General features: G+C 71.6%; 46 protein-coding genes and 1 pseudogene (2 of these 47 only partly in view). 28 read left to right on the top strand and 19 right to left on the bottom strand.

What is annotated here, in order from left to right:
- Positions 1–169, bottom strand: the 5' end (the start) of a protein-coding gene (locus tag H293_RS0122945) for a PP2C family protein-serine/threonine phosphatase (RefSeq protein WP_020120184.1). Its footprint begins 1,025 nt before the window's first position; only the first 169 of its 1,194 coding nucleotides appear in the window; it begins with the start codon at positions 167–169; its stop codon lies beyond the left edge, outside the window.
- Positions 170–724: 555 nt separating this feature from the next.
- On the opposite strand from H293_RS0122945, the gene H293_RS0122940 reads away from it, so the two are divergent.
- Both H293_RS0122940 and H293_RS0122935 read left to right on the top strand, forming a co-directional pair.
- On the top strand, positions 725–1,042 hold the full coding sequence (locus H293_RS0122940; protein WP_020120183.1) for a hypothetical protein: 318 nt from the start codon (positions 725–727) through the stop codon (positions 1,040–1,042).
- Between the two features lie 175 nt (positions 1,043–1,217).
- Positions 1,218–2,126 carry a glycoside hydrolase family 16 protein gene (locus H293_RS0122935; RefSeq protein WP_020120182.1) on the top strand — a complete coding sequence of 303 codons (909 nt, stop codon included), beginning with the start codon at positions 1,218–1,220 and terminating at the stop codon, positions 2,124–2,126.
- Here the strand turns inward: H293_RS0122935 and H293_RS0122930 are convergent.
- From H293_RS0122930 to H293_RS0122920, 3 genes are all read right to left on the bottom strand, one after another.
- Positions 2,089–3,006: an LLM class flavin-dependent oxidoreductase gene (locus H293_RS0122930; RefSeq protein WP_020120181.1), complete on the bottom strand. Its 918-nt coding sequence runs from the start codon at positions 3,004–3,006 to the stop codon at positions 2,089–2,091. The two genes, H293_RS0122935 and H293_RS0122930, sit on opposite strands and share 38 nt — an antisense overlap.
- Positions 3,007–3,452: 446 nt before the next feature.
- Positions 3,453–4,472 carry an aldo/keto reductase gene (locus H293_RS0122925; RefSeq protein WP_020120180.1) on the bottom strand — a complete coding sequence of 340 codons (1,020 nt, stop codon included), beginning with the start codon at positions 4,470–4,472 and terminating at the stop codon, positions 3,453–3,455.
- A 179-nt stretch (positions 4,473–4,651) separates the two neighbouring features.
- Positions 4,652–7,132 carry a tetratricopeptide repeat protein gene (locus H293_RS0122920; RefSeq protein ID WP_033415593.1) on the bottom strand — a complete coding sequence of 827 codons (2,481 nt, stop codon included), beginning with the start codon at positions 7,130–7,132 and terminating at the stop codon, positions 4,652–4,654.
- Between the two features lie 180 nt (positions 7,133–7,312).
- On the opposite strand from H293_RS0122920, the gene H293_RS0122915 reads away from it, so the two are divergent.
- From H293_RS0122915 to H293_RS0122900, 4 genes are all read left to right on the top strand, one after another.
- Positions 7,313–7,768 (top strand): carboxymuconolactone decarboxylase family protein, encoded by a 456-nt coding sequence (locus tag H293_RS0122915; RefSeq protein ID WP_020120178.1) that lies wholly within the window; start codon positions 7,313–7,315, stop codon positions 7,766–7,768.
- 85 nt (positions 7,769–7,853) lie between these two features.
- Positions 7,854–8,312, top strand: coding sequence for an iron chaperone (locus H293_RS0122910; RefSeq protein WP_020120177.1), 459 nt, complete (start codon positions 7,854–7,856; stop codon positions 8,310–8,312).
- 29 nt (positions 8,313–8,341) lie between these two features.
- Positions 8,342–9,241 carry a PfkB family carbohydrate kinase gene (locus H293_RS0122905; protein ID WP_020120176.1) on the top strand — a complete coding sequence of 300 codons (900 nt, stop codon included), beginning with the start codon at positions 8,342–8,344 and terminating at the stop codon, positions 9,239–9,241.
- 108 nt (positions 9,242–9,349) lie between these two features.
- On the top strand, positions 9,350–11,728 hold the full coding sequence (locus H293_RS0122900) for a glycosyl hydrolase family 95 catalytic domain-containing protein (protein ID WP_020120175.1): 2,379 nt from the start codon (positions 9,350–9,352) through the stop codon (positions 11,726–11,728).
- Positions 11,729–11,734: 6 nt separating this feature from the next.
- Here the strand turns inward: H293_RS0122900 and H293_RS59245 are convergent, their stop codons facing one another.
- Complete coding sequence (locus H293_RS59245) at positions 11,735–11,908, bottom strand: hypothetical protein (protein WP_020120174.1); 174 nt, start codon at positions 11,906–11,908, stop codon at positions 11,735–11,737.
- Positions 11,909–12,138: 230 nt separating this feature from the next.
- Between H293_RS59245 and H293_RS0122890 the strand changes: the two genes are divergently transcribed.
- The 3 genes from H293_RS0122890 (at position 12,139) to H293_RS0122880 (ending at position 20,453) form a co-directional block, all read left to right on the top strand.
- Complete coding sequence (locus H293_RS0122890; RefSeq protein ID WP_020120173.1) at positions 12,139–17,340, top strand: family 43 glycosylhydrolase; 5,202 nt, start codon at positions 12,139–12,141, stop codon at positions 17,338–17,340.
- A gap of 210 nt (positions 17,341–17,550) precedes the next feature.
- Entirely contained in the window at positions 17,551–19,194 is a 1,644-nt protein-coding gene (locus H293_RS0122885) for a glycosyl hydrolase family 28-related protein (RefSeq protein WP_020120172.1), read from the top strand.
- Positions 19,191–20,453 carry an alginate lyase family protein gene (locus H293_RS0122880; RefSeq protein WP_020120171.1) on the top strand — a complete coding sequence of 421 codons (1,263 nt, stop codon included), beginning with the start codon at positions 19,191–19,193 and terminating at the stop codon, positions 20,451–20,453. The genes H293_RS0122885 and H293_RS0122880 overlap by 4 nt, the downstream gene beginning before the upstream one ends.
- A gap of 77 nt (positions 20,454–20,530) precedes the next feature.
- Here the strand turns inward: H293_RS0122880 and H293_RS0122875 are convergent, their stop codons facing one another.
- Positions 20,531–21,343, bottom strand: coding sequence for an SAM-dependent methyltransferase (locus H293_RS0122875; RefSeq protein WP_020120170.1), 813 nt, complete (start codon positions 21,341–21,343; stop codon positions 20,531–20,533).
- 45 nt (positions 21,344–21,388) lie between these two features.
- Here H293_RS0122875 and H293_RS0122870 point away from each other — a divergent pair, with 45 nt between their 5' ends.
- Positions 21,389–22,813: a PP2C family protein-serine/threonine phosphatase gene (locus H293_RS0122870; protein ID WP_259294509.1), complete on the top strand. Its 1,425-nt coding sequence runs from the start codon at positions 21,389–21,391 to the stop codon at positions 22,811–22,813.
- 1 nt (position 22,814) lies between these two features.
- Here the strand turns inward: H293_RS0122870 and H293_RS0122865 are convergent, their stop codons facing one another.
- Entirely contained in the window at positions 22,815–23,213 is a 399-nt protein-coding gene (locus H293_RS0122865; protein WP_020120168.1) for an ATP-binding protein, read from the bottom strand.
- Positions 23,214–23,515: 302 nt separating this feature from the next.
- Here H293_RS0122865 and H293_RS0122860 point away from each other — a divergent pair, with 302 nt between their 5' ends.
- From H293_RS0122860 to H293_RS0122850, 3 genes are all read left to right on the top strand, one after another.
- The gene (locus H293_RS0122860; protein WP_020120167.1) at positions 23,516–24,391 is read left to right on the top strand and encodes a helix-turn-helix domain-containing protein; all 876 of its coding nucleotides are present in this window, start codon (positions 23,516–23,518) and stop codon (positions 24,389–24,391) included.
- A complete protein-coding gene (locus H293_RS0122855; protein WP_007379642.1) occupies positions 24,388–24,639 on the top strand; it encodes a DUF397 domain-containing protein in 252 nt (83 codons plus the stop codon). The genes H293_RS0122860 and H293_RS0122855 overlap by 4 nt, the downstream gene beginning before the upstream one ends.
- Positions 24,640–24,713: 74 nt before the next feature.
- Positions 24,714–25,520 (top strand): SAM-dependent methyltransferase, encoded by an 807-nt coding sequence (locus H293_RS0122850; RefSeq protein ID WP_020120166.1) that lies wholly within the window; start codon positions 24,714–24,716, stop codon positions 25,518–25,520.
- Between the two features lie 70 nt (positions 25,521–25,590).
- Here the strand turns inward: H293_RS0122850 and H293_RS0122845 are convergent, their stop codons facing one another.
- Positions 25,591–25,983 (bottom strand): imine reductase family protein, encoded by a 393-nt coding sequence (locus H293_RS0122845; protein WP_397895348.1) that lies wholly within the window; start codon positions 25,981–25,983, stop codon positions 25,591–25,593.
- On the opposite strand from H293_RS0122845, the gene H293_RS0122840 reads away from it, so the two are divergent.
- Positions 25,982–26,722 (top strand): SDR family NAD(P)-dependent oxidoreductase, encoded by a 741-nt coding sequence (locus H293_RS0122840; protein WP_020120164.1) that lies wholly within the window; start codon positions 25,982–25,984, stop codon positions 26,720–26,722. The genes H293_RS0122845 and H293_RS0122840 overlap by 2 nt on opposite strands.
- Before the next feature lie 266 nt (positions 26,723–26,988).
- Positions 26,989–27,783, top strand: a complete 795-nt coding sequence (locus H293_RS0122835) for a S1 family peptidase (protein WP_020120163.1) — start codon at positions 26,989–26,991, stop codon at positions 27,781–27,783.
- Positions 27,784–27,843: 60 nt separating this feature from the next.
- On the opposite strand, the pseudogene H293_RS55050 reads toward H293_RS0122835, so the two are convergent.
- The 3 genes and pseudogenes from H293_RS55050 to H293_RS0122820 form a co-directional block, all read right to left on the bottom strand.
- Positions 27,844–28,417: pseudogene (locus H293_RS55050) on the bottom strand (transcriptional regulator).
- Between the two features lie 9 nt (positions 28,418–28,426).
- Positions 28,427–29,893 carry a helix-turn-helix domain-containing protein gene (locus H293_RS0122825; protein ID WP_020120161.1) on the bottom strand — a complete coding sequence of 489 codons (1,467 nt, stop codon included), beginning with the start codon at positions 29,891–29,893 and terminating at the stop codon, positions 28,427–28,429.
- Positions 29,890–30,195: a helix-turn-helix domain-containing protein gene (locus H293_RS0122820; RefSeq protein ID WP_020120160.1), complete on the bottom strand. Its 306-nt coding sequence runs from the start codon at positions 30,193–30,195 to the stop codon at positions 29,890–29,892. The genes H293_RS0122825 and H293_RS0122820 overlap by 4 nt, the downstream gene beginning before the upstream one ends.
- Before the next feature lie 226 nt (positions 30,196–30,421).
- Between H293_RS0122820 and H293_RS0122815 the strand changes: the two genes are divergently transcribed.
- A complete protein-coding gene (locus H293_RS0122815; protein ID WP_020120159.1) occupies positions 30,422–31,543 on the top strand; it encodes a glycoside hydrolase family 53 protein in 1,122 nt (373 codons plus the stop codon).
- A 157-nt stretch (positions 31,544–31,700) separates the two neighbouring features.
- The gene (locus tag H293_RS0122810; protein WP_020120158.1) at positions 31,701–33,116 is read left to right on the top strand and encodes a cytochrome P450 family protein; all 1,416 of its coding nucleotides are present in this window, start codon (positions 31,701–31,703) and stop codon (positions 33,114–33,116) included.
- A 276-nt stretch (positions 33,117–33,392) separates the two neighbouring features.
- Here the strand turns inward: H293_RS0122810 and H293_RS0122800 are convergent, their stop codons facing one another.
- From H293_RS0122800 to H293_RS0122790, 3 genes are all read right to left on the bottom strand, one after another.
- A complete protein-coding gene (locus tag H293_RS0122800; RefSeq protein WP_020120156.1) occupies positions 33,393–34,061 on the bottom strand; it encodes a YceI family protein in 669 nt (222 codons plus the stop codon).
- Between the two features lie 108 nt (positions 34,062–34,169).
- Complete coding sequence (locus H293_RS0122795) at positions 34,170–35,762, bottom strand: solute symporter family protein (RefSeq protein WP_020120155.1); 1,593 nt, start codon at positions 35,760–35,762, stop codon at positions 34,170–34,172.
- Positions 35,756–36,190, bottom strand: coding sequence for a DUF485 domain-containing protein (locus tag H293_RS0122790; protein ID WP_259294508.1), 435 nt, complete (start codon positions 36,188–36,190; stop codon positions 35,756–35,758). Before H293_RS0122790 ends, H293_RS0122795 begins: the two co-directional genes overlap by 7 nt.
- 513 nt (positions 36,191–36,703) lie before the next feature.
- Here H293_RS0122790 and H293_RS0122785 point away from each other — a divergent pair.
- The 6 genes from H293_RS0122785 (at position 36,704) to H293_RS0122760 (ending at position 46,927) form a co-directional block, all read left to right on the top strand.
- Positions 36,704–38,245 (top strand): acyl-CoA carboxylase subunit beta, encoded by a 1,542-nt coding sequence (locus tag H293_RS0122785; RefSeq protein ID WP_020120153.1) that lies wholly within the window; start codon positions 36,704–36,706, stop codon positions 38,243–38,245.
- A gap of 25 nt (positions 38,246–38,270) precedes the next feature.
- Positions 38,271–39,983, top strand: coding sequence for a fatty acyl-AMP ligase (locus H293_RS0122780; protein WP_020120152.1), 1,713 nt, complete (start codon positions 38,271–38,273; stop codon positions 39,981–39,983).
- Positions 39,980–43,903: a type I polyketide synthase gene (locus tag H293_RS49845; protein ID WP_033415591.1), complete on the top strand. Its 3,924-nt coding sequence runs from the start codon at positions 39,980–39,982 to the stop codon at positions 43,901–43,903. The genes H293_RS0122780 and H293_RS49845 overlap by 4 nt, the downstream gene beginning before the upstream one ends.
- Before the next feature lie 22 nt (positions 43,904–43,925).
- Complete coding sequence (locus tag H293_RS0122770) at positions 43,926–44,849, top strand: alpha/beta hydrolase (RefSeq protein ID WP_020120151.1); 924 nt, start codon at positions 43,926–43,928, stop codon at positions 44,847–44,849.
- 122 nt (positions 44,850–44,971) lie between these two features.
- Positions 44,972–46,204: a PucR family transcriptional regulator gene (locus tag H293_RS0122765; RefSeq protein WP_020120150.1), complete on the top strand. Its 1,233-nt coding sequence runs from the start codon at positions 44,972–44,974 to the stop codon at positions 46,202–46,204.
- An 81-nt stretch (positions 46,205–46,285) separates the two neighbouring features.
- The gene (locus tag H293_RS0122760) at positions 46,286–46,927 is read left to right on the top strand and encodes a cutinase family protein (RefSeq protein WP_020120149.1); all 642 of its coding nucleotides are present in this window, start codon (positions 46,286–46,288) and stop codon (positions 46,925–46,927) included.
- Between the two features lie 64 nt (positions 46,928–46,991).
- Here the strand turns inward: H293_RS0122760 and H293_RS0122755 are convergent, their stop codons facing one another.
- Complete coding sequence (locus tag H293_RS0122755) at positions 46,992–48,704, bottom strand: hypothetical protein (protein WP_051138143.1); 1,713 nt, start codon at positions 48,702–48,704, stop codon at positions 46,992–46,994.
- A 110-nt stretch (positions 48,705–48,814) separates the two neighbouring features.
- Positions 48,815–49,774 (bottom strand): helix-turn-helix transcriptional regulator, encoded by a 960-nt coding sequence (locus tag H293_RS0122750; protein WP_020120147.1) that lies wholly within the window; start codon positions 49,772–49,774, stop codon positions 48,815–48,817.
- Between the two features lie 206 nt (positions 49,775–49,980).
- Here H293_RS0122750 and H293_RS0122745 point away from each other — a divergent pair, with 206 nt between their 5' ends.
- Entirely contained in the window at positions 49,981–50,322 is a 342-nt protein-coding gene (locus H293_RS0122745; protein WP_020120146.1) for an ANTAR domain-containing protein, read from the top strand.
- A 238-nt stretch (positions 50,323–50,560) separates the two neighbouring features.
- Complete coding sequence (locus H293_RS0122740; RefSeq protein WP_020120145.1) at positions 50,561–51,730, top strand: alanine--tRNA ligase-related protein; 1,170 nt, start codon at positions 50,561–50,563, stop codon at positions 51,728–51,730.
- 3 nt (positions 51,731–51,733) lie between these two features.
- Here the strand turns inward: H293_RS0122740 and H293_RS0122735 are convergent, their stop codons facing one another.
- Positions 51,734–54,082: an ABC transporter permease gene (locus tag H293_RS0122735; protein WP_020120144.1), complete on the bottom strand. Its 2,349-nt coding sequence runs from the start codon at positions 54,080–54,082 to the stop codon at positions 51,734–51,736.
- Positions 54,079–54,771, bottom strand: coding sequence for an ABC transporter ATP-binding protein (locus H293_RS0122730; RefSeq protein WP_020120143.1), 693 nt, complete (start codon positions 54,769–54,771; stop codon positions 54,079–54,081). Before H293_RS0122730 ends, H293_RS0122735 begins: the two co-directional genes overlap by 4 nt.
- Positions 54,772–55,001: 230 nt before the next feature.
- Here H293_RS0122730 and H293_RS0122725 point away from each other — a divergent pair, with 230 nt between their 5' ends.
- Together H293_RS0122725 and H293_RS0122720 are read left to right on the top strand one after the other, a co-directional pair.
- On the top strand, positions 55,002–56,300 hold the full coding sequence (locus tag H293_RS0122725; RefSeq protein WP_020120142.1) for a sensor histidine kinase: 1,299 nt from the start codon (positions 55,002–55,004) through the stop codon (positions 56,298–56,300).
- Positions 56,285–57,001, top strand: coding sequence for a response regulator (locus H293_RS0122720; RefSeq protein ID WP_020120141.1), 717 nt, complete (start codon positions 56,285–56,287; stop codon positions 56,999–57,001). The genes H293_RS0122725 and H293_RS0122720 overlap by 16 nt, the downstream gene beginning before the upstream one ends.
- Here the strand turns inward: H293_RS0122720 and H293_RS0122715 are convergent.
- The gene (locus H293_RS0122715) at positions 56,998–57,450 is read right to left on the bottom strand and encodes a flavodoxin family protein (protein ID WP_020120140.1); all 453 of its coding nucleotides are present in this window, start codon (positions 57,448–57,450) and stop codon (positions 56,998–57,000) included. The genes H293_RS0122720 and H293_RS0122715 overlap by 4 nt on opposite strands.
- Positions 57,451–57,548: 98 nt before the next feature.
- Between H293_RS0122715 and H293_RS0122710 the strand changes: the two genes are divergently transcribed.
- On the top strand, positions 57,549–57,671 hold the start of the coding sequence (locus H293_RS0122710; protein ID WP_033415589.1) for a class I SAM-dependent methyltransferase. 510 nt of this gene lie beyond the right edge of the window; 123 of the gene's 633 nt are visible here — the first part of the coding sequence; it begins with the start codon at positions 57,549–57,551; its stop codon lies off the right edge, out of view.

Here is a 57,671-nt window from a genome sequence, read left to right as displayed (position 1 = left end):
CGGCGGCCTCGGCCATCGACCGCGCCCATCGCAGCCGCATCTTCACGGCGCCGTCGACGACCAGTTCCTCCACGAGCACCGCGTCGCCGGGATCGTCCTCCACGAGGAGAACCGACGGCTCCCGGTGCTCCCACGCCGTCTCGGCACCGGCTGCCGCCGTGGACACCAATGCGGCAGCCTCAGTCCCCGAGATCACTCTCGTCCCGGCCTCCCCACTGCATACTTGTCGCCTGCCGCCGGCCGTTGTCCAGGACAACGCCGGGAACACGGTCAGAGCGACGATCCGATGTTCACCCGTCGCCCACGGCGGTGGACAGCGCGTCCACCCGTGGGCCGGTCCTCAGGCGGGGCCGTGCGGCCGCCTCGGCAGTCCTGCTCCTCGTAAGCGATCTTCACTCCCCGCTCAGTTCCTCGCGAGGGCCAGAGGGATTCGCAGGGTGGCCGCCGGTGTCACGCGGGGCGTGGCCGAGCTCGACGCCGCCCCGTGCGGGGGCCTCCCCCTCCAGCTCCGCCGTACCCGTGCCAGCCGTCACCGACGCCGTCATCGTCCGCCCATCCCGAGATTCAGTGTTCTGGCCGCGCTTACCCCCGACCGGCGTGACCATGCAGGGACGGTTCCAGAAAACCACCGTGGGCGACACGCCTCCTCCACATCCGGAGCCGTGCGCCTTCGGTTCCGATCGGAATCACGGGGAACCGGGTAGGACGTCAGAAAGGAGTCCCCGTGACCACCTACGTCATCACCGTCCCCGGCACCTTCCTGCGGGAAGTGCCCGACAGCGTCCGCTCGGACATCGGACGAAGGCTTCGGCCTCAGGACCCCAGGAACACCGATCTCGGGGAGAGCGAGGAGCTGAGTGTGCTGTCCGTGGAGGAGGACGGCATGTTCGCCGCCCGGGTGGAGGTCGAGGCCCCGGACCGGTTGCAGGCGGAGGCCGAAGCGGTACGGCTGGTCTCCGGGGCCCTGCGGGACAGCGGCCTGGAAGAGGAGGACGCCCCGTTGGGCCCGGCGGTCGTGACCGGCATCGACAGCGAGTTCTGAGGCGGCCGGCGGAGCGGGCCCTCCGGTTCGCGGCGCGTCCTGGGGATGGCGCCGCGCGGTGCGGCGGGCGAGGATGTTCCTTCGCGAAGTGCGGTCCGCTCCGCCGCGGTTCATGGCCTTCCGGTGCTCCGCGAGGCAAGGGCGGACGGCGTCGGCCGCCTGAAGGAGCCTCGGGATGGGTTCACACGCAGCGCCGCACCACCACAAACGGATCCTGGTGACGGCCGCGAGCCTCCTGCTCGTGGGCGGCGGCCTCCTCGGCCTCCCCCGGGCCGATGGGGCCCCCGCTCCGGCCGACGCCTGCCGGACCACCGCCACGCGCCTTCCCCGTGGTGACTGCGGGCCCTTCTGGCAGGTCCTCGCTGAGGACTTCAACGGCGACCGGGTGCCGCTGGGTTCGTTCAGCGACTGCGAGCACGACGTCGACACGTCCGCGGCCCACTGCGGGGGCCTGAAGGGGAAGTACCGGGACAACTGGTGGGCGTACCCGACGGGTTGGCCCGACACGGCCGCCAGTCGGGGGCGGGACGTGGTGGGCGTCTACCACCCGGAGGACACCGTGAGCGTCGGTCCCGCCGCGAACGGCGACGGGCGGATGTCGATCCGGATGTGGCGGCCCGCGGACGGCGGCCCCGTGCATGCCGCGGCGCTGGTGCCGCGTGCGGTGATGCAGATGAAGTACGGCAAGTACAGCGCGCGCATCAAGGTCACGAAGCCGGCTCCCGGGTACAAGTCCGCGTGGCTGCACTACGGCGGGGGCTGCGAGATGGACCACCCCGAGGGCGAGTGGACCGGCACCCTCAGCTCCTTCCACCACCCCTGCGGCGGCGGTGAGCAGGGCTACTTCCCGGGGAGCGACGACTGGACGCGGTGGCACACCGTGTCCACCGAGTGGACGCCGGGCCACGTCCGGTTCTTCGTCGACGGTCGGCAGACGGGTCACGACACCCGTGGTGTGCCGGGCCTTCCCCTGTCCTGGGTGCTCCAGAACGAGAGCGCCCTGGAGGGTCCGGGGGCGGCGCCGGGCAGCAGCGCGCAGCTCGACATCACGTGGGTGGCGGCGTACGCGTACGGCTGGAAGTGACCGGTCGGGCCGAGGGACCGACGAGTTCGTCGGCGACCCACCGGGCGACGTGGGCGGGGTAGGGCGACGGCAGACCGAGCACGATGTGGGTGAAGCCGGCGTCGGTCGCCTCGCTGATCGCGTCGCGGGTGGGGCCCGGACGGTCGTAGGAGACCGGCAGGTGGATCGAGCGGGTGATCTCGGCCGGATCGCGGCCGATCTCCTCGCAGTAGCGGTCCAGCAGGGCGCTGCGACGGGTGACGTCGTCGATGTCGCCTCCGGGGATGTTCCACAGGTCGGCGTGACGGGCCGCTGTGCGCAGGGTCGCTGACGAGCGGCCGCCGATGAGGATCGGGGGGTGGGGGCGCTGGACCGGTTTGGGGTTGCCGAAGGCGCCGGTGAGGTGGTGGTGGGTGCCGTGGTGGTCGAAGGGCTTCTCCTCGGTCCACAGCCTCTTGATCACCGTGCATGCCTCGGCGAGGCTCGCCACCGCGTGCGCGGCGTCGTGGAAGGGCAGGCCGTGGGCCTCGTACTCGCGCCTCGCCAGGGGGTGGTCCGGGCGGGAGCCGACACCGATACCGAAGTCGAGCCGACCGCCGGAGACGACGTCGACCGTCGTGGCGATCTTGGCCAGCATCGCGGGCGGCCGGAAGCGGTTGCTGGTCACCATGACGCCGAGCCGTAGCCGTCGGGTCTGGGCGGCCAGGGCCGCGAGGAGCGTCCACCCTTCGTAGGCGGGTCCGTCGGGGTCACCGCCGATCGGCATGAGGTGGTCGAAGAGCCAGGCGTGCTCGATGCCGGGAACGGCGTCCGCCTCGCGCCAGACCCGCAGGATGTCGTGGTAGTCGACCTGCATGGGGGCGGTCATGATCCCGAAGCTGGGCGGGGGGTGATGCGGCATGGGCGGTGGGTTCCTTTCGTACGGGTCTCCCCCGCCGGTCAGCGGCGGGGCGGGGCGAGAAGTGAGGGCGGCGTGTTGTGGTTCTCGGGCGGGGCCGGGTCCGTGTCCGGGCGGCGACCCGCCGATCGCATCGAGCACGTCGACGGTCAGGACGGCGTCCGCGGCGGCGAGTTGGGCGCGAAGTCCCACCGCGCGGGGGCCTACGCTGCGCACTGGTCACGCCCGGGGCGACGATCTCGCCGATCGCATCGAGCACATCGGCGGTCAGGACGATCTCCGCGGCGGCGAGTTGGGCGTGGACGTGGTCGACCGTGCGGGGGCACGGGGGGCGACGATCGCGTCGAGCACACCGGCCCGGCAGGACGCTGTCCGCAGCCGTGAGCCGGTCGCGCGGGTGACCGACCCGAATTGGCCGCGGGCCCTCCGTCGTATGGGGCTCCCGCACATCAGCGACGACGCAGTGACCGGTCCAGGAGCGCGGGCGGGGTGTCGTGGTTCTCCTGCGGAGCCAAGTCGGTGCCGGGAGCGACGATCTCGTCGATCGCGTCGAGTACGTCGGGGGTCAGGACGGTGTCCGCGGCGGCGAGTTGGGCGTGGAGGTGGTCGATCGTGCGGGGGCCTATGAGGGCGCTGGTCACGCCGGGGTGTGCGGTCACGAAACCGAGCGCGAGCCGGATGAGGGTGAGGCCCGCGTCCTCGGCGACCTTGGCCAGTCGTTCGACGGCGTCGAGCCTGGTCCGGTTGGCGGGGAGTGTCATGTCGAAGCGCTGGGGCAGGAACGCCGAACGGTGGGTGGTGATGTCCCGGCCCTCGCGGATCGCGCCCGAGAGCCAGCCCGAGGCCAGCGGGCTCCACACCAGTACGCCGAGGCCGTACTCCTGCGTCACGGGCAGGACGTGGGCCTCGATGCCGCGCTGGAGGACGGAGTAGCTGGGCTGTTCGGTGACGTAGCGGCTCAGCCGGTGCTCGCGGGCGACCCACTGGGCCTGCACGATGCGGTGGGCGGGGAAGGTGGAGGAGCCGAAGTAGCGGATCTTTCCGGCGCGTTGCAGGTCGGTCAGGGCCGACAGCGTCTCCTCGTCGCCGGTGTTCGGGTCCCAGCGGTGGATCTGGTACAGGTCGACGTGGTCCACGCCGAGGCGGCGCAGGCTGGCCTCCAGTTCGGTGACGAGCCAGCGGCGCGAACTGCCCCGGTGGTTGCGTTCCTCACCGATGGGCAGGCCGGCCTTGGTGGCCAGCACGATGTCGTCGCGGCGACCGGTGATGGCCTTGCCGACCATCTCCTCCGACTCGCCGTCGCCGTACATGTCGGCGGTGTCGATGACGTTGACGCCGGCCTCCAGAGCGGCGTGGACGATCGCGGTGGCCTCCTCCTGAGTGGTGCGGCCGATCCTGCCGAAGTTCATCGCGCCGAGCGCGAGGGAGCTGACCTGCACACCGGTGCGGCCCAAGGTGCGGTACTGCATGAGCGTGTTCCTCCAGGGCGGATGAGGCCGTACGGCATGGCGCGGCCCGGCTGCGGAGGCTCCGTACGGCCGCCGTACGGCAAAACGGAACCGTGCTCCGCAAACGATACGGAACACTGTTCCGCTTTGGCAAGGCGGAAGAGGGCACAGCGGATCGGTGCCGGTGCGGATTCGGTTTCTCAGATGCCCGGTCCGGGCTCCGGCAGAGCCGCCCGGCCCGCCGCCCGGTGTTCGGCCGCCGCCGTCGGGTCCGTCTCGTCGAGGACCGCCGCGATGCCCTCGTGGGCCAGTGCCTCCGCGTGGCGGTGGCCGAGCTTCGGAGCCAGTTCCAGGGCCTGGCGGTGGAGGCGCAGGGCCTGGTCGGGCCGGCCCGCCAGGCGGCAGGTCTCGCCGTAGGCGCTGAGGAAGTGGATCTTCCAGTGCTCCTCGAACAGCTCGTCCAGCAGCGCGAACGCCTGCTCGTGGCTCGCCAGCGCCTCCTCATGGCGGCCCATCCGGCGCAGGGCGACGCCGAGGCAGTTCAGGCACCACGCCTCGTTGTGCTTGTGGCCGTCCTCGCGGGCCAGGGCGAGCGCCCGGTGCAGGTGCTCGGCGGCCTCGTCGGGGTCCTCGTGGGCGATGGCCACGCCCAGCGTGATCAGGGCCGTCCGGGTGGGCGGCCAGGCTCCGTCGGCGTGCGGGACCTCCAGCGCCGTACGGGCCAACCGCGCCGCTTCCTCACGGTGCCCCAGTTGCAGCAGCGCCCACCCCTCGTACGCCGTCGCGTGGGCCGTGCCCATGGGGCAGTCGGCGTCCGCGTACAGCTTCCCGGCCAGCCGGAACAGGTCCAGCGGTTCCTCTACGTAGCCCTCGTCCCATCTCAAGTAGCCGCGCCGCATGGCCAGTTCGGCCTCGACGCGGAGATCCCCCGAGCGCAGGACCAGGGGTGCCGCCGCCTCGAAGGCGGCGGCCGCCTCCGCCATGCGGCCCGCGTTGTAGCGGGCGAAGCCCACATCGCTGTGCGCCTCGGCCAGTTGCAGGGGGTCGGCGAGGCGCTGCGCGGCGGCCAGGGAGCGTTCGAAGAGGCCGTTGAGCATCGTGGTGCCGCAGCGCCGGGCGAAGTACGTCCGCATGAAGCGCGGCAGCTCGCACATGTGCCGGTCGGCCCCGGCGTCCTCCGCCGCCTCGAACGCGGCCAGCAGGTTCAGGTACTCGGTGCCGAACCAGACGAGAGCCGCGATCTTGTCGCGGAAGGGCGGCAGTTCGGCCGGCGGGCGGTCCACGGAGGCCTCGCGGCTCGACGACAGGAACGGCATCGCCGCGTCGGCGGCGGCAGCCGCGTGCACGTAGTAGTCGAGCACCCGGGTCAGGGCCCGGTCCCGGTCCGCCGGGGAGTCCTGCTCCGTGGTGGCGCGGCGGGCGTGCTGGTGGACCAGGTCGTGGAGGCGGTAGCGGCCCGGCGCCGGCTGCTGGACCAGATGGGCGTCCAGCAGGTCCTCCAGCATGGCGCGGGCGCTGCGCAGCGGTACGTCCGCCAGCGCCGCCGCCACGTGCTCGTCGAACGAGGAGCCCGGCAGCAGGCCAAGCAGCCGGAACAGCCGGGCCTTGACGCGGTCCAACTGCCGTACGGACATGGCGAACGCGGTGTCGAACTCGCTCGCCCCCTCCGCCATCCGCTCGACCAGGATGCCCACCGTCCAGCCCGGCCGGTGCCGCAGCCGGGCCGCGGCCAGCCGCAGGGCCAGCGGCAAATGGCCGCACAGGCGCAGGACCTCGGCCGTGGCCCCGGGGTCACGGGCCAGGCGCCCCTCGCCGTCGTCGGTCTCGCCGCTGGCGCGGGCCAGCAGCTCGGCGCTCTCCCGCTCGGTCAGCACATCCAGCGACACCGGCGGGATCTCGTCCAGGCCGAGCAGCCGGTTGCGGCTGGTGATGAGGGCTACGGAGGGTCCGGCACCGGGCAGGAGCGGGCGGACCTGGTCGGCGTCGGCGGCGTTGTCGAGCACCACCACGGCCCGCCGATGGGCCAGTTCGGACCGCCAGCAGGCGGCCAGCTCCTCGACCCCGCCGTCCTGAGGGACCTTCTCGGAGGGCACGTCGAGGGCGGCGAGCAGCGTCCGCAGGGCGCGGTCGGGGTCGAGCGGTCTGCGGCCCTCGGTGAAGCCGTGCAGGTCCAGGTAGAGCTGGGCGTCCGGGTAGTCGGCGGCGAGCCGGTGCGCCGCGTGCACGGCCAGGCAGGTCTTGCCGACGCCCGCCATGCCGTCGACGGCGATCACCCGGCTGCCGGCCACCCCGTCGAGCACGGCCGCGAGCTGGGCCTCGCGGCCGGTGAAGTCGGGAACGTCACGCGGGAGGTCGTTGCGGGGCGGACGCGGGGCCCCGGCGGGCGGCGACGGAGGGGGGACCTGGCGGCTGGTCTTCGGCGGCGCCGGCAGGGGGTGGGAGGCGCGCTCCCACAGGGGGCGCAGTGGGCGGGGGTCGCGCTGGACGAGTCGGCACAGGGCGATCACCGCGGGCCAGGGCGGTACGGTCTGCCCGCTGAGGTACCGGGACAGGGACGAGGAGCTGAGACCGGCGTCCCGTGCGAGGGCCCGTACACCTCGCTTGGACAGCTCCTGGAGCAGCCGTAGCCGCGCGGCCAGCTCCTCCTGCGGGTCGCCGCCCCCTGCGCTGTCGTGCTCCACCACTGTCCCCCGCCCCCTGTCCCGCCCCGGCAGAACTCTTCCCGGCCGGATCGTGCCTGTTCAAGGCCGTTTCGGCTGTCCCACGGTGTCCCACCACCGTCGCCCTGACAAGCCCTCTCGGCTGAGATGGAATCACACCCCGCAGGAACGGGGGACAGCCCGACAGAGGAGAGATTCCTGATGCAGTCCCGTATGCAGAACCCCGCCGTTGTCCTGTCCGACGCCATGCAGCCCATCCAGCAGCTCTTCAAGGCCGTGCACTCCGGTGGGGTGGACGTGCAGACCCTGGAGCTGGTGCATCTGCGGGTCAGTCAGATCAACGGATGCAGCGCGTGTGTCGACGCCGGCGCCAAGACGGCCCGCAAGGCGGGAGTGAGCGACGAGCGACTGGCCACGGTCGCCGCCTGGAGGGAGGCCCCCTACTTCACCGAGGAGGAGCGGGCGGCGCTCACGCTGGCCGAGTCGGCGACCCGCCTGGCCGACCGTCCCGACGCGGTGAGCGACGAGGTCTGGGACACGGCCGCCACCTACTTCGACGAGCAGCAGCTCGCGGCGATCGTCCTGATGATCGGCGTCACGAACCTGTTCAACCGGCTCAACGCCACGACCCGGCAGATCGCCGGCGCGTGGGGCTGAACGGCAGGGCGCAGTTCGGCGCGAAGATGTCCCTGACCGTCCGCAGAAGAAATCCCCGACCGTCCGCAGACCAGGAGGAAACGATATGACGAACACCCGCGGGACGACGAAGAAGACCGAGACGTTCACCGCCGAGGAACGCGCCGCGATGAAGGAGCGCGCCCAGGAGGTCAAGGCGTCGGCGCGCCGCAGCTCGCGGGCCGACAAGGCGGCGGAGGAGGAGGCCGCCGTAGTCGCGAAGATCGCCGAGATGCAGGAGTCGGACCGGGTCATGGCCGAACGGATCCACGCCGTCGTCAAGGCCAGTGCCCCGGACCTGGCGCCGAAGCTCTGGTACGGGATGCCCGCGTACGCCAAGGACGGCAAGGTCGTCTGCTTCTTCCAGAGCGCCGAGAAGTTCAACGCGCGGTACGCGACCTTCGGCTTCAACGACAAGGCGAACCTCGACGAGGGCACGATGTGGCCGACCGCGTTCGCGCTCACGAAGCTGACCGCCGCCGACGAGGCGCGGATCGGCGAGCTCGTGAAGCGGGCGGCGGGCTGAAGGCCGCGAGCCGGAAGAGGTGGCGACACGTGCACAGGCCGACGAACACCCGACGTCCCGAGGGGCTGTTCGTCGGCCTGTGCACGTTGGACGTCATTCAGCTGGTGGACCATGTGCCCGGCTCCGACGAGAAACTGACGGCCCGTGAGCAGGTCGTGGCCGCGGGCGGCCCGGCGGCGAACGCGGCCGTGACCTTCAGCCACCTGGGCGGCACGGCCATGCTGCTGACCGGCATCGGCTCCCATCCGCTGGGCGTCGCGGTCGCGGCGGATCTGCGCGGGCTGGGTGTGCACGTCTCGGACCTGGCGGCCGAGTCGACGAAGCCGCCCGCCGTGTCCTCCGTTCTGGTCACCGGATCGAGCGGGGACCGCGCCGTCGCCTCGACCAACGCGGCCGGGTACCGGCTCACGCCACCGGACGGTCTGGACGCGTTGGTGGCGGCCTGCGACATCGTCGAGTTCGACGGCCACCACATGGGGCTGGCGACGGCGACCGCCCGTCTCGCGCGGGCCGCGGGCCGGCGAACCGTTCTCGACGGGGGCAGTTGGAAGCCCGGTACGGAGAACCTGCTGCCGTCGATCGACGTGGCCGTCTGCTCGGACGACTTCCGGCCGCCCGGCACGAACACCCCGGCGGACGTCCTGCGGTTCCTCCGGGAGCACGGCGTGCTCTGGTCGGCGGTGAGCCGCGGGGGCCGGCCCATCGAGTGGGCGGGCCCCGAGAGCGCCGGCACGGTGGACGTGCCTGCCGTCCGGGTCGCTGACACTCTCGGCGCGGGTGACGTCCTCCATGGGGCACTCACCCATCGCCTCGCCACTCAGGGGCACATGACCCCGTACGACTTCGCGGAGGCCCTGCGCTCCGCGGCGGCGGTGGCCGCACGGGCGTGTGCCTCGTTCGGCACCCGGGCCTGGCTTCAGGGACCGTGACACACATCGGATCTATCCCGTTCCATTGACGCACCGCAACCCCAACTCTATGTTGCCTCGCGGAATAGCTCCGATGACTTGCGCTCACTGAGCCCGCTTGGAGGCACTGTGTCCGGCCCCTCCGCGCCCGATCCGTCCAGGCGTTCCGTCCTCGCCACGGGATCCGCCCTCAGTGGCGCACTCCTGACATCTGCCCTGGCCGCCGCCCAGGCGACGGCGGCCGAGCGTGCCGGGGCCACCCCGGTGGCGGCCGACCCGGTCGCATCGGCCCCGGCGTCCGCCCCGGCATCCGGCGACCCCTGGCGCACGGTTCTCGACGACGCCGACCTCGTCTGGCAGCGGATGCCGACGGCCTGGTACGAAGGCCCCTTCCTCGGGAACGGCTTCCTCGGCTCGGGGATCTACGCCGAACCGGGGGCCACCTCGTCGGCGGTGCGTTTCACCGTCCAGCACTCCGAAGTGCAGGACCACCGGCCCGAGTTCGGGTCTCTCTTCGGCCTCGCCCGGCTGCCGGTCGGGCACTTCACCCTGGAGCCGGTGGGCGCGATCACCGGCCTCGACTGGCGACTGTCCCTGCGCAAGGCCGAGTTGACCGGCACGCTCACCACCGACCGGGGCACCCTGGCCCTGCGCGCCCTGGTCCACAACGACCGCTCGGTCCTCGCCGTCGAGGTGACCCCGAGCGAGGGGGAGCGTGACTTCCGCTGGGTGTTCCATCCGGCGGACGCGATCAGCCCGCGGGCCGCCTTCAAGCCCCTGCCGGACGGCTACCAGGGCAATCCGCCCGCCCAGGTGGCGGACCATGACGGGATCACCGCCGCCGTGCAGCCGCTGCTGGCGGGCGGGCAGCACGTCACCACGTGGCGGGAACGGGCCAGGGGCCGGACGCGGACCTTGTACGCGCACGTCGCGCACTCGCACCCCGGGACCACGGCCCTGGGACGGGCCCTCCGAACGGTCCGCCGGACGGAACCACTCCCCTGGTCCGCCCTGGCCCTGGACCATCGCGCCTGGTGGCGCGCCTACTACCGGAAGAGTTTCCTGTCGCTCCCCGACGCCCGTATCCAGCGCTTCTACTGGATCCAGCTGTACAAGGCCGCCTCCGCCGCCCGCCGCGACGCCCCCGTGATGGCGACGAGCGGCCCCTGGCTGGAGCCCACGCCCTGGCCCAACACCTGGTGGAATCTCAACGTCCAGCTGGAGTACTGGCTCATCCACGGCTCCAACCATCTCGAACTGGACGCCGTCACGCGGGCGTTGAGCGAGTTCCGGGACAACCTGGCCCAGGAGACGCCGGCGCCGTACCGCAGCGACTCGCTGGGCATCCCGCGCACCACCGACCCCCACCTGGTCAACGGCGCGGCGAGCCCCCTCATGGGCTATGGCGTCGGCATCCCCGGCCAGGACCCGCCCACCCCCGAAGTCGGCAACCTGACCTGGGCGCTGCACAACGTGTGGCTCAGCTACCGCCACACCATGGACGAGTCGGTCCTCCGGGACGTGCTGTTCCCCCTGCTGCGCAAGGCGGTCAACTACTACCTGCACTTCCTGGAACCCGGCCCGGACGGCAAACTGCACCTGCCCGCCACCTTCTCCCCCGAGTACGGCGGCGATTCGCGCGACTGCAACTACGACCTGATGCTCCTGACCTGGGGTTGCCGCACGCTTCTCGACTCCGCCGAACTCCTCGGCGTCAAGGACCCGCTGGCACCCCGCTGGCGTGAGATGTTGGCGAAAAGGGCGCCGTACCCGACGGACGCGAACGGCTTCATGATCGGCGCGGACATCCCGTTCGCGAAGTCGCACCGCCACTACTCGCATCTGCTCGCGGTCTACCCGCTGTACGAGGTCACCGGCCGCTCACCCGACGAACGCGCCCTGATCGAGCGGTCGTTGGCGCACTGGGTGGGCTTCGAGGGCGCCTTGCAGGGTTACACCTTCACGGGCGCCGCCTCCATGTCGGCCCTGCTCGGCAAGGGCGAGGACGCGCTGGCGTACCTGGGGGAGCTGATGACCCGTTTCATCCAGCCCAACACCATGTACCAGGAGTCGGGGCCGGTCATCGAGACACCGCTGTCGGCGGCACAGTCACTGCACGACATGGTGTGCCAGTCATGGGGCGGTGTCGTCCGGGTGTTCCCCGCGGTGCCCGCCGTCTGGAAGGACCTCGCCGTGCACGACTTCCGCACCCAGGGCGCCTTCCTGCTCAGCGCGGTCCGTCAGGGCGGTGTCACCCGCTGGGTGCGGCTGGTCAGCGAGGCGGGCGCCCCCTGCCTCGTAGGCCACGGGATCGCGGGGCCGGTCGACGTGCGCGACGGAGGAGGCCGACCCCTGCGCCACGAGGACGTCGGCGACGGCACGGTCCGCATAGCCCTGCGCAGGGGCGAGTCGGCGATCGTCACGGCCAAGGGCGACCGTCCGGAGCTGAGCGTGGCGCCCGTGCGCCCGAACGGGGCAGCACCCCGCTGGGGGCTGCCCCGCGTCTGAGGCGGCTCACCTGCGGCCGCGCACGTTCCAGCCGCTGCCGATGCCTGCCAGGTGCAGCGCGAGCACCATGAGGCCGAGCAGCATGATGTTCGTCGAGGTGAAGGTGTCGTTGGTGGAGATGTCCGCGGCGTTGATCAGAAAGGAAATGAAGAACAGGACCGCGGAGATGATGGCGAGCATGGCGCCCGTCCCTTCGATTGTCTGAGGTAGTCACGCTGGGTACCTCCCACGTGCCCCCAACTCCCCCATACATGTGGGGAGATCGTGACGTTCGACCAGTCGGACATCGTTCGAAACCTCTTGACGTCCCCGCACGACGCGATTGACACTCTCGCAACACCACGTCACACAGCCGAAACGGCAGGGTGCCCCCGCCGAGGCCCCGCCACGCCTCAGCAGGGGAACCCCACATGACGTACCTCGCACGTCCGCGCACCCGCGCAAGACATCGGGCGGGCCGCCTCGCCGGTCTGACCGCCGCGTCACTGCTCCTGGGCCTCGCCGCGCCCATGCTCCCCGCCCGGGCGGCGGACACCGCGGACGTCACCGATGGACTGGCCCTCTGGTACAAGCTGGACGGCGCCTCGGGCAGTACCGTCCCCGACGCCTCGGGCAACGGCCGCGACGGCACGGTGAACGGGACCGCCGACTGGTCCGACCCCGCGCACGGGCTCGCCTTCAACGGCTCCGACACCTCCATCAAGGTGCCGGACGACGTCATGAAGGGGATGGACTCCATCACCGTCTCCACGGACGTGCTGATCGACTCCGCCCAGAGCACGCCGTACTTCCTCTACGGCTTCGGCAACTCCAGCGGCGGCAACGGCAACGGGTACCTGTTCGCCACCGGCAACTCCCTGCGCACCTCGATCGCGACCGGCAACTGGTCGACCGAGCAGACCACGAAGCCCTCCGACGCGCACAACCTCACCCGCGCGGTGTGGAAGCAGCTCACCTACACCCAGACCGGCACCACCGGCGTCCTGTACGAGGACGGTGTCGAGGTCGGCCGCAACACGGCGGTCACCATCACGCCCGGCGCCATCGGCTCCGGAACCACCACCGCCAACTACATCGGCAAGTCGCTCTACTCCGGCGACAAGCCGTTCAAGGGCCGCATCCGCGACTTCCGCGTCTACGACCGGGCCCTCGCCGCCTCCGAGGTCGAGCAGCTCTCCCTCCCCGTCGCCTCCGAGGGCGTCGCCGACGACAAGGCCGCCCTGAGCCTCGGCGACACCAGCGCGGTCACGGCCGACCTGGACCTCCCGAAGACCGGCACGGCCGGCGGCTCCACCCTCACCTGGGCCAGCGACCACCCGGACGTGGTGAGCGGCTCCGGCAAGGTGACCCGCCCCGCCGCCGGTGAACCGGACGGCCACGCCACCCTCACGGCCACCCTGAAGAAGGGTTCCGTGACCGACACCAAGAGCTTCGACGTCACGGTCCTGCCCGACTTCGACGACGAGACGGCCACCCGGCGGGCGGCCGAGGCGCTCAGCGTCCACAACCTCGACGACGTGCGCGGCAACCTCACCCTCCCGGCCTCGGGCGACTACGGCACCACCGTCTCCTGGACCTCCGCCGACGAGGACGTCATCCGAGCCGACGGCACGGTCCACCGCCCCGCACACGACGACGGCGCCACGACCGTCGAGCTGACCGCCACCGTCTCCAAGGGCGACGCGAAGACCACCCGCGTCTTCACCGCCAAGGTCCCCGAACTTCCCGCGAAACAAGCCCTCAAGGGCTACATGTTCAGCTACTTCACGGGTGAGGGCACCTCGGACGGCGAGCAGCTCTACGCCGCGCTCAGCAAGGGCGACGACCCCATGAAGTGGCGGGAGCTGAACGACGGCAAGCCGGTCCTGACCTCCACGCTCGGCGAGAAGGGCCTGCGCGACCCGTTCATCATCCGCTCCCCCGAGGGCGACAAGTTCTACCAGATCGCCACCGACCTCAGGATCTACGGCAACGGCGACTGGGACGCCTCCCAGCGGACCGGCAGCAAGTCCGTCATGGTCTGGGAGTCCACCGACCTGGTCCACTGGACGAACCAGCGCCTGGTCAAGGTCTCCCCCGACAGCGCGGGCAACACCTGGGCGCCGGAGGCGTACTACGACACGAGGCTCGGCGAGTACGTCGTCTTCTGGGCGTCGAAGCTGTACGACAACGAGGCGCACTCCGGCGACACCTACAACCGCATGATGTACGCGACCACCCGCGACTTCTACACCTTCAGCGAGCCCAAGGTCTGGATCGACCGCGGCTACTCGGTCATCGACTCCACGATGATCCAGAACAACGGCACCTACTACCGTCTGTCGAAGGACGAGCGGAACAACACCTCCTCGACGCCCAACAGCAAGTTCATCTTCGAGGAGAAGAGCGACTCGATCCTGAACCTGAACTGGACCGCCGTCGCGGAGGGCATCGGCAAGGGCGCGATGAACGCCGCCGAGGGGCCGCTGGTGTTCAAGTCGAACACCGAGGAGAAGTGGTACGCGTTCCTCGACGAGTTCGGCGGCCGCGGATACATCCCCTTCGAGACGACCGACCTCGATTCCGGCAACTGGACCCCGGTCGCCGACTACGACCTGCCGGCCAGGCCGCGCCACGGCACCGTCCTGCCGGTCACCCAGGCCGAGTACGACCGCCTCCTGCGCTCCTACCAGCCGGACCAGCTCGTCGAGAGCGTCGAGGACACGTCCGTGAAGACGCGGATCGGCGAGGCTCCGGTACTGCCGGCCACCGTGATCGCCACGTACGCCGACGGTGTCAAGCGCCCCGTCGCGGTCACCTGGGAGGACGTTCCGGCGTCGAAGTACGCCCACGCGGGCACCTTCACGGTCACCGGCAGCCTTCCCGACGGCGCGGCGCTCCCGCTCCAGGCCGAGGTGACCGTCTCCGAGGAGGGCCCCGACGTCCCGGCAGACATGCTCCTGCACTACGGCTTCGACGAGTCGGGCGGCAACATCGCGGTCGACTCCAGCGGCCACGGCTCCCACGGCACCTACGTCGGTACGCCCGCCTTCGGCACGGGCGTGCAGGGCGGCTCCTTCAAGATGTCGGGAGACGCGACGGGGTCGCCGTATGTCAGGATCCCGAACGGTGTGCTGAAGAACGCCGACAGCGTGACCGTGTCGACGTACGCCAAGTGGAAGGGCGGCAGCAGCTTCCAGTGGCTGTTCGGGCTCGGTCCGGACAGCAGCAAGTACCTGTTCGCGACGCCCTCCAACGGCGGCAACAGCCTCTACTCGGCCATCACCAAAGCGAGTTGGTCGGCGGAGTCGAAGCTGACGGCGGGCTCGCAGCTCACCCCGGGCGAGTGGCGGCACGTCACCGTCACCCTCGACGGGGCGACCGGCACGATGGTCCTCTACGTCGACGGCGTCGAGGCGGCCCGGACCACGACCACCATCAAGCCGTCCGAACTGTACGACGCGAACAAGGACTACAGCGGCTACATCGGCAGGTCCCTGTACGCGGGCGACCCGGCCTTCGGCGGCGAGGTCGACGACTTCCGCGTCTACGACCGGGCCCTGACGGCCGCCGAGGTGATGGAGCTCAGCGGCAACACCGCGGGCATCGCCAAAGCCACGCACCCCGCGCTCAAGGTCGACGCGATCGTCGACAACGCGGACAGCAAGGTCACCCTGCCGATGAAGGAGGGCACCGATCTCACCGCGCTGGCACCGGAGTTCACCCTGGCCCACGGCGCCGCGATCAGCCCCGCCTCCGGCAGTGTGCAGGACTTCAGCAAGCCGGTGACGTACGAGGTGACCGGCTCCGACGGCAAGAAGCGCACCTGGACGGTCTCGGCGCTCGTGATGAGGAGCCCGGTCCTGCCGGGTCTCAACGCGGACCCGAACATCGTGCGCTTCGGCGACACCTTCTACATCTATCCGACCACCGACGGCTTCGAGGGCTGGAGCGGCACGCAGTTCAAGGCGTACTCCTCCACCGACCTGGTCCACTGGAAGGACCACGGCGTCATCCTCGACCTCGGCCCCGACGTCTCGTGGGCGGACAGCAGGGCCTGGGCGCCGACGATCGCCGAGAAGGACGGGAAGTACTACTTCTACTTCTGCGCCGACGCCAACATCGGTGTCGCGGTGTCCGACTCGCCGACCGGTCCGTTCAAGGACGCGCTGGGTCGACCACTGCTGAAGGCAGGCCAGTTCAGCGGCCAGATGATCGACCCGGCCGTGTTCACCGACGACGACGGGCAGTCGTACCTCTACTGGGGCAACGGACACGCCTACGTGGCCCCGCTGAACGCCGACATGACCTCCCTCGACCTCACGAAGATGAAGGACATCACGCCCAGCGGCTACAACGAGGGCTCCTTCGTCATCAAGCGCCACGGCACCTACTACCTCACATGGTCGGAGAACGACACCCGCGACGAGAACTACCGTGTCGCCTACGCCACCGGCCCCTCCCCCACCGGTCCCTGGACCAAGCGGGGCGTGATCCTGGAGAAGGACCTGTCGCTCGGCATCAAGGGTCCCGGGCACCACTCGATCGTCCAGGTGCCGAACTCCGGCGACTGGTACATCGCCTACCACCGGTTCGCCATCCCCGGCGGTGACGGCATGCACCGTGAAACAACCGTCGACAAGCTGGAGTTCGACTCCGACGGCCTGATCAAGAAGGTCGTGCCCACCCTGACGAGCATCGACCCGGTGAGCATCGTGCACGCCGGTGCGGACGTCGGCGGCAAGGAGGGCGACGCGATCGCGCTGCACGGCACGATCTCCGGTGCGGGCAGCCCGAAGTGGACCGCCGGGGCGGGAGCGCCCTGCACCTTCGCCAGTCCAGGGTCGGCGGCCACGACGGTCACCTGCACCGACGACGGCACCTACATGGTCACCCTGACCGGTGGCCGGAGCACGGACACGGTGACGGTGAGGGTGGCCAACGCGGCACCGGTCCTCGTCTCCGCCGCGGGGCCGCAGTCCCCGGTGCCGGTCGACAGGGGCGCGATCGTCACGGCCGGGTTCACCGACCCGGGCACGAGCGACACGCACACCTGCACGGTCGACTGGAAGGACGGGAGTGCCCCGCAGTCCGGCAAGGTGACCGCCTCCGGTTGCCGGGCCGAGCACACGTACGCCAAGGCGGGGATCCGGCGTCCGGTGCTCACCGTCACGGACGACGACGGCGCCTCGGACAGCAGGACGCTTCCCGAGCTGATCGTCTACGACCGCTCCGCCGGTCCCGTGCTCGGCGCCGGTGTCCTCGCCTCCCCGGCCGGCGCCTACCCCGCCAAGCCGGACCTGACGGGCAAGGCCGCCTTCTCCTTCGCCGCGGCCTACCTGCCGGGGGCCGTCACTCCTGTCGGCGAGGTGTCCTTCGACTTCGGCCGGGCGGGGCTGAAGTTCCGTTCGACGGGCTCCGACTGGCTCGTGGTCACCGGCTCCCAGGCCGTCTACCAGGGATCCGGCACGGTCGGCGGGAAGAGCGGGTACGGCTTCCGCGTCACCGCCACCGACGGCCCGGACACCTTCCGCCTCAGGATCTGGAAGAAGTCCGGCGGTGAGCTCGTCTACGACAACCTGACCGGCTCGAAGGTCACCGGCCTCATCGCCGTCGGCAGCAGTCGACGGTAGTTTCACCCCCACGGAGCCCCGTCGGCAGCCACCCTGCCGACGGGGCTCCGTGTTTGCACTGGTTCAGGGACATGACCAATTAATCCCTGCGCAACCTCTTTCGCATGGCTCGGCGGCATGGCATCCTCACCGATCAACGCACTTATGAACGTCGTTCACATCCATGAAGCTCCATGGAAAGGGCGATCCGCCATGAGCCACCGCACTGTCATGGGCATGACCAGAAGGTCGCTGCTGGGAAGTGCCGTCACCGTCGCTCTGGGTGCCGGGGCCGCGTCGGCCGCCGAAGCGGCACCCCTGTGGCGGGAGTTCAGCCGCACTCCCTTCACCCATCCGCAGATCCCGTACGTCGGCCGCGCCGGCTGCCACGGCGGGGCCACACGCTTTCCGCGCCGCCGAGTCGTCGCCGACGTACGCGACTTCGGTGCCGTGGCGGACGGAACGACCGACTCGGCCCCCGCGATCAACCGTGCCCTCGCCGCTGCCGGACGGGCCGGCGGGGGCACGGTCACCATCCCGCCTGGCACGTTCCGCGTCGACGACGTCATCCGCCTGGGCCACTCGAACGTGGTCCTCAAGGGCGCCGGCAGCGGCCGTACCACCTTGTACGCGACCAAGAACCTCACCGAGCTCATCGGGACGTACGGCTCCCGCTACGGCGGGGACAAGTCGTCCTGGTCATGGGCGGGCGGTCTGATCTGGCTCGCGCCGCAGGCGCGTTGGGAGTCGCTCGTCGCAGCGATCAGGACCAGGGCGTGGCCCTTCGAGGGCTGGACCGGCAACCGGCGCGACGAGTGGCGGACGCTCACCGCGGTCGCCCCCGCGCGCCAGGGTTCCTGGACGGTGACGGTCGCCGACGCACGCTCGCTGCGTCCGGGCGCCCTGGTCCTGCTCCGGCTCGCGGACGACGCCGACCACACCCTCCTGGAGCACATGTGCGGGGGCGGTTCCGGCCCCGAGGCCTACTTCTGGGACGACAAGACGAAGCTGACGTCCTACGTGCCCTACGAGTGGCCCGTCCGCATCTCCCGCGTCCACGGCCGGAAGGTCACCCTCGAACGGCCGCTCCCGCTCGACCTGCGCCCGGAGTGGTCGCCGCAACTGACCACGCATGTACCCGAGTTGAGCGGCTCGGCGGTAGTGGGCCTGACCCTGGAGGCGCCCGATGTCCCGCAGCAACAGCACCTGCTGGACAAGGGCCACAACGGCGTCGTGCTCCAGTGCGCGTACGACTGCTGGGTGGACGATGTGACGGTCCGTCATGTCGACAACGGGTTCGGCCTGGTGGCCGCCTCCGCGTGCACCCTGCGCCGGACGCGCGTCGCGGGCCGTGGCTCCCATCATCCCTACTTCTGCCGCGAGGGCTCGCACGACAACCTCGTCGAGGACTTCACCATCGAGGAGCGCACCCGCCCCGCGCCCGCGAACACCCAGCTGCACGGCATCAACGTCGAGGGGCTGTCGTCGTACAACGTCTGGTCGCGCGGCGACATGCGGATGGGCACCTTCGACAGCCATCGCGGCCTGCCCTTCGCCAACGTCCGCACCGACATCACCGTGCACAACAACGGCCGCCACGGCGGTGACGCGAGCGCGGGCCCCCTGTTCGGCGCGCGGTTCACCCACTGGAACGTCCGTGTCACCAACGGCCGCGCCGGGCTGGTGAAGATCGACGGCCTGGCGCCCTGGTCCGCGACCGTCGGCATCGACGAGGTCCGGGAGTTCGACCAGATCGACGTCCCCGACTTCACCGGTGATCTGCACACCCGGCTTGAGCTGTACGGCAGTCCGGGCGCGGTGCGGCCACGGAACCTGTACGAGGCCCAGCGGCGGCTGAGGGGAGCGGGCCGATGAGCGCCCGCTCCCGCCTGTGCGTCGCCCTGCTGACCGCCCTCGCCGCGTTCACCACCGGGTTCGCCGCACCGGCCGCAGCGCGGACCGCCGTCCCGCACACCGCGGTTCTCGACGGCGCCCGCCTGCAGCAGACGAAGGTCCGCATCGACCGGGGGGATCCGCGACTCCGGCGAGCAGTGCGGGGATTGACCGCCCGCGCCGACAAGTGGCTGGACCAGGGCCCCTGGACCGTCGTCGACAAGCCGAGGCCCGCCCCCGGTGGCGACGTCCACGACTACCTCAGCCAGGCCCCCTACTGGTGGCCCTCCCAGGCCCCCACCGCCGGCAACCCCTGGGGCTGCCCGTACGTCCAGCGGGACGGCGAGCGCAATCCCGAGGTCGACTCCGGCACCGACCGCCAGGACGTCGAGAAGACCTTCGACTCCGCCTACGACCTCTCCCTCGCCTGGTACTACACCGGCGACAGCCGGTACGCGCGCAAGGCCGGGCAGGTGCTGCGCACCTGGTTCCTGGACCCGGCCACGCGCATGAACCCCAACCTGGACCACGCGCAGTTCATCCCCTGCAAGTACGACGGCCGGGCCATCGGCATCATCGACTTCTCCCAGTCGTACACCAGCGTCGTCGACGCGCTCGCCCTTCTGGACACCGGCGCACCCGGCTGGAGCGGGAAGGACCGCACCGGCATGGCCCGGTGGAACGCCGACTTCCTCGGCTGGCTCAAGGACAGCGACTTCGGCAAGCAGGAGGGCGCCGCGGCCAACAACCACGGCACCTTCTACGATCTGCTGCTCGCCGGCCTCGCGTACGCGACCGGCGACCGGGCACTGGCCCGCCGTACGGTCCTGGACGCCCGGAGCAAGCGCCTCGCTCCGCAGATCGCGGCCGACGGAAGCCAGCCCCAGGAGCTGACCCGCACCCGGAGCTGGCACTACTCGACCTTCGACCTGGTCGCCTACACCAGGCTCGCAGCCATCGGCCGGCACGTCGGCGTCGATCTGTGGGCCTACCGAGGCCCGGACGGGCAGAGCCTGTTCAGGGCGGTGGACTACCTGTTGCCCGCCGCGACCGGGGCGGCCGCCTGGCCCCATCCGGAGCTGGAGTTCCTGCGGTACGCGGCGACCGACGTCGTGCACGCGGCCGCGGACGCGGGGGACACGCGGGCGCGCAGGGCCGTACCGGCACTGGAGGCGCCGCCGGGCGGGGACCTGTGGGCCCTGCGCCCGGCGGCGGAACAGCTGGACTCCATCGCGGGGTAGGTCCGCGGTCAGGGGGTCACGGGAGGTCGGTGGACCGGTCGACGTCCCGCCGCGGCGTCAGCAGCTTTCCCCCACTGTCACCCGCTCTTGCGGCCGACTCCCGCGTACACCCAGTACTCCGACGGCTTCTCCGGGATGTCCTCGCCCTCGTCCGGGCGCCACAGCGGGACATGGACCAGGCCGGGCTCCGTCAGTTCGAACCCGGCGAAGAGGCCCTGGATCTCGTCGTGGGAGCGGACGGTGACGGGTGAGGTGGCCCGGGCGCGGTACAGCTGGGTGACCGCGGCGGCCGTGTCCGGACGGTCCTCGTTCGTGGCATGGGACAGGGCCAGCCAGCTGCCCCCGGGCAGGGCGTCCCGGAAGGCGGCCACGATGCCGGCCGGGTTCTCCTCGGGCGCGACGAAGTGCAGGATCGCGACCATCAGCACGGCGACCGGCTCGTCGAAGTCGATCAGCTCACGCACCTGCGGCGAGGCCAGGACGTCGGCCGGCCGCCGGATGTCGGCGTCGACGATGTCGGCGAGCGGGTTGTCGGCCAGCAGGGTGGTGCTGTGGGCGACCGCCACCGGGTCCTTGTCCACGTAGACCACCCGGGCCTTGGGGTTCGCCGCCTGGGCCACCTCGTGGACGTTGCCCTGGGTCGGGATACCGGAGCCGAGGTCGATGAACTGGCGGACGCCGGCCCCGACCAGGAGCCGTACGGCCCGTCCGAGGAAGGCGCGGTTGGCCCGGGCCAGCGCCCGAACCTGGGGGTCGATGCCGGTGACGGCCGCCACCGCCTCCCGGTCGATGGCGAAGTTGTGCTCCCCACCCAGCAACGCGTCGTACATCCGGGCTACGCTCGCCTTGTCCGGATCGGCCCCTGGCGGCAGAGCATCCGTGTCGTTCACCAGAACGTCCTTTCCCACCAAGGTACTTGACGCCTCATCATATAGTTGCCGTCGACGCCTGGCGATCAGTTGTCCCTGCCGGGCGCCCGGACCCCCACCCGGAAAGGCCCCACGACCCTGCGGAACGAACCCCACAGCCGCTCCGACGACACCCCCACCGCCGTGCCCCCGCCCCGGCGGTCCTTCTTCTCCCCCGCGGCCGACGTCATCGGCTCGGAGCTCGACCTGGGGCTGACCGGCAGTCATGTCGTGCACGCGCTGACACCCGGCTTCTGCGACGCGGCCTCCCTCTATCTGCTGGAGCGGTGGCGCCGCGAGGAGACCACGTACGCCGGCGCGGATCCCGCCCAGATCGAGGCGCGCCGGCTGGCCCTGCGGGTGGGCACCGACGCGCCCGAGTCCTGGGAGGGCGTCCTGCCGGTCGGCGAGGTGATCGTCTTTCCCCGCGAGACGCCGTACGCCCGCGCGCTGGTGGACGGACACGCGCAGTTGCTGGACTCCGTCGACGACCACACGGCCGAGCGGCTCGCCGCCTCCGCCGGGCGGGACGAGCGGGTCGACGAACTCCTCAAGTCGCGGTCCTTCCTGGTGGTGCCGCTGCGGCTGCGGGGCGGGGCGATCGGTTTCGTGGCCTGCTCTCGCGGACCGGACCGCGGGCCGTTCCTGACCGCGGAGACCGCCGCCGTGGAGTCGCTGGCCGCGCGGGCCGCCGTCGCCCTGGACAACGCGCGCCGCTACGAGCACGAGCGCCGCACCGCGCTGGCCATCCGGGGCAGTCTGCTGCCCGGCACGATCCAGGAGGTCGAGGGCTTGCGCATCGCCCACGGCTCCCTGCCCGCCGGACAGGGCTCGATCATCGGCGGCGACTGGTTCGACGTGCTCAGACGGCCCGGCGACCGGGTCAGTATGATCGTCGGGGACGCCATGGGGCACGGCCCGGAGTCCGCCGTGGCGATGATCCAACTGCGCACCGCCGTACGCACTCTGGCGGGCCTCGACATCCCCGCCGCCGACCTCGTACGACGGCTCGACGCACTCGCCAGCGACACCCCGGGCGCCTCCTTCGCGACCTGCATCTACGCCGAGTGGGACCCCCGGCAGCGCACCTGCACACTCGTGGGCGCCGGCCATCCGCCCCCGCTGCTGCGCGGCCCGGACGGCCGGACCGCTCCGGTCACGCTGGTCGGCGCGGGACTGCCGCTCGGCCTCGCCGCGGGCACGTACGAGCCGACCGTCCTGACCATCGACGCCCCCTCGCTGCTCGTGCTCTACAGCGACGGTCTGGTCGAGTCCCGGGACACCGACATAGACCACCAGATCACCCGCCTCGCCCGGGCGCTCGACGCGGCGGCCGTCGACCAAGACCCGCTCCCCGCGCTGTGCCGACGGCTGCTACACGCCCCCTCCGATCCGGCCGGAGCGGACGACCGGACCCTGCTGCTGGCCGAACTCACGCCCTCCAAGGACTAGTTCAGGCGGTCAGATTCGCCCACACGGCGTTGCCGCCGGTGAGTCTGGACCGGTCCACCCCCCAGGTGTCCGCGAGTTCCTCCACGAGGAACAGGCCGCGCCCGCCCTCGTCGTCGAGGCTCGCACGGCACCGGCGGAGCGTGGGGCCCGAGCGGTCGTGGTCGTGCACCTCCAACCGGAGGACCCCGGCGCCGACCAGCCCGATGCCGCACAGAATGCGTGCGCTGAAGGTGTGGCACACGGCATTGGTGGCCAGCTCGGACAGGAGCAGCACCGCGTCCGAGCACAGCTCGCCCGGCAGGCTCCAGGCCTTGAGCCGGGTGCCCACGGAGCGACGGGCGACCCCGATGCTGGAGCGGTGCGCGGGAAGTTCGATCCAGTGGGTTCGTTCCTGGTCCACGGCGTCTAACAGCTGAGGGGACGAGGTCGTGTGGGGGGACACGGTGTTGGCCTTCCGTGGGGGCGGCGGCGCGGCCGGGCGAGACTCATCGGGCAGGGAAATGCCAACCCGCCCGTGGGTGTGGGCGGTTGACGGCACCGGGCGCGCGTTCGGCGGCACGGTTCGCACAAGTCACTATGCTCGCACCCAAGTTCAACCTGCAACCAGCTTCCTGATAATTTCAGAAAGCCGATATCCGCCTGGTGCCGTCAGCAAGTCGCTGTCAGACTCGTGCCGGTGACACCCCTTCAGGAGGTCAGGACGTGAGCGAAGGCCGTACGGGCACCGGTGGCACCAGTGCTCCCACCGTGCTGCGCATGATCCTGGGCCGGCGCCTTCAGGAGCGGCGGCAGGGCGCGGGGGCCTCGCTGGAGGACGCGGCCAAGGCACTCAGGGTGACCTCCCTGACCATCCGCCGCCTGGAGAAGGCCGAGGTCGCCCTCAAGCCGCTCTACGTGGAGAAGCTGCTGGAGACCTACGGGGCCGACCGGCAGGAGATCGACGAGTTCGTCGCCCTCGCCGAGCGGGCCAACGAGCCCGGCTGGTGGCACACCTACCGGGACGTCCTGCCCAACTGGTTCAGCGCATACGTCAGCCTGGAGGCCGGGGCCAGGACCCTGCGCACCTACGAGCCCCACTACGTCACGGGGCTGCTGCAGACCCACGCGTACGCGCGCGGAGTGCTGCGCGGCGGCTTCCCCAACGAGGCCGACGAGGACCTCGGGCGGCGGGTGGACCTGCGGCTGCGCCGCCAGAGCCTGCTGGCCAGACCCGACGCGCCCACGCTGTGGGTGGTGATGGAAGAGGCCGTACTGCACCGGGTGGTCGGCGGCCCCGAGGTCATGCGGGAACAGATCGAACGGCTCCTGGAGATCTCGGAACTGGAACACGTCAGCGTGGACGTGGTGCCGTTCACGGCCGGTGCCCACGTGGGCGCGTGCGCCCCGTTCACCTACTTCCGCTTCGAGGAACCGGAGCTGCCGGACATCGTCTACACCGAGGTCCTCTCCGGCGCGATGTACCTCGACCAGCGCTCGGACGTTTCGGCGCATCTGGAGGCGCACAACCGCATGTCCCTGCTGAGCTCGGACGCGGACAGCAAGGCACTCCTGAACCGCATGCGCAAGGAGTACTCATGACCAGCACCGACTGTCACGTCTACAACGGGATGCCGGCCACCGACCTCGGCGAGCAGGGCTGGGAGTCCCCGTGGAGCGGCCCCAACGGCGGCCAGTGCGTGCAGACCAAGCTCCTGGCCGACGGCCGGGTGGCACTGCGGCAGTCGACCGATCCGGCCGGACCCGCCCTGATCTACACCCCGCAGGAGATCGCCGCGTTCGTCGCGGGCGTCAAGCGGGGCCTCGCCGACCATCTCACGGCCGGCTGACCCATGACCCGAGCCGGACCTGCCCCGGCAGCGACCTGCCCGACACCCCCACGCACACCACTGAAAGGGACAGGATGACCCACTCCCACGCCGCGCGGGAGATCGACACCAGCCGGCCCCACTCCGCCCGGATGTACGACTACTACCTCGGCGGCAAGGACCACTTCGACGTCGACAAGCAGGCGGCCGAGGCCGTCGCGTCGGTCTACCCCGGCATCTTCACCTGCGCCCGGGAGAACCGCGCGTTCATGCACCGCGCCACCCGCGTGCTCGCGAAGGAGCACGGCATCCGCCAGTGGCTGGACGTCGGCACCGGTATCCCCACCGAGCCGAACCTCCACCAGGTCGCGCAGTCGGTGGTGCCCGACGCCCGGGTGGTCTACGCCGACAACGACCCCCTGGTCCTCAAGTACGCCGAGCGTCTGATGCGCAACACCCCCCAGGGCCGCACCGCGTACATCGAGGCCGACGTCAACAACCCGGGCGCACTGCTGAACGCGCCCGAGCTGGCCGAGGCGCTGGACACCGACCGGCCGGTGGCGCTGTCCCTCAACGCCCTCATGCACTTCGTCACCGACGCGCAGGACCCGTACGGCATCGTGAGCCGTCTGCTGGCCGAGCTTCCTTCGGGCAGCGCGCTGGCCCTGAGCCACTGCACGCCCGACTTCGACCCGGACACGTGGCAGAAGGTCACGGACATCTACACCAACGCGGGTACCCCGGTGCAGTTCCGCTCGCGGGCCGACGTGGCGCGCTTCTTCGAGGGCCTGGACCTGCTCGACCCGGGTGTCTCGGTCGGTCATCGCTGGCGCCCGGACAAGGAGCCGACCGCCTCGGACGCCGAGGTCAGCCTGTGGACCGGGGTGGGCATCAAGCCGTGACCCGGCGTCGGCCGTGCGGGCGCCTGCCCGCACGGCCGAGGACCGGTGCGGCCCAGGCGGCCAGCGACCGTCAGCGCACCAGCAGGTCGATCACGCCCGTCAGGTCCTCCTCCCCGCCGCCCTCGGCCAGCCGACGGCGCATCAACTCGAAGTAGGGGCGGACCAGTTCCGGACTGACGCCCTGCTCTTCGGCGGTGCTCAGGAAGGCCGGAGTGCCGGCCACCTGCATGGCGAGGCTGGAGACGACCCCTTGGGTGTAGTCGCCGCCGCGCAGCTGGTCGGCGGTCCGGTGGACGGCCGGGGCCGTCGCGACCAGCCAGTCGGCGAGCAGCGGGGCGAGCGACACGGGGTCGACGGCGTGGTGCGCCGTGGTCGCTCGACCGCCGCGCGGGCCCCGGGGCCCGGCTACTGACCGTTGTCCGTGGACCTGCTTCGGGCGCGCCGTGACAAGATCCACTGTCATGAGCATCGAAGCAGGAGACCGGCCCGTCGCCCTGGTCACCGGGTCCACGTCGGGGATCGGCGAGGCCGTCGTACGGCGGCTCGCGGCGGACGGGACGCGGGTCGTCGTGCACTCGCGACGCAGCGCTGAGGCCGGGCGGGCGCTGGCGGCGGAGCTCGGCGGGGCCTACGTCCAGGCGGACCTCGGCGTCGAGGACGAGGCCCGGGGGCTGGTCGAGAGGGCGCTGGACCAGTTCGGGCGGCTGGACGTGCTGGTGAACAACGCGGGCATCAGTCGGCCCATCCCGCACGCGGACCTCGCGGCGGCGACTGCGGCGGACTGGCGGGAACTGCTGGAGGTCAACCTCATCGCGCCCTGGGTGCTGTGCACCGCGGCCCTTCCGGCGCTACGGCGGTCCCCCGGGGGCGGCAGCATCGTCAACATCACCAGCCACGCCGGCGTACGGCCCAAGGGTTCCTCGGTGCCGTACGCGGCGAGCAAGGCCGCGCTCAACCACGTGACCCGGCTGCTCGCGTCCGCGCTCGGGCCCGACGTGCGGGTGAACGCGGTGGCGCCGGGCCTCGTGGACACGCCGATGACGAAGGACTGGGCCCAGGCGCACGAGCTGTGGCGGGAACGTGCGCCGATGCACCGCCCGGCGCGACCCGATGACGTGGCCGACCTGGTGGCGTCGGTGATCGGCAGCGGCTATCTGACCGGTGAGGTCATCGTGCTGGACGGCGGCCTGAACCTGACCTGAGAGCCGGTGATGCGTCAGGGCGGCGGGGAGGGGGCCTACGACCTGCGGTCGGTGCCGCCGTCGGAGGTGGCCCGGGCCAGACCGGGGCCGTTCCAGATCCTCCCCCTGCGACGGCGACCGGCGGCGGACGCCTGAACGTCCGACGAACGCGGACCGCGACACGGCGTTCCGCGAAACCGACGGGCCCCCGACGCTCGTCCTCCCCACCGACCACACCACGCGGGGCCGATCCACGCCCCGTGCCAAGCAGTTCAGGGGGAACCGCGATGTCGATCCGCTCCGCCGGAGCCACCCGTCCCGGAACGCGTACGGCCGCCGTCGTCACCACCGCCGTGCTCGCCGCGGCCGCACTCTGGTCCACCGCCACTCCCGCCTCCGCGATCAAGGGCGGTGGCCCGGCCACCACGAAGGCCCGGCCGTACGCGATGTTGATCGAGTTGGAGGGCAGGCAGTTCTGCGGTGGCACCCTCGTCGCGCCCACGAAGGTGCTCACGGCCGCCCACTGCGTGGAGAGCGCCGGCGATGTGTCCACGCTGACGGTCGTCGGCGGCCGCACCCGGGTGGACGGCACCGACGGCACGGAGCGGGCGGTCACGTCGGCCAGGCTGGACTCGCGGTACGGCGGGCCCGGTTACGCCCACGACGCCGCCGTCCTCTCCCTGGACCGGCCGATGCCGTACCGGACGATCCCGGTGGCCGGCCCCCAGGACGGCAAGCTGGTGGCCGACGGCCGGAAGGCCACCGTGCTCGGCTGGGGACGCACCGGGCCCGGCATCGGCGGAACCAGGCTCAAGCAGACCAAGCTCGTCCTCTCTCCCCTCGCCGCCTGCCGGCCGTACACCGACCCCGACACCGACCCCGCCGAGATGCTGTGCGGCATGCCCCGTCCCGGTACGACCGACAGCATCTGCCCCGGGGACTCCGGCGGGCCGCTGATCAGCGGCGGCAAGGTCGTGGGAATCGTGTCGTCCGGCAACAAGTACTGCGACGAGCAGTTCCCGGTGTCCGTCTTCGTCCGCGCGGACTCGGTCGCCGCGGATCTGGGCATTCCCACGCACTGAGGTCGTACACAGCGACAGGCGTCCGGCTCGCGTCGAGGTCGGGGCTGCCCGCGGGCCACCTCAGGCAGCGAACCCGATCGCGGTCACGAACTCGTACTCTCCACTGGCTGCCGAGATCGACCACGACGTCGTTCACCCATGCCTCGTCGAGCGCGGCGTCGTCGCCCGCGGCCCATGCCTGTACGACGCGGTCCCAGTGACGGACGTTCAGGGTGCGGTACTCGACGGCCCGTTGGCGGGTGCGGGGCACCCGGCTCTGGTTGAGCGGGTGGAACTCGACCCGCGTGCCGCGGCCTTCACGGGTCAGACGTACGAGCAGGTACCGCGCGACGTTCTGCCGGCGCACGGTGCGGTACGCGCTCTCGATCTTCTCCAGGTTGCGCTTCGAGGGGCTGCGGCGCTCCTCCAGCCACGCCTTCAGCGCGCGGTCGGTGACCGTGAGGCCCGCCTCGCGGGCGGTGGCCCGGGCGTGTTCGGTACGGGTGAGGTAGTGCAGCCGGGCCAGCAGGCCACGCCGGGTGGTGATGGGGCTGGCGATGAACGTGGCGAGCGCGTCGAGCTGCCGGGCCACGGCCTCGTGCCCCCTGATGCCCCGAGCCCCGTACTTCCCGAACTCGATGTTCCTCTCCGGCACCCTGTCTCCTCACTCCGATCCGTTCGACGGCTCGGTGCCGACGGTGTACACGTCCTTGACCTTCACCTCGGTGACACCGCGCCCCTCGGCGAACACCGCACGCCAGTCACCGGCCACGTGCAGCTCGTCGGTTCCCATCGCCCGGACGACCGTCAGGCCCTCGTCATAGGCCCGGTGCGCCTTCCACCACAGGTTCACGAAGGCCTGGGAGCGGATGAGATGCATCCAGTCGGCGCGATACAGCTCCCGGTTGTAGTTCGACTCCCCCATCGTGGAGACGAACTTGCTGTACATGGCCTTCACGTACTCGAGGGTCACCTCGTCGTCCTCGGCGATCGCCCGGTCGCGGGCGTCCTTGAGGGCGATGCGGAACTTCTCCAGGAGGTTCTCGGTGGCACCGGAGGTCCAGGACTCGTGGATCTCCGGAGGGTCGCACAGCCCGTACCTCGGGCCGGACAGGCGCAGCAGCAGACGCAGGGACGGCTCGGTCACCCACAGCGGGCCCGGCTCGTCCCGGCTGCCCAGCGGGTTCGGCAGGTAGGCGTCGTGGTCCCAGTCCGGCGGGGTGATCAGATGGACGCCGGCGCGGCGGCGGTCGTGGTCGCCGCCGGTGGAGTGCTCCAACTGGCCGATCGGCAGGTGGGTCTTGAGCGCGGACAGGTAGGCGCCGTTGACGTCGAGCGCGGTCACCTCGTGTTCGCCGGGCGGGAGTTCGGGCCTGGTCCACTTGGGGCGGGCCTCCCAGATCTGGTCGGCACCGCGCGCGGTCTGCTTGCGCAGGATGTCGGGCAGCCAGGGGTGGGCGACGATGTCGTACCGGCCGCCCTTGCGGCTGTCGTCGAGGAGCGCCATCGCGTCCGGGATCGCCCGCTTGACCAGCGCTGCGGTCGCCGCCTCCACGTCGCCGGAGTACTGGTCGAGCGCGGCCGCCACGGCGGAGGCGATCAGGTCCGGGGTGTCGGCGGGCTGCACCCGGCGTCCGACGGGCACGACCTTCACCGCGCGTGCGGTGGGGGCGGCGGGACTGCGCGGCGCTTCCTCGGGTGCGGGGGGCACCGGTTGCGCGGGTTCGCCGGACGCGCAGTCAGCGGAATCCAGGTGCTGCGGAAAGCCCTCGACCTGGTGACGGGCCGGCCGACCGCACAGGACGCAGGGCCGCGGCTCGGGGAGCACGTCGACGTCGTCGAGGCCCGCCTCCTCCTCGGCGTCCGCCACGTCGTCGACGGGGTCCGCGGCCGCCAGCTTCGTCCGTGCCCCCTCCAGGAAGTACGCGTACTTCTCCCGCACTTGCCCGCTCGGTTCCCGTCCCGACTCCCAGCCGCCCACCGTCGAGGCGCTGACGTCCAGGACCTTCGCGAGCTGGGCGCGCGAGACGTTCAGTTCCTCGCGCAGGGCGCGCCGTTCCTCGACCGGTGGCAGCGGGACCTCCTGCTTCGCCTCGGCGAGCAGCGCGTCGATCGCGTCGAAGTCGGTCATCGCACTCCCCCGTCCGGAGCGGCCGCGGGGCGTCCCACACGGCCGGGGACGCGGCGCCGCTGGGCGGGCAGTGTCTCGGTGGCCCGGGTCGGACCGGCCAGGAGGTCCAGCGGATCGATGCCGTAGTGCGCGGCGACCGCGTCGCAGTCGGCCAGGCTCCAGGCGGCGGTGCCGGACTGACGGCGGCTCACCTGCGCCTGGCTCACCCCCAGCGCGCAGGCCAGTTCCGTCTGCGACTCACCGGTCGCGTACAGCAGGGCGGCCACCGCCGACCGCACCCGCTCGTCGAGCGTCATCCGCATGGCGTGGAACCTACCACTCCGGGCGCACCGGGTATGCGCGACACGCATAGAGGGCAGCGGGAGTACGCACCGGATCTGTGTACGTACACATGAAAGGCGCTTAGCCGGCACCTCTTTAACCATGCGGAAATGCGCCCGACGCATGTATTTACAACCCTGACACCGACTCCTACTGTGAGCGTTCCCAGTCTTCATTCACATGGCCATGTCAGACAAGGAGGTCGGGATGACCGTCACAGGTCCGCGCCGCCTCGCGAGGGCCGCCATGCTCCTGGCGGCACTCGCCCTGCCCGCATCCCTGCTCACCACGTCAACCAGCGCCTCCGCCGCCGGGACGCTCACCATGCGCGGCGCCGATGTCTCGACCGCCCAGCGCGCCCTCGACCTCGGTGCCAAGTACTACGACGCGAGCGGCACCGCCAAGGACCCGCTGGACATCCTCAAGGGCCTCGGCGTCAACTACGTCCGCCTGCGGGTGTGGAACAACCCCGCCGGCGGCTACAACAACAGGGCCAAGGTGCTGTCGTACGCGAAGCAGGTGAAGGCCAAGGGGCTGAAGCTGCTGGTCGACTTCCACTACTCGGACACCTGGGCGGACCCGGGCAACCAGAACAAGCCCGCTGCATGGGCCGGCCACACCATCGGCCAGTTGCAGACCGACGTCTACAACTACACGTACGACGTCTGCAACAGCCTCACGTCGCAGGGCACCACCCCGGACAGCGTGCAGATCGGCAACGAGATCAACGTCGGCATGCTGTGGAACGAGGGCAAGGTCGTCAACAACGACTTCACCAACCTGAGCCTGCTGCTCAAGTCGGGTTACAACGCGACCAAGGCGTGCAACAGCGGCACCCAGGTGATCATCCACACCGCCGACGCCGACAGTGACGCCAACGCCCGCTGGTTCTACGACGGCATCAAGGCCAAGGGCGTCAACTGGGACATCACCGGGCTCTCCTACTACTGCCCGTGGCACGGCACGATCGCCAACATGGGCAGTGTCGTGTCCGACATGAAGTCCCGGTACGGCAAGGACGTCGTCATCGCCGAGACGGCCTACCCGTTCACCTCGGCCAACGCGGACGGCACGGCCAACTCCATCACGACGGGCTGCTCGGGCTACCCGCTCAGCTGGCAGGGCCAGGCGGACAACTTCACCGCCGTGCAGAACGCGGCCCGCGGCAACGGGGCGATCGGGGTCTTCTACTGGGAGCCCACCTGGTACGCCGTGACCGGCAACGGCTGGAACCCGGCCGACATCAACAACAGCGGCAACGGCTGGGACAACATGGCCGTCTTCAACTGGACCGGCAATGTGAACCCGAACATCAAGTGGACCCCGTAGGGGACGACTTCGCACCAAAGCGGCACCGTCCTCGGACGGTGCCGTTCGCCGTTCCCCCGGCTTCCCCAAGCGAGGCCTCGACAATCACCCCCCGCCATGGATGCAGCGCAGGGGGTCACATTACTCTTGCGTAGCGCCTGACCGAGGGAAGGAAGTCATGGGGGTTCAACTGGACAGCGGATCGGCGGCCGGCCACGAGTCGCTGGAGTCGATGAGCCTCGAACCGCTCATGACCCGGGACTACGAGCGGGACCCGTCGATCGTGTACGAGCGGCTGCGCCAGGCACACGGCCCGGTCGCGCCGGTCGACCTGCTGGGAGTGCCCGTCTGGCTCGTGCTGGGCTACGAGGAGGCCTACGAGGTCCTCCGTGACGACCATGCCTGGCCCAAGGGGCTGGAGAACTGGCGGGCGCGGCGCGAGGGTCGGCTGCCCGAGGACTGGCCGCTCGCGCCGTCGCTGGACGTCAACCATGTGCTGATCCAGGGCGGTGAGGGCTACCGGGGGCTGAAGGTGGCCTGGGACACCGCCCTGCGGCCCTTCCAGGACCCCCGGCACCCGGTGGCCAAGCGGCTCAAGGCGCAGATCACCCGGGACGCCGACGAACTGATCTCCCTGCTCACCCAGGGCGGCCGTACCGGATGGGCGGATCTGTCCGCGCAGTTCTCGCGGCCGCTGCCGCTCATGGTCGCCAGTCATCTGCTCGGCTTCCCCGGCTCGCAGCACGACGACGCGCTGATGGACATGTGGCGGGTGCTGGACGCCGGTCCGGACGCGGGGCCCGCCCTGGAGCGGCTGCTGGCCACGCTGTCGGAACTCGGCGCGTGGAAGATGAAGGAGCCCGGCGACGACTTCCCCTCGTATCTGCTCGCCTCCCATCCCGGCCTGAGCGTCGAGGAGTTGTCCCGCGAGCTGATGATGCTGCTCGGGATGACCTCCGACCATGTCGGCATCCTGATCTCCAACACGGTCGTCGAGGTCATCACCGGGAACCTCCCCGCTAGCGCCAGCCTGTCGGCGGGCCTGATCAGGGAGACCATGAACCGGGTGGTGATGCAGAAGCCGCCGCTGATCAACTTCGTACCGCGCTTCCCGCTGAAGGACATGCGGCTCGGCAACTACACCGTCGCGGCGGGCGATCCCGTCTGGGTGTCGGTCGGCGCCGCGCACGCGGATCCCGCCTTCGCGGGGAAGGTCTGCCCCGAGTCGACCATCAGCACGCGGGCCCATCTGTCCTGGGGGGCCGGTCCGCGGCAGTGCCCGGCGCGGGAACTGGCCGGGGGTGCGGCGGCGATCGGCGTGAGCAGGCTCTTCGAGCGACTGTCGGGGCTGGAGTTGTCACTGCCCGTCGATCAACTGCCGTGGCGCTCCTCGCCGTTCATACGCGGTCTGCGGTCGCTCCCGGTGCGGTACACGGTCTCGGACACGCCGGCCCAGCCAGTGCCCCCTCCCCCGCCCCTGCCCCTGCCCCTGCCCCTGCCCGCCGCGGCCGGTTCCGCCCCGGCCGACGAGGCCGCCGGACGGCCGCGTTCGTCGCTGTGGCGTTATCTGGCCGGGCTGGTGCGCGGGCGCTGACGGCCCCTTAAGGCACGGAGCGGGCCACGAACTCGGACGAGTTCGTGGCCCGCTCCGTGCCTCCGGGCTGTTCCAGCAGCTGCTCGACGAGGCGGACGAGCAGGGCCTGGCAGACGCACCGCTCGGTCAACCTCAGCGCGACCAGGACCTGACCCGTCCACCCGTCCGGAGCCGCAGCACAGGGGACGGCGGCTCCGAACGTGTCTGGACGGCGGTTCCGGACGTGTCCGACTTCCTGGAAGGGATCCCCCGGACCACCGGCCCGGAGGGTCCCGCTCAGCCGACCGGAGGCGTACGGATCGCGGCGATGTCGAACTGCAGGCGTACCTTCTCGCTGACCATGGCACCTCCCTCGGCGAGCCGGGTGCTGTAGGTCAGGCCCCACTCGGAGCGGTTGATGGTGGTGGTGCCGTCGAAGCCGGCCCGCTGGTAGCCGAACGGGTCGGTGACATGGCCTATGTAGGTGAGTTCGAGGACCACGGGGCGGGTGGTCGCCTTGATGGTGAGGTCGCCGGTCATCCGGTACACGTCCGGGCCGACCACGTCCACGGCGGTGCTGACGAACCGCATGCGCGGGTAGTTCGAGGCGTCCAGGAAGTCCCGTCCCACGAGGTGGCCGTCGCGCTGTTCCACGCCGGTGTCGACGCTGCCGGTGGAGATGACGATCTCCGCTTGGGAACGGGACGGGTCGCGGCCGTTGAAGTAGAGGCGGCTCTGGTACTCCAGGAACGCCCCGCGCACGGTGGTCACCATGGCATGGCGTACGGAGAAGCCGATCCTGCTGTGCGCGGGGTCGATGGCCCACTCCCCGGTCAGGGCCGCCAGTCCGGGGTCGGGAAGGACGGCTGTGGCAGTGCCCGACACCCCGGTGGGGGGCTGGGAATCGTCGGCGGTTTCCGCGCGGTCCGTGCGGCGGAACATGGTGCCACGGTTGAACAAGTTCATACATCACCTAATTACTGCACGGGCGTTGTTGCCGCAAGCCGTGCTCCGCTGTCGACGAAATATCCACGTGTTCGCCACACGGTTCCCGGAAAAGTGAGGGGAAAACATCTAGTCGACTCCCACAAGGGTGCGCACTTCGAAGTCCTCGTATGTCTCCTTTGCTTCCGGAATGCTGAGGATCGACCCCAGCCAGCCGAGGAGGAAGCCGGCCGGGATGGAGACGATTCCGGGATTCTGCAAGGGAAACCAGGCGAAATCGGCGTCCGGGTAGAGCGAGGCGGGAGCGGAGGAGACGACCGGCGAGAGGACGACGAGAAGGACCGAGGTGACCAGGCCGCCGCAGAGGCTGAGGAGAGCGCCCTGCGCGGTGAACCGCCGCCAGAAGAGGCTGTAGACGAGGGTCGGCAGGATGGCGGACGCGGCGATGGCGAAGGCGAGGAAGGCCAGGGTCGCGGAGTTGGCGCCCCAGGAGACCAGGGCGAGCAGCATGCCGAGGATGCCGATCACGGCCGCCGAGAGCCGGGCCACGGCCAGTTCTTCCGTCTCCGTCGCGCGGCCCTTGCGGATCACCTCGCCGTAGAGGTCGTGGGCGAGCGAGGAGGCGGCGGCCAGGGTGAGGCCGGCGGCGACCGCGAGGAGGGTGACGAAGGCGAGGCAGGACAGCAGGGCGGTCAGGACGGCGCCGCCCAGGTCGTGTGCCAGCAGCAGGACGGCCGCGTTCCCCGTGCGGTCGTTGTGCTCGATGGTGTCGCTGCCCAGGACGGCGGTGGCGCCGAGGCCGAGGACGCCGGCCGCCAGACAGACCAGGCTGACCAGGCCCATGGCCCACACCACCGAGGTGCGCAGGACGTCGACCGACTTCGGGGCGAGCAGGCGCATCATCACGTGCGGGAGGGCGGCGAGTCCGAGCACGATGGCCAACTGGAGGCTGAGGAAGTCGAGTTTGCTGGTGACGCTGCCCCCGTAACGCAGCCCGGGCTCCAGGAACCGCGCACCCTGTCCGCTGTTGTCCGCGGCGGCGGCGAGCAGGTTCTCGAAGTTCCAGTCGAAGCGGTGCAGCACCATCACGCCGGCCACGGTGACACCGCAGATGAGCATGACCGCCTTGACGACCTGGATGAAGGTGGCGCCCGGCATGCCTCCGATGGCGGCGTAGACGATGACGACGGTGCCGATGACGATGACGCACAGGGTGCGGGTGGCGGCGCTGGGTTCGCCGGTGAACTGGGTCAGCAGGGCGACGCTGCCGACGAGTTGGGCCACCAGGTAGAGGGTGGTGACGGCCAGTGTGCACAGGGCCAGGGCGAGGCGGACCGGCCGCTGCAAGCGCGACAGGCGTGTCGCCAGGGTGTCGCCGAGGGTGAACTTGCCGGTGTTGCGCAGGGGTTCGGCGATCAGCAGCAGGACCATCATCCAGGCGACCGCGGTGCCGCACAGGTAGAGCAGTCCGTCGTAGCCGGTCAGGGCGACCAGTCCGGTGCTGCCCAGGAGGGTCGCGGCCGACACGTAGTCGCCGCACATCGCGAGCCCGTTGCGCAGCGGGGACATGGCCCGGTTGCCGAGGTAGAACTCGCCGATCTCGTCGCGTTGGGGTGCGGTCAGCAACGCGGTGAACAGGGTCACGACGACCACGGAAAGGAAGAGCACGAGCGTCAGCTGGAGGCTGAGGCGGTCCACGACGGAGGCGCCGAGCGTCACCATGAGCGGAACTCCTCCTCGCGGGGGGCCGTGCGCGTCTCGAAGGCGGCGCGTTCGCGTGCCGCGGTCTCGTGGTGGCGGACCAGTCCGCGCAGACCGCGGACCACCGGGGTGACCTGGGTGCGCATGTGCACGAGATAGCGCCACACGATCACGCCCATCAGGACGAACTGTCCGAGCCCCAGCGCCAGTCCGAGCGTGAGATGCCCGCTCACGGAGGTGTTCATCAGGCCGGGGGCGAAGCTGGACAGCAGGACGTACAGCAGGAACCCGCCGACGGCGACAGCCGTGGCCCGGACACCGAAACGCCGGTGGCTTCGGCGCAGCGACTGATACGCGGGCTGGCGGGACACCGAGTGCGGGTCCGCCGGTTCGGGGCCCGCTTCGTAGGGGCTCGGCGGCCCGCCGAGCCCCATGGAGTGCCGTGACACATGTACCTTCTTTGCTGCCGCGCCGGTCGTCGCCTCAACGGCACGCCGGAGTCATGCTCAGTGCGGATTTGTGGGGGATTAGTGAATGCGGAATTCACGTGGGGGGAATTGCGCGCTTGACAACAAGCCTGTAGGGCGGTCGGCCTGTGGGTCGGGGGAGGTGGCGACGAGGCCGGGACCGGGATTGTCGCAGCGCCCCCGTTGAACTATCAACCGGCCGGTCGACCCGAATCGAAGAACTGACTCATTCACGTGCTTCGATTCATGCGCCCGGCATCCGGCAGCCTGCGAAAAGGCCGACCTCCGGAACAGGTCCCCATCTTCGTCCAGGCCAGGTTGTCTCAAATGCAGCGCACCGGGGGAGCCCTCCGTCGGCAGGGGCCCTTGTCACTGACGGACTAAGGCCGGCCTCCCGGGACTCACCTCGCGCAAACAGACCGGCGTTGGGCTCGGCCCGCGCCGGAGGCGCTGCCATATTCGAAGGCCACTTCGGAGGTGGCTGTGACACTAGAGGTGACGACGACACGTCCGCCCGACCGCACCGCCGACCGCGTCCTCGCGCTCGAAGCCCGCCGGGCGCAGGCCGTGGCCGGGAACAGGCCGAGAAGACGCGGCAAGTTCGGCGCCCGGGAGCGGATCGACCTGCTGCTGGATTCCGGCTCGTTCACCGAGACCGGCCTGTTCGTACGAGCCCGGCCGACCGGGGACAACTCCCACCGCCCCTACGGGGACGGTGTGATCACCGGCTACGGCACGGTCGACGGGCGTCCCGTCTGCGTGTTCTCCCAGGACTCCACGGTCTTCGGCGGCAGCATGGGCGAGGCCTTCGGCGAGAAGGCCGTGGCTCTGATGGACCTCGCCCTCAGGACCGGCTGCCCGGTCATCGGGCTCAACGACGGTGGCGGCGCCCGCATCCAGGAGGGCGTCGTCTCGCTGGCCCTCTACGCCGAGCTGGTGCGCCGCAACGTCCAGGCGTCCGGGGTCATCCCGCAGATCTCCGTCGTCCTCGGCCCGTGCGCCGGAGGGGCCGCCTACTCCCCCGCCATCACGGACTTCACCGTGATGGTGGACGGCGCCTCGCACATGTTCGTCACCGGGCCCGACGTCATCGAGGCGGTCACCGGGGAACGCACCAGCGCCGAGGAGCTGGGCGGCGCCCGCACCAGCAACTCCCTCAACGGCAACGCCCACTTCCTCGCCGCGGACGAGACCGAGGCCCTGGACACCGTACGGGAGCTGCTGTCGTACCTGCCCGTCAACAACCTGGAGCGGCCGCCGCAGTACGCCCCGCTGCCGCCGCCCGCCGACGTGCCGCTCGACGGGATCGTGCCCGACCGGCTCGGGCAGGCCTACGACATGCGGGACATCCTGCGGGCGATCGTCGACGACGGTGAACTCCTGGAGGTGCAGGAGCTGTTCGCGCCGAACATCATCTGCGCCCTGGCCCTCGTCGAGGGCACCTCCGTCGGTGTCGTCGCCAACCAGCCGCTGCACGCGGCCGGGGTCCTGGACATCGACGCCTCCGAGAAGGCCGCGCGGTTCGTACGGTTCTGCGACGCGTTCGGCATCCCGCTGCTGACCTTCGCCGACGTGCCGGGCTATCTCTCCGGGGTCCGGCAGGAGCAGGCCGGGATCATCCGGCGCGGCGCCAAGCTGCTGTACGCGTACGCCGAGGCGACCGTGCCGAAGGTGACGGTGGTGGTGCGCAAGGCGTACGGCGGCGGGTACGCGGTGATGGGTTCCAAGCACCTGGGCGCCGACATCAACCTCGCCTGGCCCACCGCGCGGATCGCGGTGATGGGCGCCGAGGGCGCGGTGGGCGTCCTGCACCGGCGTGAACTGGCCGCCGCCGACGATCCCGAGGCGTTGCGGGCCCGTCTCGTGGACGCCTACGAGAGCACCCACGGGACGCCCTATCTCGCCGCGGAGCGCGGCTATGTCGACGCCGTCATCGCCCCGCGCGACACCCGTGCCCACATCTGCCGTGCCCTGCGCGCGCTGCGCGGCAAGCGCGCCCCGATGCCGGAACGCCGGCACGGCAACATCCCGCTCTGACCTGCCTCGCGAGGAGACCTGCCCGATGGACATGCGCCGTCCCCCGCTCGCCCCCGCGTTCCGGAGTCTGCCGGAATACGTCCGCCACTGGGCCCAAGTCATCCCGGAGCACCGGGCGTTCACCTTCGTCGACCATCCCGCGCCGCACTCGCGCGGTGTGCACCGCACCCTGACCTGGCGCCGGCTGGACGTGCGCGTAAGGGCGGTGGCCGCCCGGCTCGCCGAGGAGGCCGAGCCCGGGGCCCGGGTCGCGGTGCTGTGCCCCCAGGGACTGGAGTACGTCACCGGGTTCCTCGGAGCGCTCGCGGCCGGAATGGTCGCCGTACCGATGTATCCGCCCGGCCTGCCCGGGCATGGCGACCGACTGGCGGCCGTGCTGGCCGACGCGCGACCGGCCGTGCTTCTGACTGTGAGTCAGATCATGGACCAGGTACGGGACGTGTGCGCCGGCTCGGCCGCGCGGGTCGTCGCCGTGGACCAGGTGCCCGACGCCGCAGCGGAGGAACTGCCGCCTCCCGGCGGTGAGATCGCCTACCTCCAGTACACCTCCGGGTCGACGCGCACCCCGGCGGGTGTGGAGATCGGGCACACCAACGTCGTCGCCAACGCCCGCCAGGCGCTGGGCGCCTACGGTGCCGACGTCCATCCGGTGACCTGTGTGGGCTGGCTGCCGCTGTACCACGACATGGGCCTCGTCCTCAGTGTCGCCGCCCCGGTGGTGCGCGGGCTGCTGTCGGTGCTCATGGACCCGGTCGCCTTCCTGCACGAGCCCGCGCGCTGGCTGCGGCTGTTGTCCGCACATCCGCGGGCGCTGAGCGCGGCGCCCAACTTCGCCTACGACTACTGCGCCTCGACGGTGACCGAGGACCAGAAGGCGGATCTGCGGCTGGACGGGGTCATGGCGCTGATCAACGGCAGCGAGCCGGTCCGTCCCACCACGGCCGACAGGTTCCAGGCCGCCTTCGCCGGCCAGGGTCTCGGGGCCACGACGCACTGTCCGTCGTACGGGCTCGCCGAGGCGACCGTGTTCGTCAGCGCCGCCCGGCCCGGGGAGCCGGTGCGCCGGTTCGCCCTCGACCGGGACGCGCTCGCCGAGGGGAAGGCGCTGCCCGCACGGCCCGACGACCCCCGGGCCGTGCTGCTGGCGGGCTGCGGTACCCCGGTGGGGCAGGAGGTCCTCATCGTCGATCCGGTCTCCGGCGCCCAGCTGTCCGAGGGCGAGGTCGGCGAGATCCAGGTCCGGGGTCCCAACGTGGGCCGCGGCTACTGGAACCGGGACGAGCAGTCCCGCCGCGTCTTCGGCACCGACGGACGGCTGCGCACCGGTGACCTGGGGACGGTCCTGGAAGGGCAGTTGATCGTCACCGGCCGGCTGAAGGACCTCATCGTCGTCGACGGACGCAACCACTATCCGCAGGACCTGGAGGCCACCGTCCAGGACGCGCATCCGGCGGTACGGCGCGACCGGCTCGCCGCCTTCGGCGTGACGGACACCTCCGGTGAGCGGGTGGTCGTGGTGGCCGAGCACGCGCGGGCCACCAGCCTCGCCGAGGTCGACGTACCGGCGTTGGTACGGGCCGTGCGTGCGGCCGTGTCCGGGCGGCACGGGCTGCGGCTCGCCGATGTGCTCCTCGTCCCGCCGGGCACGGTGCCGCGGACGTCCAGCGGCAAGGTGTCGCGGGCGTTGACACGTGAGCGGTATCTGGCGGGTGCCTACGCGGCGGGCAGCGCCGCGTGAGGGCCGTGGACGCGGGCGCGGTGCGCCGGCTGGTCGCGGAGCGCGTAGCCGGGTGGACCGGGACAGCCGTCGAGGACGTGCCCATGGACCGCCCGCTGGCGGACCTCGGCATGTCCTCGCGGGACGCGGTCGTGCTGGCCGGGGACCTCTCCAGGCTGACGGGACGGGAGCTGCCGCCGACGTTGCTGTGGGAGGCGCCCACCGGGGAGGATCTGGCCGCGCATCTGTGCCGGGTGCCGGCGCAGAGCGCGCCGTCGGAGGCCGCCCCGGTGGCTCCCCCGTCGGAGCCCGTCGCCGTCATAGGGGTCGGCTGCCGACTCCCCGGCGGGGTCCACGGCCCGGCGGACTACTGGCGGCTGCTGACCGAGGGCGTCGACGCGATCAGACGGGTCCCCGAGGACCGCTGGCGCGACTTCACCCCCTTCCCGCCCGCGGACGCGCCCCCGTACGGCGGCTACCTCGACGACATCGCCGGGTTCGACGCGGACTTCTTCCGGATCACCCCGCGCGAGGCGGCCGTGATGGACCCGCAGCAGCGGATCCTCCTGGAGGTGGTACACGAGGCGCTCGCCCATGCCGCCGTCCCCGCCGCGTCCCTCGCGGGCACCGCGACCGGTGTCTTCGTCGGGGTCTCCGCCCCGGAGTACGGCTCGCTCACCGGCGCCGACCCGGCGGCCGTCGACCCCTGGGCCCCGGCGGGCGGTGCGCTGAGCGTGACCGCGGGCCGGCTGGCGTACGTGCTGGACACGCGTGGGCCGAGCATGGCCGTGGACACCGCCTGTTCCTCCTCACTGGTCGCGGTGCACCACGCCTGCGTGAGCCTGCGCACCGGCGAGAGCGACACGGCTATCGCCGCAGGCGTCAACCTGCTGCTCTCCCCCGTCGTCAGCATGGCGTTCCGGCGGGCGGGCGCCCTCTCCCCGGACGGGCGGTGCAAGCCGTTCTCGCCGGACGCGAACGGCATCGGACGCGGTGAGGGCTGCGCGGCCGTCATCCTGAAACGGCTGTCCGACGCCGAACGGGACGGCGACCGCGTCCTCGCCGTCATCCGCGCCACGGCCGTCAACTCCGACGGCCGCTCCAACGGCCTCCTCGCCCCCAACCCGGCCGCCCAGCAGGCCCTTCTGACCACCGCGTACGCGCGGGCCGGACTCACCCCCGCCCACGTCGACTACGTCGAGGCGCACGGCACCGGCACCCCGCTCGGCGACCCGATCGAGGCGGGCGCGCTCGGCGCGGTGCTCGGCGCGGACCGCGACCCCGACCAGCCGCTGCTGCTCGGCTCCGTGAAGTCGAACCTGGGGCACCTGGAGTCCGCCGCGGGCGTCGCCGGGCTGGTGAAGACCGTGCTCGCCCTGCACCACGCCGTCATCCCGCCGTCCCTGCACTGCGCAGAGGGCGGCTCCCTGGACGACGTACGACTGCGGGTGGTCACCGAGGGCGAGCCCTGGCCGCGCTACGGCGGTACGGCCGTCGCCGGGGTCTCCGCTTTCGGGTTCGGCGGCACCAACGCCCATGCCGTACTGGAGGAATGGCGGCCCGGCGTCCTGCCCGCGCGTCCGGCCGAGGAGCCCGGCGCCCGGCTGCATCTCCTGTCCGACGTGGACGAGGAGCGGCTGCGGGACACCGCGGCCCGGCTCGCCGACTGGCTCAGGACAACCACCGCGCACCCCGCCGACGTGGCCCGCACCCTGGCCGGACGGGCAGGCCGCGGAGGGGTGCGCGCGGGCGTGGTCGCAGGGGACCGGGCCGAACTCGCGGACGGGCTGGACGCGTTGGCACAGGGGCGCCCGCACGGCCGGGTCGTGACCGGTGAGCGTGATCTCGTGGGACCGGGACCGGTGTGGGTCTTCTCCGGGTACGGCAGCCAGTGGGCCGGGATGGGACGCCGGTTGCTGGCCGAGGAGCCCGCCTTCGCCGCCGCCGTGGAGAAGATCGACGCGGAGTGCGGGCTGTCCCTGTACGACCGTCTCGCCTCCGGGAGTGAGCTGGACCGGCTGGAGGTCGCCCAGCCCGTCCTGTTCGGACTCCAGGTGGCGCTCGCCGAGCTGTGGCGTTACTACGGCGTCGAACCCGCCGCCGTCATCGGCCACTCCCTGGGCGAGGTGGCCGCGGCGGTGTGCGCGGGCGCCCTGGACGTGGCGGAGGGCGCCCGGATCGTCGCCGAACGGGCCCGGCTGCTCAGCCGGTTGCGGGGCGGGGCGATGGCGGTCGTCGACCTCGACGACGGGGAACTCGACGCCCTGGGCCGGGACTTCCCCGGTGTGCATGTCGCCGTCCACTCCTCGCCGGGGCAGAAGGTCGTCACCGGCGAGGAACCGGCGGTGGCGCGGCTCGTGCGATGGCTGGAGGAGCAGGGTCGGACGGCCCGGTCGATGCGGGTGGTCGGGGCCGGGCACTCGCCCCAGGTCGATCCGCTGCTGGCCGAGTTGACCGAGTCCCTGGCCGACCTCGGCGGCCGAGCACCTCGTGTGCCCGTCTACTCCACCGTCCTGGACGACCCGCGCGGCGAGAGCGTCTTCGACTCCGCTCACTGGGCCGCGAACCTGCGGCGGCCCGTACGGCTGGACCGGGCCGTCGCCGCGGCCGCGGCCGACGGCCACAGGGCCTTCGTCGAGATCTCCCCCCACCCGGTCCTCGCCCGCGCCATCACCGACAACGTGCCCGGCGCCCTCGCGATCGGCACGCTGCGGCGGGACGCCGACGGATGCGCCGACTTCCTCACCCAGGTGGGGGCCCTGTACTGCGCGGGCGAGCGGCTGCCGCTGCCGTCCGGGCGGGTCGTCGACCTGCCCGCGCCGCGCTGGAAGCACGTGCGGCACTGGTGGACGGACAGACGGACGGCGGCGCCCACGGAGGTGCGGCGCCAAGAGGTTCACGCCGAGCAGGACACCTCCGTCGCCGCCCGCCTGTGCCATCACATCGCCACCGTCACCGGCCATCCCGCCGGCCGGGTCACCCCCGCCACCGCGCTGGCCGGCCTCGGGCTCGACTCGCTGATGGCCGTCCGTGTCCGCACCGCCCTGGAGCGCGAGTTCGCCGTCGAGCTGCCGCTGCGCGACCTGCTCGGCGCCACCACGGTCCAGGAGGTGGCCGACCGGCTCCGGACCGGCCCGGTACGCCCGCTGCGCACCACCGGCAGCCGTCCCCCGCTCTTCCTCGTGCACGCCGCCGGCGGAACGACCGACGTCTACCGGGCACTTGCCGAACGTCTGGGCGACGAGCGGCCCGTGTACGGCCTCGAACGCCTCGACGACGCGCCGACGGTCACCGAGAAGGCGCGCCGCTACGCCGAGGCCGTCACCGCCGTCCACCCCGACGGGCCCTGTTTGCTGGGCGGTTGGTCCTTCGGCGGCTTCGTCGCCCAGGAGACCGCCCGGCACCTCACCGCCGCGGGACGGGAGGTGGAACTCGTGATCCTCATCGACTCGGTACGGCCCCTCCCCCAGCCGGACCGGACACCGGCCGACCGGCTCCGCGCCCACTTCGAGGGGTTCGCCCGCCATGTCCGCGACGTCTACGGGGTCCCGCTGGAGCTGCCGTACGACGCCCTCGTCGCGATGGACGACGACGGCGAGCGCATCGACACCGTGCTGGAGATCCTGCGCGCGTCCGCCGACGTCCCGCCCGCCGCCCTGGAGCACCAGCGCTCGTCCTACCTGGACCTGAGGATCGGCGAGGCGCACCGGCCGGGCCGTCACGACGGGCGGGTGGTCCTGTACCGGGCCACCGAGCCCGCTCCGCACACCGTGCGCGACCCCGCCTACGAACGCGACGACCGGACGCTGGGCTGGGACGAGGTGTGCCCGCGCCTGACCGTCGTACCGGTCGCGGGACACCATTTGTCGCTGCTCGACCCGCCGCACGTCGACGAGATCGCCGCCCACCTGGGCCAGGAACTCGCCGCAGGGACCCACTGAACGTGATCCGAGGAGAGCCGCCATGCACCGTCGCACCACCGGAGTGTCCCGACGTACCGTCACCAAGGCCGCGGCCGGCGCCGGTCTGGCCGTCCTGTTCGGCGCCCGGACCGCCTCCGCGCTCGGGTCACGCACCCTCGACGTGTCCGTGCCCTCCGCCGCGCTGGGCCGCAGCGCCCCGGTGCGGCTGATCCTGCCGTCGGGGTTCGACGCGGAGCCCACCCGCACCTACCCCGTGCTGTACCTGCTGCACGGCGCCCACGACGACTACACGTCCTGGACCCGCGAGACGGACATCGAGGCCTTCACCGAGGGCCGGAACCTGATCGTGGCGATGCCCGACGCGGGGCCCACCGGCATTCCCACCGCCTGGCGCAGCGGCCCCGACTACGAGACCTTCCAGCTGCAGGAGGTGCCGGCCCTGCTCGCCCGCGACTACCGGGCCTCCGGCGTACGGGTCGTCGCGGGGGTGTCCACCGGCGGTTACGGCGCCATGGCGCACGCGGCACGGCACCCGGGCTCGTTCACCGCGGCCGCCTCCTACAGCGGGATCCTCGACACCATGGCACCCGGTGTGCCCACCCTCGTGGACGCCATCGTGGCCCGCGAGAACCTGGTGCCGACCTCGCTGTGGGGCAATCCCTTCCAGAACCTGCTCACCTGGCGCGACTTCAACCCGCGGGACCGCGCGGCGGGGCTGCGCGGCACCGCCCTGTACGTCTCCAGCGGCAGCGGGCTGGCGGGGGGCACGGGCGACTGGCTCCCCGAGGCCCTGGAGAGCGCCCTGTGGCCCTCCGCCCACAGCTTCACCGGCACGCTCGCGCTGCTGCGCATCCCGGTCACCACGCACTACTACGCGGGAGGAGGGCACAGCTGGGCCTACTGGAAGCAGGAGTTCACCGCGTCGTGGCCAATGCTTGCGCAGGGGCTGGGGGTGCCGCAGTGATGTCGGTACCGTCGGGGCACGGAACGCACCGCAGGGGACGTCCGTCCAACACAGGACTTACCCCTCGGCCCACGGGCACCGGCCCGCGGGTGAGCCGCTTCCGGGTGAAAGGAGGGCCCCCGTTGGCCACCCCCTTCCCGCACGGTGGTCCGGAGAACCTCGGCACCGCCCAAGTGCCGCCCGACCTCGCCGAAGTGCTCCGTTCCCAGCTGGAGGAAGTCGCCGACGAAGTCGAGGAGGAGGTCCGCAGGCAGGTCCCCGAGTACGCGCGCCCGGCCGACGGCACCTACCGCGAACACCTCAGAGCCGGTGTGGTGCAGGCGCTGACCCTGTTCGTCGATCACATCGCCGACCCGCGCGGCCGCGGGGACGCGATCGCCGCCACGTACTACGAACTCGGGCGCGGCGAGGCCCTGGAGGGGCGCAGTCTGGACGCCCTGCAGTCCGCGCTGCGGGTCGGGGGGCTGCACGCCTGGCGGCTGATGGGCCGTACGGCGGAGGAGCTCGGCCTGGACTCCGCGGTGATCACGACGCTGGGCGAGCTCGCCTTCCGTACCGTGCACGAGGTCGCGGAGGCGGCGGCGGCCGGGTACTCCGAGGCCCGGTCGCAGAACACGGACGAGCTGGAGCGGCGGCGCAGACGTCTGCTGGACCTGCTGCTCGGGGACGGGCAGGTCGCGCCGGCCGCCGTGCAGCACCTGGCGCACGGCGCGCGGTGGTCGGTGCCGAGGCAGGTCGCGGTCGTCGCGCTCGCGGCCACCCCGGACCAGCGGGAGGAGGACCGGCCGCTGGCCGCCGCGGGGGCGCTGGTGGACATGGAGTCGCGGCCGCCGCGGATGCTGATACCCGATCCGGACGGCTCCGGGCGTTTCGGCGGGCGGGCGTTCAGCCTCGCGCTGCGCGGGCGGCCGGCCGCGATCGGGCCGACGGTGCCTCTCGAAGAGGCCGCCCGGTCGCTGCGCTGGGCCTCCCGGGCACTGGGGTTAATGGGCCGTGGGATCCTCCCGCGGCAGGGCGTCGTGCACTGCGCGGATCACCTGTCGACCCTGCTGCTGCACAGCGACGAGCCGATGCTCGACCAGCTGCGGGCGCGGGCCCTCGCACCGCTCGACACGGTGTCGGAGGGGCAGCGCGAGCGGCTCGCCGAGACGCTGCTGGCATGGCTGCTCAGCGGCAGCAACGTGCCCGACGTCGCCGCCCGGCTCCATGTCCATCCGCAGACGGTGCGTTATCGGCTGCGTCAGCTGGAGAAGGTCTTCGGTGACGCCCTGCACGATCCCGGTTCCCGCCTTGATCTCATTCTGGCACTCACCAACGTACAAAAGAACGAGGAATTCCTGAATTCCCGTCCATAACACCGGCAATGGTCCAGCGAATACGTTCGGGACATCCTTTCCACAGGCGTTTCACACGCCCCACCCTCAAAGGATCCCCCCATGCGCATTCGCTTGTACCTCGCCGCGCTCTCGCTGGTCGGCGGGGCCGGTGTGACCACCCTCTCGGCGCCACCGGCAGCCGCCGCGGCCTGCTCGGACATCGATGTCGTCGCCGCTCGCGGCACGTTCGAGCCGGGCGCGCTCGGCCTCATCGTCGGCGACCCGGTGTACTCCGCGCTGCAGAAGAAAATCACCGGCCGGAGTCTGACCGGCTACAAGGTGAACTACCCCGCGGACCTCTCCCTGACGTCGGCCGCGCAGGGCAACGCCGATCTGGTGAACCATGTGAACAGCCAGGCGGCCGCCTGTCCGAATCAGCGTTTCATTCTGGTCGGCTATTCGCAGGGCGCGAACGTCGTCGACAACTCCATCGGTATCAGCAGCGCGGGTGCGGTGGTCGGCAGCCCCATCGTGGCGACCATTCCGGCGGCGCTGGAGTCACGGGTGGCCGCGGTGCTGCTGTTCGGCAACCCGATCCGGGCGATCGGCAAGAGCGTCACCGGCACGTACCAGAGCCGCACCATCGACTTCTGCGCCAAGGGTGACCCGGTGTGCGAGGCGGGCGGCAACGACACGCTGGCGCACCTCGGTTACACGGCGAACGCCGACGCGGCGGCGACCTTCGCCGCAGGCAAGGTCTGACCGGATCCACGGCAGAGGGAAGGGCCCGGGGGAACTCCTCCTGGGCCCTGCCCTCTTGTGGGGGCTATCGAGGTGTGCGGGCGAACTCCGTGAGGGCGGTGGACACCGGCTCGGGCCGGCCGTTGTTCTGGACCGGCGCCGCCGTCAGCACGTCGAGGTGCTGGTACCCGTCCGCGACCACGGGGTGCAGGTCGGCGGGGACACGGCCGGCGAGCAGTCCGTCGCCCGCGAGGACCGTCAGCGTCGGGTTGGCGGTGAGCCCGTCCGGGTGCACGACGAGCCGCTTCACCTGCGGGGAGCCGGCCAGTTCGAGGTCGGTGACGAGTTTGGTCGGGAAGTACTGCTCGGTGAAGTCCAGCGGCTGTGCGGCCATGCTGCGGGCCAGCTCCTGGATGTCGGTGACCTCCTTGCCCGCGGCGGTGAACGGCGTCCCGTCCGAGGACCGGTACCCGGGGTCGTCCGGATCGCCGACCCGGTCCCGGTTCCGCCAGGTGTAGAGCGGGCCATGGGGCACGGCCGGGATGGCCTTGTACTCCGTGCCGAAGAGACCCGGTTGCGACGAACTCCCGTTGGCCGCGGGGAAGTTCTTGTCGGTGATCGGCCCGCCGTCGAAGAAGCCCACGCTGCTCTGGAGGAAGGCGAGCGGTACGGACTGGTCGTCCATCAGCGAGCCGAGGACCGCCTGGTTGGTGAGCCGGAAGTCCTTCACCGCGGGTGAGCCGGTGAGGAAGGTGGCGGTGTCCTTGGAGAACAGGAAGCGGTTGGTGGCCTCGATGTTGGTGTTGGCGGGCAGATAGCCCGGCAGGTCGGCCTCGCCGGCCGGATCCTGAAGGGCGCCCACGCCCGCGATGGCGAGCAGGGTCATCGTCTCGGGGTTGAGCAGGACGGGCGCGGACAGCGAGCGCGGGAGCACTCCGCTGTCGAGTCCGGCCTGCACGACGCCGTAACCGAGGCCCACGTCGGGCAGGTTGGTGTCGTCCGGGATACTGCCGCTCAGGTCGCCGAGCGAGGTGGAGACAGTGGTGTCGAGGGCGAACCAGCCGGCGCACTGACGGTGTCCGGCGTCGGCGGTGGTGGCGGGGTCGCCGTCGAAGTCGGCGGCGGCGAAGTAGCCGGTGATCACACCGCCGAGCGAGTGGCCGCCACACAGCACCTTGTCCTTGCGCACGCGCTGGTCGGGCAACTCGGCCGCAAGGAGGTCGAATTCGTCGCGTACGGTCTGCTCGATGCCGAGCTTGGCCATCCAGCCGAGCTTGTCGTTGCCGACGAACCCGGCGAAGGTGCGCCCCTCGACCTTCTTGCCGCGGTAGTAGTAGTCGACGGCGGTGTGCTGGTCGCCGGAGGCGATGCCGGTGCGGTCCTCCAGGCAGTTGGAGCGGCGGTCCAGGGCCCAGAACTCGATGTGCCGGCCCTGCTCGGCGGCGCGCGTCACGGTGTTGCGGGCGACGCTGTCGAAGGCTCCGGCGCCTTCCAGGATGCCCGGCTGGGCGACCAGGACCCGGTCGGCGTCGGCCGAGGCGGCGGGGCCCGACGAGGACCGGTAGCGCAGGTACGACAGCCAGTCGCACGCCGCGGGACGGGCGCCGAAGGACGCCGGCAGGGGGGCTTTCACCCGCACCACGCTCTCGGTGACACCGGCGCTCGTGGCCACGGCCGTCTCGGTTCTCGCGCTGTCTGCCTGGGCGTCGGGGGCCGACACGGTAAGCGCCCCGGTGGTGAGCAGCACCGCCAGCGCGGCGATGCGCCCTCTGCTTCCTGTGCTGCGACTCGTGTTCATGCTGGGACCGTAGGGCGGCGAGGGCCATGCCCTACGGGGTTGCTCACAAGAACGCAGGGCCCGGTGGGCGCTTTGTCACCAGCCGCAGATCACCCGCCGCTGAGCGGACGTCAGCCGTCGCGCAGGGTACGGCGCGGTGTGCGGTCGTAGGCGTGCCGGTACAGAGTGGCGAAGCGGCCCGGGTGGTAGAAGCCCCAGCGGGCGGCGATGTCGGTGACCGTGCTGCCGTCCTCGGGGTCGGCCGCCGCCAGCTCGTCGTGGGCGTGGGACAGGCGGACCTGACGCAGGTACGCGAGCGGGGTGCTGTCCAGGTGCCGGCGGAAGGCGTACTGGAGCGCGCGGACGCTGATGTGGGCCGCCTCCGCGATCTGGGCGACGGTGAGGGGGCGGTCGGCGTGGTCGTCGATGTAGGCGAGGGCGCGGCGCAGGGCGGCGGGGTGGGCGTCCCGGCGGTCGGCACCGGTGGGGTCGGTGGACGCGGTGTGGGGGAAGGTGGCCAGGACGGTCGCGGCCAGGTGCTGGGCGGCCGTGGAGGCCACGAGCGGCTGGTCGGCGACGGCGGCGTCCGCGAGGACGTGGTCCTGGACATAGCGGATGGTCGACCGCAGCCGGTCCCCCGCGGCGGGGCTCAGCGGCCGGTGCCCGGTGAGCCGGACCGGTTCGGGGCTCCGGGTGTCCGCGGTCGCCGCGACCTGGCTGAGCAGGTCGGGGTCCAGCATGGTGATGTTGTAGCGGGCCGCGTGGACACGGCCCGCGTAGGACAGCTCGGGCGGCGCGAAGGACACCACGTCACCGGGGCCGAAGGAGTCCGAGACGCCTTGGTAGACGTGGTCCTCGATGGTGCCCTCGTGGACCAGGCACAGGCAGATCCGGCCCAGCGGGGTGACGGCGTAGCTCATGTCGAAGTCCAGGTCGAGCTCGTCGACGCTGACCGAGTCGATGGCGCTGCGGTGGATCCGCGCCCGGCTGCTGTCCGGGGTGCCGTTGCCGATGCGCATCTTCGCGTAGGCGTGACTGAGGAACTCCTCGGTCCGGTCCAGATCGTCGCTGTCGAACGTCAGCGTCTCCATCGCGCCAGGGCCTCCCGTTCTCTGCTCGTCATTCGCACATACCCTCGAATGTCGCGATGCTGCCGCTCGCGTTTCGTTTTCTGTCCTGCCAGGTCACAAGGTGTGCGTCCGCCGGCTCGTCAGTGACGGCAGGGGACGGGCAGGCTGGACGGACGGCGTCCGCAGGAGTCGCCGGGCAAGAGGGGGAGAGGGCGACAGGGCGGTGCATGACGCAACACGAAGAGCTGATTGAGAAGATCGAGGAACTCCAGGCGGAAACCGCCCAGCTCCGGCAGGCCCTTGTCTCGCACGCCGTCGTCGATCAGGCGATCGGTGTCGTCCTGGCCCTCAGCGGCCTCCGCCCCGAGCAGGGGTGGGAGGTCCTCAGGACCGTGTCCCAGCACACCAACACCAAACTGCGGGACGTCGCCCGGCACGTCGTGCGCTGGCCTAACGTCGGCGCTCTGCCCGCGGAGATCCGCCGGGCGCTGCGCGGGGCGCTGGTCGAGGCGCACGCGGCACACGGGGGCCGGGCGCTCGTACGGCCGGAACAGCGGTGCGAGTGCTGAGGCGGCGCCCCCTCCGGGAAAACGGCGTGACGGCCGGAGACCCTGTGCGTACCGTTGATCGCATGGAGGTCACCAGCCGTACCCACACCGCAGCCGCGCGAGCGACCAGCTCGCCGGCTGCCGACGCCTGACCTCCCCCTCTCCCCCGGCGGCCGGAAACGGACCGCCGGTGCGGGACCTCTGGTCGCGCTGTTCCCGTGGTCGTTTCCGGCTCCCATGAGACCGAAGGACCACCACCATGGACACGGACCGGACCGTACGCGTCTTCACCGATTTCTACCGCGAGCGCGGACACCACCTGATCACGGGCAGCACGCTGCTGCCACCGCCGGGCGACCCGGTGCTGTTCACCACCTCGGGCATGCATCCGCTCACCCCCTTCCTGGAGGGCCGCCCGCATCCGCGGGGCCGCCGCCTCGTCAATGTGCAGCGCTGTCTGCGGACCACCGATCTCGACGAGGTCGGTGACTCCACGCACCTGACGGTGTTCGAGATGCTCGGCTCGTGGTCGCTCGGCGACTACGGCCACCCGCAGAGCCTCCGCTGGGGGTACGAACTGCTCCGGGACGGCTTCGGCATCCCCCGCGAGCGCCTCCACGTCACGGTCTTCGGTGGTGACGAGCAGGTGGGCCCCGACCTGGAGTCCCTGCGCACCTGGGAGGAGCTTGAGGTCCCCGTGGAGCTCACCCGGGAGGACAACTGGTGGTCCAACGGCCCGGTCGGCCCGTGCGGACCCGACTCGGAGATCTTCGTGTGGACCGGCGGCACCCCGCCCCGGGGCACCCCCACCACAGACCCGCGCTGGGTGGAGATCTGGAACCACGTCGTCATGCGCTACCGGCGTCTCGAGGACGGCTCGCTCCAGCCCCTGCGGCGCCCCGGCATCGACACCGGCATGGGTCTGGAGCGCCTGGTCACCGTCCTCCAGGGCCATGAATCCGTCCACGACACCGATCTGTTCGAGCCCTTCAGGTGCCTGCTGCCGCCCCTGTGGCAGCTCGACGAACCGTCGCTGCGTCTGGTCAGCGACCATCTGCGCTCCGCTGCCGTCGTGATCGGCGACGGGGTACGGCCGTCCACCACCGGCCGCGGTCATGTCCTGCGCCGCGTTGTCCGCCGGCTGCTGACCACCCTGCGGCGCGACGACCCGTCCCGCACCCTCTCGGACCTGCCGGTGGAGGTCCTCCAGCACACGCTGGACCACTTCCGGCAGTCCTGCGGGACGGAACCCGTCCGGGACGTGCTGGTGGAGGAGGAGCGCCGGTTCGACAGGCTGCTGGACCGCGGTCGCAGGCTGCTGTCCGGGCCGCGGTACCGGGGGCCGCTGAGCGAGGAGGACTACGACTACCTCCACGACACCCACGGCCTGCCCCGCGACCTGGTGGTCGGCCTGCGCCGGGAGGGGTGACGGCTACTCCGTGCGCAGCACCGTCGCGGTCCGGGCCCTGGCCGCCCAACCCGCCGGGAGCAGCGCGCCCAGCAGGGCGATGACGAGACCGGCCAGGCCCAGCAGGAGCAGTTGCGGGGTGTCGTACACGTCGAGGACGGACCTGGGCAGGTCGGTGCCCGCCGCGTGTCCCATCACCGGGAGCACGAAGCCGTGCAGCGCGTATCCGGCGGGCACGCCGACGAGACCGCCGAGCACGCCGATACCGGCCACCGAGGCGAGGACGAGGCTCACGGTCTGCCGGGGCGACATGCCGAGCGCCTTGCACACGCCCAGGTCGTGGACGCGTTCCCGGGTGTCCAGGACGACGGAGTTGAGGACGCCGAGGCCTGCGACGCACACGAGCATCAGGGTGAGGAGCGCGGCCATCGTGTTCAGGACGACCACGAAGTTGTCCCGCTCGGAAGGGGAGTTGGCCCGGGCGTCGGCGCCGAGGGGCTCGATCCGCGCGGCGAGCTTCTTGGCGTACTCCGGCGCGGAGACGCCCGGTTTCACGTCGACGAGGAACACCTGAGGCCTGGTCGCGGGGAAGTCCGCGAGGTTCGCCTGGATCTCCAGGTCGTCACCCGAGGAGCCGAAGGCCTCCCCGACGATCCGCAGGGTGGCCGTCTGCTTCCCGACGGTCACGCGCACGGTGTCGCCGATCCCGGTGCCGGTGGTCTCCAGGAACCGGCCGGGCACGACGACCTGGCCCGCGCCGGTGAGCCAGTGCCCGGAGATCATGGCGTAACTGCCACGCGTGGAGTCGCCCTGGTAGAGGGTCGTCCGGACGGTTCCGGAGACTCCGGCCACGGTGGCGTCCTGCCGGCCCATCCCGTAGTACGAGGCGGTGCCCGCCTGCGCCTCGATGGCGGCGCTCACCTTCGCCGGGTCGGCCGGCTCGGGCTCCGGGGTGCCCGGCGCCGGGACGTGCTCGCCGCCCGCGACGCCCGGGCCGCCGGTGAAGACGGTGACCGCGGAACGGTTCTCGGGGTCCTGTACCGCGTTGACCTCGTTCAGTGACGAGGTGAGCCCGACGGCGAAGGTCGCCGCGATCGTGCCGAAGGCCACCGCGAGCAGCATCGCGAGGGCACGGACCGGATGCGCGAAGGGGCCGGCGAGGCCGTAGGTCACCGCTCGGGGCAGCGGCAACCGGGCGGCCGCGCGATGCGCCCACTGACCGCGTCCGGTGCGCGGGGCCCTGCCGACGGCGATGGCCTCGACCGTGCGCAGCCGCCCGGCCCGCAGCGCGGGGACGAAGGCCGCGGTCCCGACGACCAGCAGCGCGCCGGCGGGGACCACGACGTCCACCCACCAGGCGACGGACAGGGTGGCGGTGCCGTATGCCTGCTCGGTGTCGTCGAGGAGTGGTACGGCCAGCAGGTTGCCGAGGACGACTCCGAGCGCGATGCCCACGCTTGCCGGGACGAGCGCCTGGGCCACATAGGCACGGACGACCTCGCGCGGGGTGAAGCCGATGGCCTTGAGGATGCCGATCCTGCGCAGACTGGTGCCGACCGCGCCGCTGATGACGCTGCCGACGATGATCACCGACATGACGATGCCGAGGACCCCGAAGGCGACGAGGAACGGGATGGTCGGGGCCGCTCCCTGGTCGGCGGCGCGTTTGGTGTCGAGGTAGGACCGGGTGCCGAGGAGCGCCCCGGACGGGACGGCGGCGAGGAGCTTCTTGCGGTCCGCGGCGATCGCGCCCTTCGAGCCCGCCGAGTCGAAGCGGTAGAGCATCTGGCCGGTGACCGGGGTGTCCTTCGAGGCGAGTGCCCTGACCTGTGCGGGAGTTGCCCACACCTCGGCGGTTCTGCCGGCCGACGTGGCGAAGCCGACGACCGTGAGCGTGGTGCCGGCGGCCGTCAGGGTGTCGCCCACCGTGAAGGCGGGCCCCTCGTAGGAGGAGCTCAGCACGATCTCGCCCGGTTTCCTCGCCCACCGGCCGGACGTGAGGTCCAGGTCGTCCACGTCCGCGTGCGGACCGGTGCGTCCGACCAGGGTCATGGCCGGAGGCCGGCGCCCTGACGAGTCGGTCGCCCGGAGGATCGTGGTGGGATACGGTCCCGCGCTCGCCGTGACTCCGTCCGCCTTCCCCGTGTCTCCGAGCCGTTCGGCACTGACCTTGGCCGGGTCGAACTCGGCGGTGACGTGGGGGCCGTTCTGCTCGGCGAAGGCGTGGTCGAAGGGCGCGTTCGAGACGACCATGAGGGAACCGGCGACCACGGCCGCCGCCACGGCCATCATCGTGGCGATGGCGATGACGACGGTCTGGACCCGGCGCCGGCCCACCCCGGAGCGTACGACGCGGACGAGCGGGCCGGTCATCGCACGGCCTCCGTGCGGGAGTCGAGGGCGACATGGCCGTCGACGAGGTGGACGGTGCGGCTCGCGCAGGCCTCGGCCAGGGCCGGGTCGTGGGTGACGAGCACGATGGTCTGTCCGCCGCGGTGCAGGTCGACCAGGAGTTCTCTGACGTCCTGGCCCGAGGCGCTGTCGAGGGCCCCGGTCGGTTCGTCGGCGAGCAGCAGCGCGGGCCGGTTCACCAATGCCCGTGCGACGGCGACGCGTTGGCGTTCGCCGCCGGAGAGCCGGCCGGGATAGGCGCGGGCGTGCTTCTCGATGCCCAGGGCCGCCATGAGCTCGTGCGCCCGCTCCCGCGTCGTGCGCCGTGAGGTTCCGGTGAGCTGGGCGGGAAGCTGGATGTTGTCCAGGACGGTGAGGTCGTCGAGGAGGTTGAAGAACTGGAAGACCATGCCGATCCGTTCACGGCGGAACCGGGCCAGGGCGTGCTCGCCGAGGCGGTCGACCTGCTCCCCGGCGACGGTCACGGTGCCCTCGGTCGGCTTGTCGAGGCCCGCGACGAGATTCAGCAGCGTGGACTTGCCGCTGCCGGAAGGACCGGTCACGGCGAGGGCCTCGCCCTGGTCGACGGAGAGGTCGAGCGGTCCGAGCGCGGGTGCGCCGGCGTGGTCGTAGCGCTTGGCCACGCCCTTCAGTTCGATCACTGCTGTCATGGGAGGTGCCCGTCCTGTCGGTCGTCGGGTCGTGTCCTTGCCGGCCTGGTGAAGGTCCTGGCGAAGGTAGGGAAGGACGGGTCGCGGGCGCGTCGGCCGGAGCACTGAGATGCGGCCCTCCGTGCGGAGGACTCGCGGGCGGGGTCATCCCTGCGAAGTACGCCCGGTGGAGGGTGCGTTGGTCGTACAGACGGACGCGCCGCGGGCCCGGGGACGGTGACAATGAGCGCATGGAGACGGAGTACCTGCGGGGATGGCGTCGGCAGGTGCGTGCCGCGCTGCGGCCGGAGGCGAAGGGCGCCGCGCTGTCACGGCGGTCGGTGTGGTGCGACGTGCTGCTGGCGGTGCTGCTGACGGTGGTGGCGCTGGTGGTCGCGTCGCGTTACCCCGGCGACGGGCCGGTGCGCGTGTCGAGGTTCGAGTACGGCGTGCCGGTGCCGCCCCGGCCTCCCGTGCTCCCGGGCGCGCGGATCGAGGAACCGGTCTCCGCACCGCCCTGGGTCCTGGTCGTGCTGTCGGCGCTGCCGCTGGCGGCGCGCCGGCGGTTTCCGCTGACCGTGTTCGCGGTGGTGCTCTGCGCGGGGCTGGCCATCGGCGACGACGCCTCCTGGATCAACGTCCTGACCTGCGTCATCGGCACGTACAGCGCGGTGATGCACAGTCGGCACCGGGTGGGCGCGATGGCCGGGCTCGCCGTCGCCGCCGTCCTCGCCGGCGTGGCCTTCCGGTCGACGCAACCGGTGCTGCCCGGGTGGTCGAGTCCCGGGGTGGTGCTGCTGGTGGCGGGGGTGCTGGCCAGCGTGGTCCGGTTCGGGCGGCGGCGCCTCGCGGCGAGCCGGGACCGGTTCGCCGCGCTGGAGCGGACCCACGAGGAGGCGACACGCAGGGCTGTGGCGGAGGAACGGGCGCGGATCGCCGCGGAGTTGCACGACGTCGTGACCCACAATGTGAGCGTGATGGTCATCCAGGCGGGCGCCGCGCGCAAGGTCATGGACGTGGCTCCCGAGCGGTCCAAGGAGGCGCTGCTCGCGGTCGAGGCCGGGGGCCGGGCCGCGATGGCCGAACTCCGGCACGTGATGGGCCTGTTGGCCGCATCGGACACCGGCCGTCCGGACTCCCCCGCCGACGGCCTCGAACCGCAGCCCGGTCTCGGGCAGTTGGCCGCGCTGATCGACCGGGTGCGGGCCGCCGGGACACCGGTCGGCGTCGCGGTCTCCCTGCCCCCGGAACCGCTGCCGCCCGGTGTGGACCTCGCGGCGTACCGGGTGGTCCAGGAGGCGCTGACCAACACCATCAAGCACGCGCCCGGCGCGGAGGCCGTCGTCACCGTCGGCTGGGCAGGCGACCGGCTGGAGATCGAGGTCATGGACACCGGCGCCGTCCGCGACGGGGTGCCCGCGGACGGGAACGGCCGCGGGCTGATCGGCCTGCGCGAACGCCTCGCGGTCTACGGCGGCGAACTGACGGCCGGCCCGACCCTGGCCGGCGGCTTCCGCATCAGGGCGGAGATGCCGTGGCGGACGGCGTGAAGGACATGAGCGGCGAGCGGCTCCGGGCCGTCATCGCCGACGACCAGGCCCTCGTACGGACCGGGTTCGGGATGATCCTGACCGCGGACGGCATCGAGGTGACCGCGGAGGCGGCGGACGGGGCGGAGGCGGTCGCCGCGGTCCGGCGGACCCGCCCCGACGTCGTCCTCATGGACATCCGGATGCCGGGCATGGACGGCATCGAGGCAACCCGGCGGATCCTCGCCGAGGACACCGCGGGCGAGATCCGCGTGATCATCCTGACCACGTACGACCTCGACCACTACGTGTACGCCGCGCTCACCGCCGGGGCCAGCGGTTTCCTCCTCAAGGACGTCACGCCCGAGCATCTGGTGGCCGCCGTACGGCTGGTGCGGTCCGGGGACGCCCTGCTGGCGCCCACGATCACCCGCCGCCTGATCGAGCGCTTCGCCCAGCGCGAGGAAGCGGTGCCCTCGGCCGACCCGCACCGGGACCTGTCCGGGCTGACCCCGCGCGAGCTGGAGGTGCTGCGGCTGCTGGCGACCGGGCTCAGCAACGCCGAGCTCGCGGAGCGGCTGTTCCTCAGTCCGACGACGGTGAAGACGCACATCGGCCGGATCCTGTCGAAGCTGGAGCTGCGCGACCGCGTCCAGGCGGTCGTCCTCGCCTACGAGAGCGGTCTCATCACTCCGGGCGGCGCCACGGAGACCGCCCTCTAGGACATCAGCCCGGCCGCGACCGTCGCCCCCAGCTCCCAGCACGCCTCGATATCGGCCTTGGCCGGTTCGCCGGTGACGGTCACCGGTTCGGCCGTACGGCGCCAGCCGAGACCTGTCGTGATCGACTCGATGCCGCGCAGGGCGCCGGTGACGTCGTTGCCGCCGTGGACGTAGCAGCCGAAGGGACGACCGCGCGTCTCGTCGAGACAGGGGTAGTAGATCTGGTCGAAGAAGTGCTTGAGGGCGCCGGACATGTAGCCGAGGTTGGCGGGGGTGCCGAGCAGGTAGCCGTCCGCCTCCAGCACGTCCGAGGCGGTGGCGGACAGGGCCGCGCGCCGTACGACGCGGACGTCCTCGATCTCCGGCGCCGTGGCCCCGGATACGACGGCTTCGAACATCGCCTGGCAGTTGGGCGAGGGCGTGTGATGCACGATCAGCAAGGTGGCCACGGTCGAACCCTGCCCTGCCTCGGCTTTCGTCCGCAAGCCGGGCCGGGGACGGGCGCCGCCGGGCTACGATTCCGGAAACCGCGAGGGGGGAGCGAGTCGTGGCCGACAGAGGGCAGCGGGCTGCAGTGGTCTTCGATGCGCTGGGCCTGGAGTACGAGAAGGCGTTCGCCCGTTCCGAAGCTCATCTGGCGTCGCTGGAGTGGCTGCTCGGGCGGCTGGCT

The sequence above is a fragment of the Streptomyces canus 299MFChir4.1 genome (assembly GCF_000383615.1).
GTDB lineage: Bacteria > Actinomycetota > Actinomycetes > Streptomycetales > Streptomycetaceae > Streptomyces > Streptomyces canus_C.
The sequence above is the reverse complement of the archived record's forward strand: the minus strand, read 5'-3'. Positions and strand labels throughout refer to the sequence as shown.

What these genes read in the sequence shown, in the direction of transcription:
- H293_RS0122820 (WP_020120160.1), bottom strand. Translation starts at nt 30,195, where the DNA reads ATGCGGATGACGCTCGACGAGCGGGTGCGGTCGGCGGTGGCCGCCCTG.
- H293_RS0122935 (WP_020120182.1), top strand. Translation starts at nt 1,218, where the DNA reads ATGGGTTCACACGCAGCGCCGCACCACCACAAACGGATCCTGGTGACG.
- H293_RS0122780 (WP_020120152.1), top strand. Translation starts at nt 38,271, where the DNA reads ATGGACATGCGCCGTCCCCCGCTCGCCCCCGCGTTCCGGAGTCTGCCG.
- H293_RS0122735 (WP_020120144.1), bottom strand. Translation starts at nt 54,082, where the DNA reads ATGACCGGCCCGCTCGTCCGCGTCGTACGCTCCGGGGTGGGCCGGCGC.
- H293_RS0122815 (WP_020120159.1), top strand. Translation starts at nt 30,422, where the DNA reads ATGACCGTCACAGGTCCGCGCCGCCTCGCGAGGGCCGCCATGCTCCTG.
- H293_RS0122915 (WP_020120178.1), top strand. Translation starts at nt 7,313, where the DNA reads ATGCAGTCCCGTATGCAGAACCCCGCCGTTGTCCTGTCCGACGCCATG.
- H293_RS59245 (WP_020120174.1), bottom strand. Translation starts at nt 11,908, where the DNA reads ATGCTCGCCATCATCTCCGCGGTCCTGTTCTTCATTTCCTTTCTGATC.
- H293_RS0122755 (WP_051138143.1), bottom strand. Translation starts at nt 48,704, where the DNA reads ATGAACACGAGTCGCAGCACAGGAAGCAGAGGGCGCATCGCCGCGCTG.
- H293_RS0122925 (WP_020120180.1), bottom strand. Translation starts at nt 4,472, where the DNA reads ATGCAGTACCGCACCTTGGGCCGCACCGGTGTGCAGGTCAGCTCCCTC.
- H293_RS0122795 (WP_020120155.1), bottom strand. Translation starts at nt 35,762, where the DNA reads ATGGTGACGCTCGGCGCCTCCGTCGTGGACCGCCTCAGCCTCCAGCTG.
- H293_RS0122885 (WP_020120172.1), top strand. Translation starts at nt 17,551, where the DNA reads ATGGGCATGACCAGAAGGTCGCTGCTGGGAAGTGCCGTCACCGTCGCT.
- H293_RS0122745 (WP_020120146.1), top strand. Translation starts at nt 49,981, where the DNA reads ATGACGCAACACGAAGAGCTGATTGAGAAGATCGAGGAACTCCAGGCG.
- H293_RS0122845 (WP_397895348.1), bottom strand. Translation starts at nt 25,983, where the DNA reads ATGACAGTGGATCTTGTCACGGCGCGCCCGAAGCAGGTCCACGGACAA.
- H293_RS0122760 (WP_020120149.1), top strand. Translation starts at nt 46,286, where the DNA reads ATGCGCATTCGCTTGTACCTCGCCGCGCTCTCGCTGGTCGGCGGGGCC.
- H293_RS0122835 (WP_020120163.1), top strand. Translation starts at nt 26,989, where the DNA reads ATGTCGATCCGCTCCGCCGGAGCCACCCGTCCCGGAACGCGTACGGCC.
- H293_RS0122850 (WP_020120166.1), top strand. Translation starts at nt 24,714, where the DNA reads ATGACCCACTCCCACGCCGCGCGGGAGATCGACACCAGCCGGCCCCAC.
- H293_RS0122770 (WP_020120151.1), top strand. Translation starts at nt 43,926, where the DNA reads ATGCACCGTCGCACCACCGGAGTGTCCCGACGTACCGTCACCAAGGCC.
- H293_RS0122825 (WP_020120161.1), bottom strand. Translation starts at nt 29,893, where the DNA reads ATGACCGACTTCGACGCGATCGACGCGCTGCTCGCCGAGGCGAAGCAG.
- H293_RS0122740 (WP_020120145.1), top strand. Translation starts at nt 50,561, where the DNA reads ATGGACACGGACCGGACCGTACGCGTCTTCACCGATTTCTACCGCGAG.
- H293_RS0122840 (WP_020120164.1), top strand. Translation starts at nt 25,982, where the DNA reads ATGAGCATCGAAGCAGGAGACCGGCCCGTCGCCCTGGTCACCGGGTCC.
- H293_RS0122890 (WP_020120173.1), top strand. Translation starts at nt 12,139, where the DNA reads ATGACGTACCTCGCACGTCCGCGCACCCGCGCAAGACATCGGGCGGGC.
- H293_RS0122730 (WP_020120143.1), bottom strand. Translation starts at nt 54,771, where the DNA reads ATGACAGCAGTGATCGAACTGAAGGGCGTGGCCAAGCGCTACGACCAC.
- H293_RS0122725 (WP_020120142.1), top strand. Translation starts at nt 55,002, where the DNA reads ATGGAGACGGAGTACCTGCGGGGATGGCGTCGGCAGGTGCGTGCCGCG.
- H293_RS0122910 (WP_020120177.1), top strand. Translation starts at nt 7,854, where the DNA reads ATGACGAACACCCGCGGGACGACGAAGAAGACCGAGACGTTCACCGCC.
- H293_RS0122880 (WP_020120171.1), top strand. Translation starts at nt 19,191, where the DNA reads ATGAGCGCCCGCTCCCGCCTGTGCGTCGCCCTGCTGACCGCCCTCGCC.
- H293_RS0122930 (WP_020120181.1), bottom strand. Translation starts at nt 3,006, where the DNA reads ATGCCGCATCACCCCCCGCCCAGCTTCGGGATCATGACCGCCCCCATG.
- H293_RS0122750 (WP_020120147.1), bottom strand. Translation starts at nt 49,774, where the DNA reads ATGGAGACGCTGACGTTCGACAGCGACGATCTGGACCGGACCGAGGAG.
- H293_RS0122800 (WP_020120156.1), bottom strand. Translation starts at nt 34,061, where the DNA reads ATGAACTTGTTCAACCGTGGCACCATGTTCCGCCGCACGGACCGCGCG.
- H293_RS0122810 (WP_020120158.1), top strand. Translation starts at nt 31,701, where the DNA reads ATGGGGGTTCAACTGGACAGCGGATCGGCGGCCGGCCACGAGTCGCTG.
- H293_RS0122855 (WP_007379642.1), top strand. Translation starts at nt 24,388, where the DNA reads ATGACCAGCACCGACTGTCACGTCTACAACGGGATGCCGGCCACCGAC.